The 54,414-nt window shown below is 68.4% G+C and carries 55 protein-coding genes and 1 other RNA gene (1 of these 56 running past the window's edge); 18 read left to right on the top strand and 38 right to left on the bottom strand.

What is annotated here, in order from left to right; translation table 11 throughout:
• On the top strand, nucleotides 1-536 hold the 3' portion of the coding sequence (locus A37E_RS0107810) for a response regulator (protein ID WP_029556093.1). Its footprint begins 187 nt before the window's first position; 536 of the gene's 723 nt are visible here — the last part of the coding sequence; its start codon lies beyond the left edge, outside the window; it ends in the stop codon at nucleotides 534-536.
• Nucleotides 533-1,894, top strand: coding sequence for an ATP-binding protein (locus A37E_RS0107805; RefSeq protein ID WP_029556092.1), 1,362 nt, complete (start codon nucleotides 533-535; stop codon nucleotides 1,892-1,894). Before A37E_RS0107810 ends, A37E_RS0107805 begins: the two co-directional genes overlap by 4 nt.
• A gap of 42 nt (nucleotides 1,895-1,936) precedes the next feature.
• Here the strand turns inward: A37E_RS0107805 and A37E_RS0107800 are convergent, their stop codons facing one another.
• The 8 genes from A37E_RS0107800 to A37E_RS0107765 form a co-directional block, all read right to left on the bottom strand.
• Nucleotides 1,937-2,818, bottom strand: coding sequence for a 3-hydroxybutyryl-CoA dehydrogenase (locus A37E_RS0107800; protein ID WP_029556091.1), 882 nt, complete (start codon nucleotides 2,816-2,818; stop codon nucleotides 1,937-1,939).
• Between the two features lie 89 nt (nucleotides 2,819-2,907).
• The gene (locus tag A37E_RS0107795; RefSeq protein ID WP_029556090.1) at nucleotides 2,908-3,852 is read right to left on the bottom strand and encodes an electron transfer flavoprotein subunit alpha/FixB family protein; all 945 of its coding nucleotides are present in this window, start codon (nucleotides 3,850-3,852) and stop codon (nucleotides 2,908-2,910) included.
• Complete coding sequence (locus A37E_RS0107790; protein ID WP_029556089.1) at nucleotides 3,852-4,601, bottom strand: electron transfer flavoprotein subunit beta/FixA family protein; 750 nt, start codon at nucleotides 4,599-4,601, stop codon at nucleotides 3,852-3,854. Before A37E_RS0107790 ends, A37E_RS0107795 begins: the two co-directional genes overlap by 1 nt.
• Nucleotides 4,602-4,733: 132 nt before the next feature.
• On the bottom strand, nucleotides 4,734-5,465 hold the full coding sequence (locus A37E_RS0107785; RefSeq protein WP_029556088.1) for a rhomboid family intramembrane serine protease: 732 nt from the start codon (nucleotides 5,463-5,465) through the stop codon (nucleotides 4,734-4,736).
• A 225-nt stretch (nucleotides 5,466-5,690) separates the two neighbouring features.
• Entirely contained in the window at nucleotides 5,691-6,284 is a 594-nt protein-coding gene (locus A37E_RS0107780) for a cob(I)yrinic acid a,c-diamide adenosyltransferase (RefSeq protein WP_029556087.1), read from the bottom strand.
• 5 nt (nucleotides 6,285-6,289) lie between these two features.
• On the bottom strand, nucleotides 6,290-6,484 hold the full coding sequence (locus A37E_RS0107775; protein WP_029556086.1) for a twin transmembrane helix small protein: 195 nt from the start codon (nucleotides 6,482-6,484) through the stop codon (nucleotides 6,290-6,292).
• Nucleotides 6,485-6,503: 19 nt separating this feature from the next.
• The gene (locus tag A37E_RS0107770; RefSeq protein WP_051678867.1) at nucleotides 6,504-7,010 is read right to left on the bottom strand and encodes a TspO/MBR family protein; all 507 of its coding nucleotides are present in this window, start codon (nucleotides 7,008-7,010) and stop codon (nucleotides 6,504-6,506) included.
• Between the two features lie 98 nt (nucleotides 7,011-7,108).
• Nucleotides 7,109-7,555 carry a host attachment protein gene (locus tag A37E_RS0107765; RefSeq protein ID WP_029556084.1) on the bottom strand — a complete coding sequence of 149 codons (447 nt, stop codon included), beginning with the start codon at nucleotides 7,553-7,555 and terminating at the stop codon, nucleotides 7,109-7,111.
• A gap of 208 nt (nucleotides 7,556-7,763) precedes the next feature.
• Between A37E_RS0107765 and A37E_RS0107760 the strand changes: the two genes are divergently transcribed.
• The gene (locus A37E_RS0107760; protein ID WP_245279287.1) at nucleotides 7,764-8,159 is read left to right on the top strand and encodes a hypothetical protein; all 396 of its coding nucleotides are present in this window, start codon (nucleotides 7,764-7,766) and stop codon (nucleotides 8,157-8,159) included.
• A gap of 60 nt (nucleotides 8,160-8,219) precedes the next feature.
• Here the strand turns inward: A37E_RS0107760 and A37E_RS0107755 are convergent, their stop codons facing one another.
• From A37E_RS0107755 to A37E_RS26835, 20 genes are all read right to left on the bottom strand, one after another.
• Entirely contained in the window at nucleotides 8,220-10,586 is a 2,367-nt protein-coding gene (locus A37E_RS0107755) for a Tex family protein (RefSeq protein ID WP_029556082.1), read from the bottom strand.
• 98 nt (nucleotides 10,587-10,684) lie between these two features.
• On the bottom strand, nucleotides 10,685-11,665 hold the full coding sequence (locus tag A37E_RS0107750) for a phosphotransferase (RefSeq protein ID WP_029556081.1): 981 nt from the start codon (nucleotides 11,663-11,665) through the stop codon (nucleotides 10,685-10,687).
• A 148-nt stretch (nucleotides 11,666-11,813) separates the two neighbouring features.
• Nucleotides 11,814-12,413: a HupE/UreJ family protein gene (locus tag A37E_RS0107745; protein WP_029556080.1), complete on the bottom strand. Its 600-nt coding sequence runs from the start codon at nucleotides 12,411-12,413 to the stop codon at nucleotides 11,814-11,816.
• Nucleotides 12,414-12,449: 36 nt separating this feature from the next.
• Complete coding sequence (gene hypE, locus A37E_RS0107740) at nucleotides 12,450-13,520, bottom strand: hydrogenase expression/formation protein HypE (RefSeq protein WP_029556079.1); 1,071 nt, start codon at nucleotides 13,518-13,520, stop codon at nucleotides 12,450-12,452.
• Nucleotides 13,517-14,641, bottom strand: a complete 1,125-nt coding sequence (gene hypD / locus A37E_RS0107735; protein ID WP_029556078.1) for a hydrogenase formation protein HypD — start codon at nucleotides 14,639-14,641, stop codon at nucleotides 13,517-13,519. Before hypD ends, hypE begins: the two co-directional genes overlap by 4 nt.
• Nucleotides 14,642-14,651: 10 nt before the next feature.
• Nucleotides 14,652-14,951 (bottom strand): HypC/HybG/HupF family hydrogenase formation chaperone, encoded by a 300-nt coding sequence (gene hypC, locus A37E_RS0107730; RefSeq protein WP_029556077.1) that lies wholly within the window; start codon nucleotides 14,949-14,951, stop codon nucleotides 14,652-14,654.
• 27 nt (nucleotides 14,952-14,978) lie between these two features.
• Entirely contained in the window at nucleotides 14,979-16,457 is a 1,479-nt protein-coding gene (locus A37E_RS0107725; RefSeq protein WP_029556076.1) for a sigma-54 dependent transcriptional regulator, read from the bottom strand.
• Nucleotides 16,454-17,446, bottom strand: coding sequence for a hydrogenase nickel incorporation protein HypB (hypB, locus tag A37E_RS0107720; protein ID WP_029556075.1), 993 nt, complete (start codon nucleotides 17,444-17,446; stop codon nucleotides 16,454-16,456). Before hypB ends, A37E_RS0107725 begins: the two co-directional genes overlap by 4 nt.
• Nucleotides 17,446-17,787 carry a hydrogenase maturation nickel metallochaperone HypA gene (hypA, locus tag A37E_RS0107715; protein ID WP_029556074.1) on the bottom strand — a complete coding sequence of 114 codons (342 nt, stop codon included), beginning with the start codon at nucleotides 17,785-17,787 and terminating at the stop codon, nucleotides 17,446-17,448. The genes hypB and hypA overlap by 1 nt, the downstream gene beginning before the upstream one ends.
• Nucleotides 17,780-18,163 carry a hypothetical protein gene (locus A37E_RS0107710; protein ID WP_280938456.1) on the bottom strand — a complete coding sequence of 128 codons (384 nt, stop codon included), beginning with the start codon at nucleotides 18,161-18,163 and terminating at the stop codon, nucleotides 17,780-17,782. Before A37E_RS0107710 ends, hypA begins: the two co-directional genes overlap by 8 nt.
• A 574-nt stretch (nucleotides 18,164-18,737) precedes the next feature.
• Nucleotides 18,738-19,613: a [NiFe]-hydrogenase assembly chaperone HybE gene (hybE, locus tag A37E_RS0107700; RefSeq protein WP_038192763.1), complete on the bottom strand. Its 876-nt coding sequence runs from the start codon at nucleotides 19,611-19,613 to the stop codon at nucleotides 18,738-18,740.
• Between the two features lie 8 nt (nucleotides 19,614-19,621).
• On the bottom strand, nucleotides 19,622-20,473 hold the full coding sequence (locus A37E_RS0107695) for a hydrogenase expression/formation protein (protein ID WP_029556070.1): 852 nt from the start codon (nucleotides 20,471-20,473) through the stop codon (nucleotides 19,622-19,624).
• 13 nt (nucleotides 20,474-20,486) lie between these two features.
• Entirely contained in the window at nucleotides 20,487-20,891 is a 405-nt protein-coding gene (locus A37E_RS0107690) for a hydrogenase (RefSeq protein ID WP_029556069.1), read from the bottom strand.
• Nucleotides 20,891-21,223, bottom strand: a complete 333-nt coding sequence (locus tag A37E_RS0107685; RefSeq protein ID WP_029556068.1) for a HypC/HybG/HupF family hydrogenase formation chaperone — start codon at nucleotides 21,221-21,223, stop codon at nucleotides 20,891-20,893. Before A37E_RS0107685 ends, A37E_RS0107690 begins: the two co-directional genes overlap by 1 nt.
• Nucleotides 21,224-21,225: 2 nt before the next feature.
• Complete coding sequence (locus A37E_RS0107680) at nucleotides 21,226-21,852, bottom strand: HyaD/HybD family hydrogenase maturation endopeptidase (RefSeq protein ID WP_029556067.1); 627 nt, start codon at nucleotides 21,850-21,852, stop codon at nucleotides 21,226-21,228.
• A gap of 416 nt (nucleotides 21,853-22,268) precedes the next feature.
• On the bottom strand, nucleotides 22,269-23,021 hold the full coding sequence (cybH, locus tag A37E_RS0107675; protein WP_029556066.1) for a Ni/Fe-hydrogenase, b-type cytochrome subunit: 753 nt from the start codon (nucleotides 23,019-23,021) through the stop codon (nucleotides 22,269-22,271).
• Nucleotides 23,022-23,033: 12 nt separating this feature from the next.
• A complete protein-coding gene (locus tag A37E_RS0107670; RefSeq protein ID WP_029556065.1) occupies nucleotides 23,034-24,848 on the bottom strand; it encodes a nickel-dependent hydrogenase large subunit in 1,815 nt (604 codons plus the stop codon).
• Nucleotides 24,845-25,951, bottom strand: coding sequence for a hydrogenase small subunit (locus A37E_RS0107665; RefSeq protein WP_029556064.1), 1,107 nt, complete (start codon nucleotides 25,949-25,951; stop codon nucleotides 24,845-24,847). Before A37E_RS0107665 ends, A37E_RS0107670 begins: the two co-directional genes overlap by 4 nt.
• Nucleotides 25,952-26,143: 192 nt before the next feature.
• On the bottom strand, nucleotides 26,144-27,142 hold the full coding sequence (locus A37E_RS26375; RefSeq protein WP_081837498.1) for a Kiwa anti-phage protein KwaB-like domain-containing protein: 999 nt from the start codon (nucleotides 27,140-27,142) through the stop codon (nucleotides 26,144-26,146).
• A 7-nt stretch (nucleotides 27,143-27,149) separates the two neighbouring features.
• A complete protein-coding gene (locus tag A37E_RS26835) occupies nucleotides 27,150-27,746 on the bottom strand; it encodes a hypothetical protein (RefSeq protein WP_156026263.1) in 597 nt (198 codons plus the stop codon).
• A 54-nt stretch (nucleotides 27,747-27,800) separates the two neighbouring features.
• Between A37E_RS26835 and ffs the strand changes: the two genes are divergently transcribed.
• Nucleotides 27,801-27,899, top strand: an RNA gene (gene ffs / locus A37E_RS26370) — signal recognition particle sRNA small type.
• Between the two features lie 138 nt (nucleotides 27,900-28,037).
• On the opposite strand, the gene A37E_RS0107655 is transcribed toward ffs, so the two are convergent.
• Nucleotides 28,038-28,466 (bottom strand): organic hydroperoxide resistance protein, encoded by a 429-nt coding sequence (locus tag A37E_RS0107655; protein ID WP_029556063.1) that lies wholly within the window; start codon nucleotides 28,464-28,466, stop codon nucleotides 28,038-28,040.
• A gap of 135 nt (nucleotides 28,467-28,601) precedes the next feature.
• Between A37E_RS0107655 and A37E_RS0107650 the strand changes: the two genes are divergently transcribed.
• From A37E_RS0107650 to A37E_RS0107590, 13 genes are all read left to right on the top strand, one after another.
• Nucleotides 28,602-29,087, top strand: coding sequence for a MarR family transcriptional regulator (locus A37E_RS0107650; RefSeq protein ID WP_081837497.1), 486 nt, complete (start codon nucleotides 28,602-28,604; stop codon nucleotides 29,085-29,087).
• 70 nt (nucleotides 29,088-29,157) lie between these two features.
• Complete coding sequence (locus tag A37E_RS0107645; RefSeq protein ID WP_029556061.1) at nucleotides 29,158-29,859, top strand: esterase; 702 nt, start codon at nucleotides 29,158-29,160, stop codon at nucleotides 29,857-29,859.
• Nucleotides 29,860-29,965: 106 nt separating this feature from the next.
• On the top strand, nucleotides 29,966-33,475 hold the full coding sequence (locus tag A37E_RS0107640) for a PAS domain-containing hybrid sensor histidine kinase/response regulator (protein WP_029556060.1): 3,510 nt from the start codon (nucleotides 29,966-29,968) through the stop codon (nucleotides 33,473-33,475).
• A 222-nt stretch (nucleotides 33,476-33,697) separates the two neighbouring features.
• On the top strand, nucleotides 33,698-33,904 hold the full coding sequence (locus tag A37E_RS0107635) for a hypothetical protein (RefSeq protein ID WP_029556059.1): 207 nt from the start codon (nucleotides 33,698-33,700) through the stop codon (nucleotides 33,902-33,904).
• A 114-nt stretch (nucleotides 33,905-34,018) separates the two neighbouring features.
• Nucleotides 34,019-34,816 (top strand): bifunctional demethylmenaquinone methyltransferase/2-methoxy-6-polyprenyl-1,4-benzoquinol methylase UbiE, encoded by a 798-nt coding sequence (gene ubiE / locus A37E_RS0107630; protein WP_051678866.1) that lies wholly within the window; start codon nucleotides 34,019-34,021, stop codon nucleotides 34,814-34,816.
• 31 nt (nucleotides 34,817-34,847) lie between these two features.
• The gene (gene ubiB, locus A37E_RS0107625; protein ID WP_029556057.1) at nucleotides 34,848-36,419 is read left to right on the top strand and encodes a 2-polyprenylphenol 6-hydroxylase; all 1,572 of its coding nucleotides are present in this window, start codon (nucleotides 34,848-34,850) and stop codon (nucleotides 36,417-36,419) included.
• Between the two features lie 308 nt (nucleotides 36,420-36,727).
• The gene (locus tag A37E_RS0107620; RefSeq protein ID WP_029556056.1) at nucleotides 36,728-37,540 is read left to right on the top strand and encodes a uridine kinase; all 813 of its coding nucleotides are present in this window, start codon (nucleotides 36,728-36,730) and stop codon (nucleotides 37,538-37,540) included.
• Nucleotides 37,541-37,551: 11 nt separating this feature from the next.
• Nucleotides 37,552-38,388: a molybdenum storage protein subunit alpha gene (locus tag A37E_RS0107615; RefSeq protein WP_024276836.1), complete on the top strand. Its 837-nt coding sequence runs from the start codon at nucleotides 37,552-37,554 to the stop codon at nucleotides 38,386-38,388.
• Nucleotides 38,389-38,680: 292 nt separating this feature from the next.
• Complete coding sequence (locus tag A37E_RS0107610; protein WP_029556055.1) at nucleotides 38,681-40,381, top strand: OFA family MFS transporter; 1,701 nt, start codon at nucleotides 38,681-38,683, stop codon at nucleotides 40,379-40,381.
• 332 nt (nucleotides 40,382-40,713) lie between these two features.
• Complete coding sequence (locus A37E_RS0107605; protein WP_051678865.1) at nucleotides 40,714-42,114, top strand: sigma-54 dependent transcriptional regulator; 1,401 nt, start codon at nucleotides 40,714-40,716, stop codon at nucleotides 42,112-42,114.
• Nucleotides 42,107-44,176 (top strand): HAMP domain-containing sensor histidine kinase, encoded by a 2,070-nt coding sequence (locus tag A37E_RS0107600; RefSeq protein ID WP_029556053.1) that lies wholly within the window; start codon nucleotides 42,107-42,109, stop codon nucleotides 44,174-44,176. The genes A37E_RS0107605 and A37E_RS0107600 overlap by 8 nt, the downstream gene beginning before the upstream one ends.
• Nucleotides 44,177-44,281: 105 nt before the next feature.
• On the top strand, nucleotides 44,282-44,488 hold the full coding sequence (locus A37E_RS0107595) for a hypothetical protein (protein WP_029556052.1): 207 nt from the start codon (nucleotides 44,282-44,284) through the stop codon (nucleotides 44,486-44,488).
• Complete coding sequence (locus A37E_RS0107590; RefSeq protein ID WP_245279286.1) at nucleotides 44,485-45,291, top strand: group III truncated hemoglobin; 807 nt, start codon at nucleotides 44,485-44,487, stop codon at nucleotides 45,289-45,291. The genes A37E_RS0107595 and A37E_RS0107590 overlap by 4 nt, the downstream gene beginning before the upstream one ends.
• A 3-nt stretch (nucleotides 45,292-45,294) precedes the next feature.
• On the opposite strand, the gene A37E_RS0107585 is transcribed toward A37E_RS0107590, so the two are convergent.
• The 5 genes from A37E_RS0107585 to A37E_RS0107565 form a co-directional block, all read right to left on the bottom strand.
• Nucleotides 45,295-45,822, bottom strand: a complete 528-nt coding sequence (locus tag A37E_RS0107585; protein WP_029556050.1) for an RNA pyrophosphohydrolase — start codon at nucleotides 45,820-45,822, stop codon at nucleotides 45,295-45,297.
• 104 nt (nucleotides 45,823-45,926) lie between these two features.
• Nucleotides 45,927-46,556, bottom strand: coding sequence for a GNAT family N-acetyltransferase (locus A37E_RS0107580; protein WP_029556049.1), 630 nt, complete (start codon nucleotides 46,554-46,556; stop codon nucleotides 45,927-45,929).
• 144 nt (nucleotides 46,557-46,700) lie between these two features.
• Entirely contained in the window at nucleotides 46,701-46,973 is a 273-nt protein-coding gene (gene rpmA, locus A37E_RS0107575; protein WP_024276844.1) for a 50S ribosomal protein L27, read from the bottom strand.
• A 21-nt stretch (nucleotides 46,974-46,994) separates the two neighbouring features.
• Complete coding sequence (gene rplU / locus A37E_RS0107570; protein WP_029556048.1) at nucleotides 46,995-47,342, bottom strand: 50S ribosomal protein L21; 348 nt, start codon at nucleotides 47,340-47,342, stop codon at nucleotides 46,995-46,997.
• 238 nt (nucleotides 47,343-47,580) lie between these two features.
• A complete protein-coding gene (locus A37E_RS0107565; RefSeq protein WP_029556047.1) occupies nucleotides 47,581-48,825 on the bottom strand; it encodes a DUF2254 domain-containing protein in 1,245 nt (414 codons plus the stop codon).
• A 309-nt stretch (nucleotides 48,826-49,134) separates the two neighbouring features.
• Here A37E_RS0107565 and A37E_RS0107560 point away from each other — a divergent pair, with 309 nt between their 5' ends.
• The gene (locus A37E_RS0107560; RefSeq protein ID WP_051678864.1) at nucleotides 49,135-49,734 is read left to right on the top strand and encodes a glycoside hydrolase family 75 protein; all 600 of its coding nucleotides are present in this window, start codon (nucleotides 49,135-49,137) and stop codon (nucleotides 49,732-49,734) included.
• Between the two features lie 51 nt (nucleotides 49,735-49,785).
• Here the strand turns inward: A37E_RS0107560 and rpoN are convergent, their stop codons facing one another.
• From rpoN to A37E_RS25865, 4 genes are all read right to left on the bottom strand, one after another.
• The gene (gene rpoN, locus A37E_RS0107555; protein WP_029556045.1) at nucleotides 49,786-51,351 is read right to left on the bottom strand and encodes an RNA polymerase factor sigma-54; all 1,566 of its coding nucleotides are present in this window, start codon (nucleotides 51,349-51,351) and stop codon (nucleotides 49,786-49,788) included.
• 37 nt (nucleotides 51,352-51,388) lie between these two features.
• A complete protein-coding gene (gene lptB / locus A37E_RS0107550) occupies nucleotides 51,389-52,480 on the bottom strand; it encodes an LPS export ABC transporter ATP-binding protein (protein ID WP_245279285.1) in 1,092 nt (363 codons plus the stop codon).
• A 214-nt stretch (nucleotides 52,481-52,694) separates the two neighbouring features.
• Entirely contained in the window at nucleotides 52,695-53,351 is a 657-nt protein-coding gene (locus A37E_RS0107545; protein WP_029556043.1) for an LptA/OstA family protein, read from the bottom strand.
• Nucleotides 53,348-54,247, bottom strand: a complete 900-nt coding sequence (locus A37E_RS25865) for a hypothetical protein (protein ID WP_051678863.1) — start codon at nucleotides 54,245-54,247, stop codon at nucleotides 53,348-53,350. Before A37E_RS25865 ends, A37E_RS0107545 begins: the two co-directional genes overlap by 4 nt.
• Nucleotides 54,248-54,414: the final 167 nt, after the last annotated feature.

The following is a 54,414-nucleotide window of genomic DNA, read 5'->3' as shown; positions in this document are numbered from 1 at the left end:
CCGGCCTCGACCTCTGCCGCGCCCTGCGCGCCCGTTCGCGGGTGCCGGTGATCCTGCTCACCGCCCTGAAGGAGGACGTGGACCGCATCATCGGCCTCGAGATCGGGGCGGACGACTATCTCGGCAAGCCGTTCAATCCGCGAGAGCTGGTGGCCCGCATCCGCGCCGTCCTCAGGCGCACCAGCGTCACCGATCCCACGTCCTCCGCCGTGCGCGCCTACGGCTTCGCCGGCTTCCGGGCCGAGCCGGACCTGCGCCGCGTCACCGCGGCGGACGGCTCGGAGGTGCCCCTCACCGGGGCGGAGTTCGACCTGCTGATGGCCTTTCTGGAGCGGCCCGGCCGCATCCTCTCCCGCGACCAGCTGCTCGACATCACCCGCGGGCGGGAGGCCGGCCCGTTCGACCGCTCTGTGGATGTGCTGGTCAGCCGCCTCAGGCGCAAGCTCGGCGACCAGGGCGCGTTCCAGATCCTGAAGACGCTGCGCAATGGCGGCTACCAGCTCTCCGTGCGGGTGGACATCGAGGACGCGCTGTGAGGACCCTGCGCGCCCAGGTCTCCGCCATCCTCGTGGTGGCGGTGCTGGTGGTGATCGCGCTGGCCAATGGCGCCTCCTTCTTCGTCGCGCGCCCGCTCTGGCCGCCGTTCGGCGACCACGGCACCCATGCGGCGGACCTTCTCATCATGGCCGATCTGGCCGCAGCCGTTCCGCGCGGCACCGAGGTCCGGTCACAAGCCGGCGAGGCGCTGCTGCGACCGGTGCCGCCCGCGGGTGAGATCGATCCGGAAGAGACCCGCCTCATGAGCGAGGCGCTGGCAAGGCTCGGCTCGACCTTGCCCGTCCGGGTGTTGCGCCGCCCGCCGCCCTCCGGAGCGCCGGATGGGCCCGGTTCCGCGCCCCCCGGCGGGCCGACGGGCGTCACCGCCCTGGCGCTGCCGGACGGGCGCTGGCTGGTGGTGGATGGCCGCCGTCAGCCGCTGCCACCGCCCGGCCCTCCGGGCGGCACCTTCGGCTTCGCCGCGTGGCTTGCCTTCATGGTCGCCGGGGTCACGGTGGTGGCGGTGTTCGCGGTGCGCCGGCTCACCAAGCCGCTCTCGCTCATCGAGGAGGCGGCGCTCCGCATCGGTCCCGACGGCGAGCCGCCCGTGCTGCCCGAACGGGGGCCGACCGAAGTGCGCGCCGCGGCGGTCGCCATCAACCGGCTCTCGGCGCGGCTGAAGGCCTCCATGGACAGCCGCATGCGCATCGTCGCCGGCGCGGCCCATGATCTGCGCACGCCGCTCACCCGCATGCGGCTGCGCGCGGAATTCATCCCGGACGAGGAGGACCGCGCCCAGTGGCTCTCTGACCTCGCGGAGCTGGACCGCATCGCCGACAGCGCCATCCGCCTCGTGCGGGAGGAGGTGGAGGGCAGCACGCTGGAGACGGTGCGGATGGACCGTCTTGCCGCCGATGTGGCGATGGAACTGAAGGAGATCGGGCTCGCCGTCGTTCTTCTCGCCGCGTCCCCGGCGTGCGTCGCGGGGCGGCCGCTCTCGCTCAAGCGGGCCGTGCGCAACCTCGCTGTCAATGCCGCCACCCACGGCGGCGGCGCGCGCATCGCGGTCAGCACGGATGCGCAGCGGGTGGTGCTGGTGATCGAGGATGATGGCCCCGGCATTCCCGAGGCGCTGATGGGGCGGGTGTTCGAGCCGTTCTTCCGGGTCGATCCGGCGCGGCAGGTGAAGATCCCCGGCGCGGGCCTCGGCCTCGCCATCGCCAACGAGATCATCGTTCGCCATGGCGGACGGCTCATCCTCTCGAACCGGCCCGGGGGCGGCCTCCTGCAGCGGGTGGAACTGCCCGCCGCAGCAGCCGGCGATGACCAGGAGCCCGGCGGCGCTGGGCCGGGCTGATCCACGGAGAGGCCGGGGTGCCCGGCCTCTCCGCCGGATGCCTCAGCGGGTGGGAACGGGCTTCTCGCCGCGATAGTCGTAGAAGCCGCGCTGCGTCTTGCGGCCGAGCCAGCCGGCCTCGACATACTTCACCAGCAGCGGGCAGGGCCGGTACTTGGAATCGGCGAGCCCCTCGTGCAGCACCTGCATCACCGCGAGGCAGGTATCGAGGCCGATGAAGTCGGCGAGCTGCAGCGGACCCATGGGATGGTTCGCGCCAAGCTTCATGGCGCGATCGATGGAATCCACCGAGCCCACGCCCTCATAGAGGGTGTAGATGGCCTCGTTGATCATCGGCAGCAGGATGCGGTTGACGATGAAGGCCGGGAAGTCCTCGGCCACCGCATAGGTCTTGTGCAGACGGGTGACGAAGGTCTTGGAGGCCTCGAAGGTCTCGTCGTCGGTGGCGATGCCGCGCACCAGCTCGACCAGCTCCATCAGCGGCACCGGATTCATGAAGTGAATGCCGATGAAGCGCTCCGGCCGGTCGGTGGCGGCGGCGAGGCGGGTGATGGAGATGGAGGAGGTATTGGAGGCGAGCAGCGTTTCCGGCTTCACCACCTGGCAGAGCCCGGAGAAGATCTTGCGCTTCACCTCTTCCCGCTCGGTGGCCGATTCGATCACGAGGTCGCAGTCGGCGAGGTCCTCGGTCTTGTCCGCGGCGACGATGCGGGCGAGGGCTTCCTGCCGGTCGGTCTCGGACACGGTGCCCTTGGCCACCTGCTTGGCCATGTTGCCGTTGATGGTGGCGAGGCCGGAGCGGATGCGGTCGGGGTCCGCGTCGTTCAGCGCCACGTCGTAGCCGGCGAGCGCGCACACGTGCGCGATGCCGTTGCCCATCTGGCCTGCGCCGATGACCCCGACCTTCTTGATCTCGAGCGGCATGATTCTCTCGTTTCGCCTTGTTGCCGGTGACCGGGGCGGGCCTCCCCGAAACTGCGGCCGGTGGTTGTCCGGCCGCAGCCAGAGTGATCCTATCCCTTAACCTTGGCGATTTCCGCCTTGAGTTCAGGGATGACGGTGTTGATATCGCCGACGAGGCCGTAGTCCGCCACCTGGAAGATGGGGGCTTCCTCGTCCTTGTTGACGGCGACGATGACCTTGGAGTCCTTCATGCCGGCGAGATGCTGGATGGCGCCGGAGATGCCGAGGGCGACGTAAAGCTCGGGGGCGACGACCTTGCCGGTCTGGCCCACCTGCCAGTCGTTCGGGGCATAGCCCGCATCCACCGCGGCGCGCGAGGCGCCCACCGCCGCGCCCAGCGCGTCGGCCAGAGGCTCGATCAGCTCGGCGAACTTCTCCCGCGAGCCCACCGCGCGGCCGCCCGACACGATGATCTTCGCGGCGGTCAGCTCGGGACGGTCGGAAGCGGCGATGCTCTCTTCCACGAAGGTGGAGAGCGCCGGGTCGGACGCCGCGCCAACGGCCTCGATGGCGGCCGAGCCGCCTTCGGGCGTGGCGGCGAAGGAGGCGGTGCGCACCGTCACCACCTTCTTGGCGTCGTTGGACTTCACCGTCTGGATGGCGTTGCCGGCATAGATGGGCCGCTCGAACGTGTCGGGCGCCACCACCTTGATGATGTCGGACACCTGCATCACGTCCAGCAGCGCGGCGACGCGCGGCAGCACGTTCTTGGCGCTGGCGGTGGAGGGGCCGACGATGGCGTCGTAGGACCCGGCCAGCGAGACGAGCAGCGCCGCCAGCGGCTCGGCCAGGCGGTGCGCATAGAGCGCGTCGTCGGCCAGCAGCACCTTCTCGACGCCCGAGAGCTTCGCGGCGGCCTCGGCCACGCCCTTGGCGTTCTGGCCGGCGACCAGCACATGCACCGGCGCGCCCATGGCGGCGGCGGCGGTGAGGGCCTTGGCGGTGACGCCGTTGAGGGCCGAATTGTCGTGTTCGGCAATGAGCAGAACGGCCATCAGATCACCCCCGCCTCATCCTTGAGCTTCGCCACCAGCTCGGCCACCGAGCCCACCTTCACGCCCGCCTTGCGGCCGGCCGGCTCGGCGGTCTTCAGCACCTCGAGCCGGGGGGCGACGTCGACGCCGTAATCGGCCGGCGTCTTCTCGGCGATGGGCTTCTTCTTCGCCTTCATGATGTTGGGGAGCGAGGCGTAGCGCGGCTCGTTGAGGCGCAGGTCCGTCGTGACGATGGCCGGGCCGTTGAGCTTGAGGGTCTGCAGGCCGCCGTCGATCTCGCGGGTGACGAGCGCGCCGCCGTCCTCCACCACGACCTTGGAGGCGAAGGTGGCCTGAGGCCAGCCCAGGAGCGCCGCCAGCATCTGGCCGGTCTGGTTGCAGTCGTCGTCGATGGCCTGCTTGCCGAGGATCACGAGGCCGGGGGCTTCCTCGCCCACCACGCCCTTGAGGATCTTGGCGACGGCGAGCGGCTCGACCACGCCATCGGTCTTCACCAGGATGCCGCGGTCGGCGCCCATGGCCAGCGCCGTGCGCAGCGTCTCGGAGGCCTGGGCCGGTCCGATGGACACCGCAATCACTTCGGTCGCCTTGCCGGCTTCCTTGAGGCGCAGCGCCTCTTCCACCGCGATCTCGTCGAACGGGTTCATGGACATCTTGACGTTGGCCAGCTCAACGCCCGACCCGTCAGACTTCACCCGGACCTTAACGTTGTAATCCACCACCCGCTTAACGGGCACCAGGATCTTCATCGACACGCGCTCCCCGTTCCCGAAATCTCGACCGGCGGTCGTAAAATCCGCCGATAAACGTGACTTCCGCTCTTATCCCTGCATTGCAGCATTTCTTGCGGGCGGGCAACGTAGGAGGGGCCAGAAAGTGTGTCAACGCTCGCTCCGGCGCGGCGTTCGGACGCTCGGCACGCCGGAGGGATCGCGATCGAACAGGGCGACGCCCGGCCGGCGCATCAGCGCCACCAGAACGGCTCCGGCGAGGAAGCCGCCCACGTGCGCCCACCACGCCGTCTCCTGGTCCGAACTCGACAGGATCTGCCACACCTGAAGGCCGAACCAGGCGCCGATGGCCCAGTAGGCCGGGACCCGGAGCGGGATCTTCATCAGGACCAGCGCCCACAGGCGGATGTTCGGGTGCAGCACCAGATAGGCCGCGATCACCCCGGCCACCGCCCCGGACGCCCCGACCAGCGGCGCCTCCGAGCCCGGCTCGGCCACCACATGGACCAGCCCGGCGATGACCCCGCATAACAGATAGAACAGGAGGAAGCGGGCATGGCCCATGGCGTCCTCCACATTGTCGGCGAACACCATGAGGAAGGCCATGTTGCCGATGAGGTGCAGCCATCCGCCATGCAGGAACATGTAGCTGACGAGGGTGAGGGCCGGCGGCAGCCGCTCGTACCCCTCGGGAAGGATGGCGACGCCGCTGACCACGGCGGGAATGGCGCCGAAGCCGAGCACCCCGGCCTCGCTCACCGGCCCGAACGCACCATGCTGGAGCGCCACGAAGACGAACACGTTCAGCGCCACCAGCCCCCAGGTGACGTAGGGGCGGCGCACATGCTCCAGGGGATTGGTGTCGGCAAGCGGAACGAACATCACACGGTCCCGGGGACCCGTCCGCCGCCTGCGGCCGTCCTGTCCCGTGCCGATAAGCTTAGAGCATTTTCGCGCGGGGTGGATACCGCCCCGCGTGAGGAAAATGCGTTGGCTCAATAGCCTAGGGTGTTTTTCCGATGCGGCGGAACGGGGACGCGCTCTGACGCAGACGTTCGCGCCTTGGCCACGGAGCCGGCGTCAGGTCCGGCGCCTTCAGCGACTCCTTCAGCGACTCTTGCCCGGCACCCACAGCACGTCCGCCGCGCCGCGGGCGTTGGCATAGCGGCCGGCGACGAACAGCAGGTCGGAGAGCCGGTTCACATAGTGCAGCGCCGGCGCGCCCACCGCGCCCTCTCCCACCGTGCCTTCGCCCTGGTGCGACAATGCGACCATGATGCGCTCGGCCCGGCGGCACACCGTGCGGGCGAGATGGAGGTGGGCGGATGCGGCGGTGCCGGCCGGCAGCACGAAGGAGGTAAGGGGAGAAAGCTCGGCGTTGAGGAGGTCGATATCCTCTTCCAGCCGCGTCACCTGCGCGGGCACGATGCGCAGGCTCGCGCCCGGCTCCTCGTTGGCGGCCGGCGGCACGCAGAGGTCGGCGCCGAGGTCGAACAGGTCGTTCTGGATGCGCACCAGAATGCCATCGAGCAACGGCTCGCCGGAGAGATGGAGGCGGGCGATGCCGAGGGCGGCGTTGGTCTCGTCCACCGCGCCATAGGCCTCGACGCGCAAATCGTACTTGGGCACGCGCTTGCCGGTGCCGAGGCCGGTGGTGCCGTCGTCGCCGGTGCGGGTGTAGATCTTGTTCAGCTTGACCATGGCCGTCAGCGGCCCATGGCGAAGATGGTGGCCATCACGATGATGATGGCGAGGAACTGGAACAGCACCCGCATCTGCATCAGCTTCTGCGAGCGCTGCGGCGAGCCGCCCGAGGCGAAGTTGAACAGGCCGAGGAAGAGCACCCCGGCCACCAGCATCAGCGCCAGCGGGATGAACAGATAGATCGACCAGTGCACCATCTTCGTTTCCTCCCGGCGCTCAGTTGAGCACGGCGATGCCGGCATTGAGCGTCGAGGCGTAGCACACCCAGATGAGATAGGGCACCAGCAGCCAGCCGGCCGTGCGGTCCAGCGGGAAGGTGGCGCGCAGCGTCAGCGCCAGCAGCACCACGAGGCCGATGATGATGACGAGGCCGGCGTGGATGGCGTGCAGGCCGAAGAACACCGGCGACCAGATGAAATTGAGCGCCAGCTGCACCAGGAACAGGCCGATGGCCACGGTGCGCGCGGAGGAGGGGGGCACCTTGTCCCACAGCCGCCAGAGGCTCACCGCCATCATCAGATAGAGCAGCGTCCAGACGATGGGGAAGGCGGCGTTGGGCGGCGTCCAGCCCGGCTTCACCAGACCTTGATACCAGGCGGGGATGGCCGGAGAGGTCACCGCCCCGCCGACAGCGCCCACCGCCAGCATCAGCACGAGGCAACCGGCGAGCCGCAGCCGGGAGACGGCGCAGGGCGAAAGCGAGCGGGGGGAGGTCACGGACATGTGGAAGCACCTTTTCACCGCCGGCCATGCGGGCGGCGGCTTCTCCTTATCCGAACGCCAGCCCCCGGTGGATCGTTTCGCCCGCCGGGGGCCAAGGCTCAGGTGGCGATGTGGCCGGCGATCTCGTCCACCGGGAGCTTCACCAGATCCTTGGCGATCTCGCCGTCCACCAGCGGCCTGACGCGGTGAGACAGCGCCTCCCGCAGCACGCCCAGTGCCTTGGGCGGGGCGACGAGCAGGATGCGGGCCGGGGCCTCGCCCGCAGCCACCAGCGCATCGAGCCTTGCGGCGACGCGGGCGATGAAGGCGGCTTCCGCCTGGGCGTGAAAGTCGGTGGTCTCCACCGCGCTGCGGGCGACGGTGGCGGATTCATGCACCCGGCCGGGCCGGTCCGTGCCCAGGGCGGCGGTGCCGGGATGGGGTTCGCTGAAGCTCTCCATCACCGACAGGCGCGGCGCCGGGGGGATGCCCGTATCGGCGAGCAGGACGGCCTTGGCGCCGTCGCACACCACCACGAGGCGGTTCATCTTGTCGGCTTTCGTCATGTCCCTGTCTCCCTGATCGCGGGGCGCCTGAAGCGCCGGCTTGAGCGTCCGTTGGGGCCGGTGTCCATGCCTGTGTGTCACATGGGAAGGTACGGCGCCTTGTCCAGGGACAAACCGTTCCGCCGGCCTCTGCGACCTTGTGTCGACGGGCGGGCGCTTGTCGTACCGGAAACGGCGTGAGACGCTTTTGTGAAAGGGTCTGCGGCCGATGGCGATCCGCGCGGTGATCGGTGCCGAGGGTTCCGACGTATCGCCCGTGCCGACGCAAAGGCAGAGCGCCCAGCCCCGCACCGAGGATACCGCCATGCCGTTCCTGGTCCGCTTCCTTCTCCGCCACGCCGCCATCGGCATCGCTGTCGCGGCCCTGTTCGTGGCGCTTCTCGTCGCTTTCGACGTGGCGCACCTCGCCAGCCTGTTCGCGCACTCGCCGGATGGGCTTCTGGCCCTCGGGGTGCTCACGATGGCGCTGGGCATCACCTTCGGCAGCGTGCAGATGGGCTTCGCCGTGATGCTGATGGATGACGAGGACGGCCCGCCCTCCGGCCGCCGCGCCCGCCTGACGCGCCTCGTGCCGAAGCTCGCGCGGGCCCACGCCCGGCGCTGACGCGTCCGTCTGTGCTTTTGAATGCGGCCGGGCGTTGAGCCCGGCCGTTTTCGTTTGGGACTACTGACCCTTGCGCCGCATGGCATCGGCCAGCGCCGCGCCGAAGGCGCCAGTCCCGCCCCTGTCGCCGCCCTTGTCCCCCGGCTTGCCTTGCTGGGGCCGGCGGAAATCGTTGCCTCGCCCGTCATTGCGCGGCTGCTCCGGCGGCCCGCCCGCGGGCCGCGCGCCGGCATCGTCCTTGCGCATGGAGAGGGCGATGCGCTTGCGCTTCACGTCCACTTCCACCACGCGCACCTTCACCACGTCCCCGGCCTTCACCACCTCGTGCGGATCTTTCACGAAGCGGTCGGCCAGCGCCGAGACGTGGACCAGCCCGTCCTGATGGACGCCGATGTCCACGAAGGCGCCGAAGGCGGCGACGTTGGTCACCGTGCCTTCCAGCACCATGCCCGGCTTGAGGTCGCTCATCTCGTGGACGCCCTCGGCGAAGGTGGCGGTCTTGAAGGCCGGGCGGGGGTCGCGGCCGGGCTTCTCCAGCTCGGTGAGGATGTCGCGCACGGTGGGCAGGCCGAAGCGCTCGTCCACGAAGGCGCGCGGGTCGAGCGCCTTCAGCGCCGCCGTATCGCCCATGATCTGGCGCACGTCGCGCCCGCAGGCGGCAACGATCTTCTTCGCCACCTCATAGGCTTCCGGATGCACGGCGGACGCATCCAGCGGCTCGGCGCCCTCGGGGATGCGCAGGAAGCCGGCGGCCAGCTCGAAGGTGCGCGGGCCGAGGCGGGCGACCTTCAGCAATTCCTTGCGGGTCTTGAACGCGCCCACGGAGTTGCGGTGCGCCACGATGGCCTCCGCCAGCGAGGCACCGAGGCCGGACACGCGGGCGAGCAGCGAGGCGGAGGCGGTGTTGAGGTCCACGCCCACGGCGTTCACCGCGTCTTCCACCACCGCGTCGAGGGCTTTCGCGAGGCGGGCCTGGTCCACGTCGTGCTGGTACTGGCCGACGCCGATGGCCTTGGGCTCGATCTTCACCAGCTCCGCCAGCGGGTCCTGCAGGCGGCGGGCGATGGAGACGGCGCCGCGGATCGAGACGTCGATGTCAGGCATCTCGGCGGCGGCGGTGGCGGAGGCGGAATAGACCGAGGCGCCTGCCTCGCTCACCACCACCTTGATGGGCTTCTTCCCCGCCGCGTCCGGCGGCAAAGCGGCGATGAGGTCGGCGGCGAGCTTGTCCGTCTCGCGGCTCGCCGTGCCGTTGCCGATGGCGATCAGCTCCACATTGTGGCGGCGGATGAGATGCGCCAGCTCCGCCATGGCGCCCTGCACGTCGTTGCGCGGCTGGAAGGGATAGACGGTGGAGGTGGCAATCAGCTTGCCCGTGCCGTCCACCACCGCCACCTTCACGCCGGTGCGGATGCCCGGATCGAGCCCCATGGTGGCGCGCGAGCCGGCCGGGGCCGCCAGTAGCAGATCCTTGAGGTTGCGGGCGAAGACGCGGATGGCCTCCTCCTCCGCCCGCTCGCGCATCTCGCCCATCAGCTCCACGGTCAGGTGCAGCGAAAGCTTCACCCGCCACGCCCAGCGCGCCACCTCCAGCAGGAAGCCGTCCGCAGGCGCGCCATTGGCGAGGGGGATGTCGTAGGCCTCGGCGACGATGCGCTCGGCCGGCTTCACCGGGGTGGTGGCATCCTCGTCCACCACCAGGTCGAGGGTCAGCATCTCCTCGTTGCGCCCGCGCAGCATGGCGAGCACGCGGTGGCTGGGGGCGGTGGCCCACTTTTCCGAATGGTCGAAATAGTCGCGGAACTTGGCGCCCGCCTCTTCCTTGCCCTCGGCCACCTTGGCCTTGAGCATGGCATTGGCCTTCAGGTGTCCGCGCAGCCGGCCGACCAGCTCGGCATTCTCGGCGAAGGTCTCCACGAGGATGTCGCGGGCGCCGTCCAGCGCCGCCTTGATGTCCGCCACCTGCTCGTTGAGGAAGGCGGCGGCGCGTTCGGCCGGGGCGATGGAGCGGTCGGCGAGGATCGCCTCCGCCAGCGGCCCGAGGCCTTTTTCGCGGGCGATTTCCGCCTTGGTGCGGCGCTTGGGCTTGTAGGGGAGGTAGAGGTCTTCCAGCTCCGCCTTGGTGGTGGCCGCCTCGATCTTGCCGCGCAGCTCGTCGGAGAGCTTGCCCTGCCCGTCGATGGAGGAGAGCACGGCGGCGCGGCGGCTTTCCAGCTCGCGCAGATAGGAGAGGCGCTCTTCCAGCGTGCGCAGCTGGGTATCGTCGAGACCGCCCGTCACCTCCTTGCGGTAGCGGGCGATGAAGGGGACGGTGGCGCCTTCGTCGATGAGGGAGACGGCGGCCGTCACCTGCGCCGGGCGGGCATTGATCTCGGCGGCGATGAGGCGGGCGATGGCGTCTGCGTTGCCCTGCGGTGCGGCGGCCATGGGGTCTCCTCAACTGTCCTGCGACACGGGGGGACGCCCATAGCCGAGCAATGGGGCGATGTCACGTTGCGGCTGGGGAAAGAGCCGTTCGGGTGCCCTTATCCCCGCCGGCTGAGGAAATCCTCGGCCAGCGCCAGCGTCCCGGCCGTATAGGGCGCGCCCATGGCTTGCGCCGTCGGCGTCTCGGCGTGGGAGGCGACCCAGGCGGTGAGCAGCATGCGCCGCAGCATCACGAACACGTCGAGTTGTGCATCGGCATCCGCCGGCAAAGGGGCGAGGGAGCGGTAGCCCTCCATCCACGTCGCCTTCAGCGTCGGCACCAGCGGCGAATGCTCCATGAAGGATACGGCCGAGGCGAAGTCGTAAAGGTACCAGGAGAAGCCGCAATCGTCGAAATCGATGAGGGTCAGGCTGTCCCCATCCGCCAGCAAATTGGCGAGGCGCAGGTCGGCATGGATCAGGCCGAAGCTGTCCGGCGTCGTCAGCGGCGCGAGCCGGTCCTTCAGGGCGAGCGCTGTGCGCTCCAGCAGCGCGCGGCCGGCCGCACCCAGCCCCAGCGCGGCGCGGAAATCGCCCCACAGCGGGCGGTCGCCCAGCATGCTCTCGAAATCCCACACCTTGCGGGCGAACCCCTCCGGCCGGCGCCAGCCCTTGGCATGGGCGTGGAGGCGGGCATGGAAGGCGCCGAGGCGGGTGAACCAGTGGGCGAGGTCCGCGCCCTCCTGCGGCTCGACGCCGGGCACGAAGGCGAAGGCGGCCAGCCGGCGCAGGCTGCCGTCCTCATTCACCTCATTCAGGAGGCGGCCGTCGTGCGTGGGAATGATGGCGGGGGTGGGCACAACGCCGTCGGCGCGCAGCGCCTCGATCCAGGCCAGCTCCGAGCGGATTTCCGCCGCCTCGTGATAGCCCGGCCGGTAGACGCGGACGACGATATCCTGCGCGCCGGCGGTGGCGCGGAAGGTGGCGTTCTCGGAGATGGAGAGGAGCTGGAGCGCCGCATCCGGCGGCAGGCCCCAGTCCGGCAGATGGGCGCGGACGAGTCCTTCGGTCCGCGCCAGATACGCCTCGTCGTACAGCACCCGTCCGGCCTCTCAAGCGTGTCGGACGGGCGCTATAGCATGTTGGAGGGCGCGCACCATCGGTGCCGGCCTGCGACCGGCGCCGATTGGTTTCGCTCAGGCGCCGCGCGGGCTTTTCTCGTGGCCTTCGCTCAGGCGCCGCGCGGGCTCAGACGAGTCCGGCGAGGATGCCGACGCCGGCCACCGCCACCGCCGCGCCCGCGCCGCGCACGAACTTCTCGCCATGCAGCTCGCCGAAGCGGCCGATGGCCATGCCGAGGCCGAGGCCGGCGAGGTGGAGGAGCGCGGTCGCCGACATGAAGCCGAGGCCATAGGCGAGGCCAGAGGCATCCGCCGGCATCTCGGCACCGTGGGCGTGGCCGTGGAAGATGGCGAAGAAGCCGACCATGGCCATGGCCGCCGCCAGCGGCGCCTTGACGCCGAAGGCCACCACACCGCCCAGCACGATCACCGAGAAGGCGATGCCCAGCTCCACGAAGGGCACATCGATGCCGGAGATGCCGAGCGCGCCGCCCACGGCCATCAGGCCGACGAAGGTGGCCGGCACCGCCCACACGGCGCGCCCGCCCAGCTGCCAGGCGAAGATGCCCACCGTGACCATGGCGAGCAGGTGGTCGAGGCCACCGAGGGGATGGGCGAAGCCGTGGCTGAAGCCGTGCACGTCGCCGACGCCGGTATGGGCGAAGGCGAGCTGCGGCAGGAGGGTCAAGGCAGCAGCGGCGGCTGCGGTGCGGATCGTGCGGTGCATGAAAGTCTCCCCGGTGTTTGAAGGTTTGAAAAAGGTTCAGCAGATGCGGGGCAGTTGATCGCCGACCAGCATGTCGACGATGCGCTCGCCCCCGAAGCGCGTTCTCATGACGACCCGGCCGGGCCGCTCGGATGTGACCTCGCCGATCACCGCCGCCTCGCGGCCCAGCGGATGGGCGCGCAGCGCGGCCAGCGCCGCGTCGGACTCTTCCGCTGGCACCACGGCGAGGATCTTGCCCTCGTTGGCGAGATAGAGCGGGTCGAGGCCCAGGATCTCGCAGAAGCCCATCACCTCCGGCCGCATGGGCAGGCTCAGCTCGTCGAGGCGGATGCCGACCTTGCTCGCCTCGGCCAGCTCGTTCACCACCGCCGCGATGCCGCCGCGCGTGGCGTCGCGCATCATGCGCAGGCCGGGGGCGGCGGAGATCAGCGTGTCGATCAGGCCGTTGAGGGGCGCGCAGTCGCTCTCGATGGCGGTGTCGAGGGCAAGGTCGCCGCGGGCGTTGAGGATGGCCGCGCCGTGGTCGCCGAGCAGGCCGTTGACGATCACCTTGTCGCCCGGCCGCGCCTTGGTCACGCCCACGTCGAGGCCGGCGCGGATGACGCCGATGCCGGTGGTGGTGATGAAGAGCTTGTCGCAGGCGCCCCGCGCCACGACCTTGGTGTCGCCGGTGGCGATGGCGACGCCCGCCGCGTGCGCGGTCTCGGCCATGGAGCGGACGACGCGGCGCAGCGTCTCCACCTCCAGCCCCTCCTCGATGATGATGGCGCAGGAGAGCGCCACCGGCGTCGCCCCGCCCACCGCGAGATCGTTCACCGTGCCGCAGACGGCGAGCTTGCCGATGTCGCCGCCGGGAAAGAACAGGGGGTCCACCACGAAGCCGTCGGTGGTGAAGGCGAGCCGGTCGCCACGCGCCATCAGCGCGGCGAGGTCGAAGCGGGCCTGATCCTCCGGCGCGGCGCGGCCCTCGCCGGAAAAGGCGGAGAGGAACACGTCGTCGATGAGGTCGCGCATGGCGCTGCCGCCGCCGCCATGGGCGAGCGTCACCGTCTTCTGCGTCATGGGCCGCCGGCGGGCGGCGGTCGGGGTGGAGAACGGGATGTTCATGCGGCCTCTCCCCGTATACCGCCATATTGATAGTAAGCCGCGCAAGAACCTTCGGAAGACACCATCAGTGCGCCGAGCGGCGTCTCGGGGGTGCAGCCCTTGCCGAACTCGGGGCAGGCCCAGGGCTTCGCGGCGCCGGTGAGCACCTCGCCGCACCGGCATTGGGCGGGATCGGCCACCTTGATATCAGGCACGGCGAAGCGCTTTTCCGCATCAAAGGCGGCATAGGGCGCCGTCAGCCGCACGCCCGAGCCGGCGATGGAGCCGAGGCCGCGCCACTCGAAGGTCTCGCGCGGCTCGTACACCTCCTGAACCGCCCGGAGCGCCGCCGGATTGCCATGCTCCGGCACCACGCGGGCATACTGGTTCTCGATCCGCGCCTGTCCGGCCTCGATCTGCCGCAGCACCATGAGCAGGGATTGCAGGAGGTCGATGGGCTCGAAGCCCGACACCACCAGCGGCCGGCCGAACTCTTCCGCGATGAAGCGATAGGGCGACGTGCCGATGACCATGGACACGTGCCCCGGCCCGATGAAGCCGTCGATGCCGAGGTCCGGCTGCTCCAGCAAAGCGCGCAGCGTCGGGATGATGGTGATGTGGTTGCAGAACAGGGAGAAGTTGGTGACGCCCTCGCGCGCCGCCCGCTGCACGGTCAGCGCCGTGGAGGGCATGGTGGTCTCGAAGCCGAGGCCGAAGAACACCACCTCGCGGTCGGGATTGCGCTTGGCCAGCGTCAGCGCATCCAGCGGCGAATAGACCATGCGCACGTCGGCGCCGTCCGCCTTGGCCTGAAGCAGGCTCTTCTTGGAGCCCGGCACGCGCATGGCGTCGCCGAAAGTGGTGAAGATCACTTCGGGCCGCTCGGCGATGGCGACGCAATCGTCCACCCGGCCCATGGGCAGCACGCAGACGGGGCAGCCGGGGCCGTGGACGAATTCCACGAGGTCGGGCAGCAGGCCTTCCAGCCCATAGCGGAAGATGGCGTGGGTGTGCCCGCCGCACACCTCCATGATGGCGAAGGGCCGGTCGCGCCCGCGCTCGAGGCGGGCGGCGATGGCGCCGATCTCCTTCACGAGGGCGGCGGCGAGGGCGGGATCGCGGAATTCATCGACGAAGCGCATGTCCGGCTCCTCAGCGCGGGGTGGACAGCAGCTCGACGCTGCCTTGGGTGAGGGCTTCCATCTCGACGGCCGCCTCGCCGATCTCGGAAAGCACTTTGAGGGTCGCGGCGGCTTCCTCCTCGTCGATGCGGCTCATGGCGAAGCCCACATGGACCAGCACCCATGCGCCCACGAGATCCTCCAGCGGCGCGCCGGGCTCGGCCACGCACACCACGTCCACCGTGCGGCGGACGCCGGAAACGTCCACGACGCACAGCATGGCCTCCGCATCGGCGACGGCGACGATCTGTCCGGGAATGCCGAGGCACATGGCTTTTTCCTTCCTGGTGCACCGTGCTCAGTGCGATTGGCCGAACGCGCCGCCACGGGCGATGCCGTAGCGGTCGAGCTTGGCGCGCAGGCCGACGCGGGAGAGGCCAAGTTCTTCCGCCGCGCGGCTCTTGTTCCAGCGGCAGCGCACCAGCGTCTCCGTGAGGATGGTCGCCTCCATGCGCTCGATGCGGTCCTTCAGCGGGCCGCTCTCGGGGAGTGCGATGGAGGAATTGGCCAGGGTCTCCGGCGCCCGCGTCTCGGCGGCGGCGGCGCGCACCACGTGGGGGGAGAGGAGATCGGCGGAGAGGCTGTCGCGCTCGGTGAGCACCAGCATGCGCGTCACCTCGTTCTGCAATTCGCGCACGTTGCCCGGCCAGTCATAGGCGGACATGCAGGCGAGCGTTTCGTCGCTGAAGCCGCGCACGCGCTTGCCGTGCTGGCTGGAGAGCGCATCAAGCACGCTCTGGGCGAGGACCGGAATGTCCGCCCGCCGCTCGCGCAGCGCCGGCAGCGTCAGCACCATGGCCGAGAGGCGATAATAGAGGTCCTCGCGGAAACGGGCGCGGGCCACCTCGCCCTTGAGGTCGCGATGGGTGGCGGCGAGCACGCGGACGTTGACCCGCTTCGCTTCGTTGGAGCCCACGGGGCGGATCTCGCCCTCCTGCAGGAAGCGCAGCAGCTTCACCTGGAAGGCAGGGGAGACGTCGCCGATCTCGTCGAGGAAGATGGTGCCGCCGTCCGCCTGGTCGAGGAGGCCGATGCGGGTCACATGGGCGCCGGTGAAGGAGCCCTTCTTGTGGCCGAACAGTTCGGATTCCAGAAGCTCGTCGGGGATCGCCCCGCAATTCACCGCGAAGAACGGACGGTCCGAGCGCAGGCTGGAATAATGGATGGCGCGGGCCAGCAACTCCTTGCCGGTGCCGGTCTCGCCATGGATCAGCACGGGCACGTCGAAGGTCGCCACCTGCGCGGCGCGGGTACAGACCTGCGAGAGGGGGCTGCCCGGGGCGCGCACCAAGGTGTCGAAGTGGAAATTCTGCTTCACCCGCGCTTCCAGCGCGCCGAGGCGGGCCTCGGCATTGCCGGCGGTGAGCTTCATTTCCAGATTCAGCCGCTCATGGTCGCGCTGGAGCTGGAACAGATGCGCGGCATTGCGGGCGGCGAGCAGCAGCTGGTCGGGGTGCCAGGGCTTGGGGATGAACTGGTAGATGCCGGCATCGTTGATGGCGCCGATCATGTCCTCCGGCTCGGTATAGCCGGTGACGATGATGCGCAGGATGTCCGGCCAGCGCTCGCGCACCTCGGTGAGCAGTGCGACGCCGGAAGTCTGCGGCATCCGCTGGTCGCAGAAGATCACCTGGATCCACTCGTTTTCGAGGATGCGCCGCGCCTCCTCCGCATTGAGGGCGGTGAAGACGTCGAACTCCTCGTCCAGCACGCGGGCGATGACCTCCACCGAGCGCGGCTCGTCATCCACCACCAGAATGGCCGGGCGCCGGTTCATCGCGACCCTCCTGCCGCCGCGCGCAGGGCCGAGGCCTCGGCCTCGCGGGCGCTCGCAAGGTCGTTGAGGCGGGCGGCGCGGGCGGCTTCCAGCCACGCGATCCAGCGGGCGAGCCCGATCTCGCCGCGCGAGGAGGTGGTGAGGATGTCCGCCGTGGGATTGATGCGGCGGATGTTGGCTTCCAGCACCGCCATGTCCGCATCCACATAAGGCGCAAGGTCGGCCTTGGTGATGAGGACGAGGTCGGCCCCCTCGAAGATGTCGGGATATTTGAGCGGCTTGTCCTCGCCCTCCGCTACCGAGATGAGCGTGACGCGCTTGGTCTCGCCGAGGTCGAAGGCGGCGGGGCAGACGAGGTTGCCCACATTCTCGATGAACAGCACGCCGCCGGGTGGCAGCGGCAGCTTTTCCAGCGCATGGCCCACCATGTGGGCGTCGAGGTGGCAGCCCTTGCCGGTGTTGATCTGTACCGCCGGGGTGCCCACCGCGCGGATGCGGGCGGCGTCGTTGTCGGTCTGCTGGTCGCCCTCGATGACCGCGCAGGGGAGACGGCCGGACAGCGCCTTCAGCGTCTCCACCAAGAGGGTGGTCTTGCCGGCGCCGGGGCCGGAGAGGAGGTTCAGCGCCAGCACGCCGGCGGCATCGAGCCGGGTGCGGTTGCGGCCGGCATAATCGTCGTTCTTGGCGAGGATGGAGGTTTCGATCTCCACCATGCGCGCCTGCGTCAGCCCCGGCGCATGGGCGCGGGCGGGGCCGGCGCCGTAGTCCAGCGTGCCGGCATCGGGCGCGGGGTGGTGGTGATCGTCGGGGTGATGATGGTGGTGGTCATGGTCATGCCCGTGTCCATGGGCATGGCTGTGGGTGGTGCCGTCCGCATGGGTGTGGGTGTGCGGATGGTCATGACCATGTGAATGGGCATGATCGTGGGAATGGCCGTGCGCCTCGGAAATGGTGGCGCCGTCGCCGCTGCAGCCGCAGACCGTGCACATCACATCACCTCCAGGTCTTTGATCTTCATCTCCGTGCCGCCATTGGGCAGGAGCCGTTCCCCGCCGCACTTCGGGCAGGGGGCGAGCCGGTGGGCGAGCGGCACGGTGTCGGAGCACTCGAAGCACCAGGCGGTGCCCTCCTCCTCCAGAACCACCAGCTCGGCGCCGTCCGCCAGCGATCCCCGCGTCACCACGTCGAAGCCGAAGCGCAGCGCCTCCACCTCGATGCCGGCGAAGCGGCCGATGGCGAGGCGCACGCGGGTGACGCGCGAGAAGTTCTGTGCCTTCGCCGCCTCTTCCATCGCCGAGAGCAGGCTTTCGCACACGGCCATCTCATGCATAGGCGGGCTCCGTGGCGAAGGAGAGGGTGACGGGCACGCAGGGATTGATGGCGCAAACGAGCAGCGGCGCAAGCCACCGCGTCCGCCAGCCGGGCGAGAGGGCGGCGAAGGCCCGCTCCAGAAGCCCGCCGGGGGCGAGGTTCCAGGCGCTGGGGGAGAGGATGCGGTAGGCGGCGACGCGCCCCGCCTCCACCTCCGCCCGATGCCCCAGCAGTCCGCGCGCGGCGGGCGCGATGCCGGCCGGAAGGGGAGGGGCGGGGCGCGGTGCGAGATGGGCAAGGCCATCCACCAGCCGGGCGAGGAGGCGCACGAACAGGCTCGGTCCTTCGGACGCGAGCAGCGCGGCAAGAAGCGGCGTCCCCGCGACACGGCCCAGCGCGCCGGTTTCGCGGTGGGAGCCGATGGCGGCGGGGGCCGCGCGAGGGTGGCGGCGAGGGCGTCCGCGCTCAGCTCCGGCAGATGCACGCGCCCTTCCGCCGGATCAGCCTCGCGGATGCGGGCGAAAGCGCGGGCGGTGGGGGTGGGCGCTTCGCCGAGCCACGCCTCCAGCTCGGCGGGGGAGAAAGCGGAGAGATCGCTGGCGTCGCCCACCAGCGCGGCGTGGAAGGCGGCGCCGTCCGGCCGGGCGAGGAGGGCGAGGGCGGCGCGATCCGGTGCCATGCCCAGCGCCACGGGGACAGTGTGGAGCAGAGCGAGCGCGTGGTCGCGCACCGTCTCCCGCGCCATCGTCCAGGCATCGGCGGCGGCCGGCAGGCCGAGGGCGGAGCGGGCGGCGAAGGCGTGGGCCGCGCCGCACAGGTTGAAGACGAGGGGGGCGAGCCGCGCCGCCTCCTCCGGCGTGCGGCCGATCAGGGTCCCGGCGGGGTCCGGCCCCTCCTCCCGCGCCACGCGCCAGCCGCCCGCGCGCCCATCGGGCGTGAGGGTGAGGCTGCGGAGCGCGCGGGAGCCGTTCATGCCGCACCGTCCCTGAGGTCTTCCGCATCGGCGCGCGGGCCGAGGAGGAGCGAGCGGCGGGAGAGTTCCGCCGGCGCCTCGCGGCGGGGGGCCTCAGGCTCCGGAGCGGCCGCGGCTGTCTCGGCCGCGATGCGCGCGGCCTCTTCCGCCTCAGCCCGGCGGCGGATTTCGCCGGTGCGGGTGCCGTCCTCCCGGTTGCCGGCATCGAGCAGGCCGGGCATCACCGCCTCGGCCGTCTCCACGGCCTGCAGCATGGAGGAGAAATCGAACATGGGGGAAAACAGCGAGCAGGCCTTGTAGGGCCCGGTCTCCGGCCGGTTGGCGGCGAGGAACTCGTAGGTGCCCGAGGGAAAGTCGATCAGTTCCTTCTCGCCGGTCCGAAGCTGCGACCAGTCGTCGGTGGCGTTGGGCAGGAGCACGATGTTCATGAACCAGGGCGTCACCAGCACGCCCATCACCCGCCCCGCATGGATGCGGAAGCCCACCGCCTTCACCCCGAGCGAGCCGTTGACGAAGGGCACGCCCTTCATCTTCGCCGCATGGATTTCGCGGAACACCGCCTCGAACAGGCCGGGCGCCTCGGCCAATTGCCGCTCCAGCGCCGGATCGACAAGCGCGGGGCGCATCACGGCCGGCAGGTCCGGCGTGCCGCCGTCCAGCACCATGAAGGCGTCGCGGGCGCCGTCGCACACCGGGCAGCGCCAGTGATCGGGCAGCGCGTTGAACGGCGTACCGGGGGGAATTTGCCACGCCTCGCACCCCTCGGCGGGGTCGTAGACGTGCCAGCAGACCTTGCATTCCAGCCGCGCGGTGGGGGCAAGCCGCGCGCGATCGCCGAGATAGGAGCCGTCGAAGAAGCTGTGCTGGGACATGTCTCGCCTCATCTCATGGCCGCCAGCACCTCGACGAGGCGCTCGGCGGAATCGGCGATGTCCTCGCGGGCGGCGCAGGCGACTTCCGGCACCTCGCTCACCTCGATGGTGTCGAGGATGAGCATGTCCTGCGAATTGTAGAAGCGTACCCGCCAGACGTGCCGCGTGCCCGTCGCGTCGATGCGGCAATTGCCGTAGCCGCGCGAAAGCACGGTGGTCGCGCCGGGGCCGAGGCGCGCGTCCAGCATGGCGAGGTCTTCCGGCGTGTGTGGCAGGAGGGAGAGGTTGATGACGTGGGCGCCGTCGCCGGGCTGGCGGTTGCGGGCGCGGTCGTCGATCTCCACCAGCAGGGCCGGGGCGTTGAAGATGCCGGGGGTTGGCACGTCGAGGCCGGACAGGTCGATGCCTGCACCGCCACCGAACGCGCGAACCACGGCACCGCGCGGGAAGGCGCCGATCTCGATGCGGTCGCTGCCCGCCGCGCCGCGCAGGCGCCACACGCCGGCGAAGGTCGCTTCCTGGATCTCCATGGGGCGCACGTCGCCCCGTCCTTCCACCTTCACCGCCACCTCTCCCTCGCCCATGGCCTCGTCCACCAGAGCGAGGTTGGCGGCGTCGAGATGGGCGAGGTCGATGATGCGGCTCTCGCCCGGCTGCCAGCTTTCCAGCGCGGCGATCACCTCTTCCAGCACGGTGAAGGCGGGGGCGTAGCGGTCCTTGTCCTCCACCTCGATGAGGTGCGCCTCGAAGGTGCGCATGCCGGAGGGCATCTGGAGATAGGCGAGGCCCTCGTCCTCGGTGGACTGGCTGCCGGGGCCGAAGCCGACGGGGGGCTGTGTGGCGAAGGGGGACGAAGACATTTGGGGGCAGCCTTCAGTGGGTGGCGGCGGAGGGGGCGGCGAGCAGCACGCGGAGCTTGTCGAGATATTCGTCCCAGTCGCGCATGCGGGCGATGGCGCCCACCGGCTGGCCGGCGCGCAGCACCACGATGGCCGGGAGCGCGAGGCTCAGGGTGTCGCGCAGGGCGGTCTCCGCCTTGGGGCCGGCGATGGCGATGCCGATGGCCTCGGGTCCGCCCAGCGCCTTCACCAGTTCGGGCAGCACCACGGCGATATCAGGGCTCTCCAGATGCGCCTTGCCGTGGGAAGGCAGGAACAGGAGATGGTCGCGCGCATCGAGATGGGCGGCATCCTCCAGCGTCTCGACGGAGGGCCAGGCGCCGGCCTCGCTGAGGCGGCGGACGAGGGGGTGGAGATCGGGGGCGGCGACCGGGGGCATCAGGCTTCCTTTCGGCCGGCGGCATAGGCCGCGGCGAGATGGGGCGGCAGGACCGGCTCGCGGTCCACGAGATCGGCGAAGGCGCGGTCGATAAGGGCGGTGTCGGCCTCCCCGGCCATGATGGCAGCGACGCCGGAGAGGGCTTCGGTGATGAGGCGGGCCTCCTCCGCATCGAGCCGGCGGCGGGCGGCGCCCTGGAAGACGAGGATGTGATCGCCCACGCCGGCCTCGGGCACGAGGGAGAGATCGACCCGCTCCTGCCGCCCGTCGGCCGCGCAGAGCGCGTAGGGGCCTTCGAGGCGTTCGATGCGCATGGGCAGGCCGAGGCACATGGCTAGATGTCTCCTCGCACGAGCACGCGGGCATCGCCGATGCGGCAGGCGTCCTCGGCGCTGGGGCGCTCGGTCTCGTAGGGGGCGCGGGCGACGGCGGCGGTGACGAGCGAGCCTTCTCCGGCGCGGGGCTCCGGCACGATGCCGAACTCGTCCTTGAGGATGGCGAGCACCTTGCGCGCGGCGGGCTCGATCTGCGCGGCGACGGTGGCGGTGAGGCCGCCGCCGTAATCGTCCAGCACCTCCGGCTGCACGCCCACCAGCACGATGCGGCCCGGCGTGTGGCCGCGCAGAGCGAGCAGGCCTAGGATTTCCTGGAAGCCGGTCTGGTGCAGGCTCACCTTGCGGGCGGCGAGCACGGCGGGTACATCCGCGTCTGCCCGAATATGGACCGTGCCCGGCGGGGAGCCGAAGTCCACCGCGTCCACAATGACGACGCCTTCGGCTTCTTCGAGATAGGGCAGGAGATAGAGGCCCTGCGTGCCGCCATCGAGCAGCGTCACCGGCTCTGGGAAGGTGTAGGCGCGGTCCAGGGTTTCCAGAACCCGGACGCCGAAGCCTTCGTCGGCCCACAAGATGTTGCCGATGCCGAGCACCAGAATGCGCGCGCAAATCCGTTCGCCGTCCATGCGACGCCGCCCTCCCTGCGATGGCCTCCCACGACGGTCTGCCGCCGTCTGATTTCGAGTTCGTCTAAATCAAGGACCGTGCCAACCCGGCTGGAAGCCGGCCAACCGGTTGATTCGGATCAACAGTGGGCAGAGAGGGAGGGGCGGGGTTGCCGACCGATATTGAAAGGAGTGTGATCGATCTGGCTCGAAAATGGAATTCTGATTTCCATATTCCGCCATCCGGGATCGGTTTTCGCCGGTCCGGGCGCGTGCCCACCTGCGACGATCGTTAGCAGGTGCAGCGCGAAGTGGAATGCGCCGCACCATGTGCTGCGGCCGTCCCGCGCCGGCCCCCCGGCCCACGAAAAAGGGCGCAGCCGAAGCCGCGCCCTCTGTCGTCCACTCCCGCCCTCTGCCCCCGCAGAGGCTGCCGCTCAGTCCGGATCGTCGTCCCGGAAGGTGCGGTGGCCGTTGGTGATGGCGGAGACCATGGACTGGCGGGACATGATGTCCTCGCGGATCACCGAATAGACGTGGATGATGATGAACACGATGATCACCCACATGCCGAGGTGATGCAGCGTGTGCACCTGCATGGAGCCACCCAGCAGCGGGATGACCCAGCCGAACAGATTCGCCTGCCACGAGCCGAGCCCCGTGCCCTCGGAATAGAGGGCGAAGCCGGTGAGGATCATGAAGGCGAGGCCCAGCACCATCACGAAGAACAGGAACACCTGCGCCAGCGGATTGTGCCCCACGAACTTCAGCGGGCGCGGCTTCAGGAAGGCATACCACTGGACCTCGGTGAAGAAGCCCTTCCAGAAGCTCTTCCGCCAGAAGGGGAAGGTGAACAGCTCCCGCGAATACTTGTTGCCGAAGAAGGCCCAGATGATGCGCCCCAGGAACCCCACGGCGAGGATGTAGCCCGCCGAGAAGTGCACGAAGCGGATGGTGCCCATCAGGTAATGGGAACTCGGCTCGCCCGAGAGGGTGGGGAAGGGCGAGCCGATGAGATAGCCGGTGACGCACAGCACCAGGATGGACAGCGCGTTCACCCAGTGCCACAGGCGCACCGGCGCCTCGTAGACATAGACGGTGGTCAGCTTCTTTCCACCGGCGATCGCCTGCGCGACCGGGGTCGTGGGCGCCGCCGGAGGGGCGGCGCCGGAGAGAGAGGTATCCGTCATGGCCACCTCCCCTCAGCGCACGGTGACGCGCGCCAGCTCCGCCCCGTCGTCGGACATGACGTGGGTGGAGCAGGCGAGGCACGGGTCGAAGGAGTGGAGGGTGCGCAGGATCTCCACCGGCTCCTCGGGGCGCTGCATGGGCGTGTTCATGAGGGAGGCCTCGAACGCGCCGATGTTGCCCTTGGGATCGCGCGGCCCGCCGTTCCAGGTGGTGGGCACCACGCACTGGTAGTTCTCGATCCGCCCGTCCTTGATCTTGATCCAGTGGCCGAGGCCGCCGCGCGGCGCCGCGACGGTGCCGACGCCCTTGGCCTCCTTCGGCCAGGTGGCGGGGTCCCACTTCTCCATGTTGGCGGTGGAGGTGTCGCCGGCCTTGATGTTGGCGATGAGGTGGTCGAAATCGTCCAGCATCATCTTGGCGCAGTAATGCGCCTCCAGCGCCCGGGCGAGGGTGCGGCCGATGGTGGTCGGCAGCGCCTGCTTGGCGGTGAGGTTGGTGCCGGCGAGCGTGTTGAACGTGCCGAGCGCCTCGTCCACCTGCCCCTTCACGTAATCGACGCCCTGGGCATAGGCGAGGATGTAGCGGGCCAGCGGGCCCACCTCCACCGCATTGCCCTTCCAGCGCGGCGCCTTGATCCAGGAATACTTGGCGTTCTCGTCGATTTCCTGGATGTCGGTGCGGGTGCCCTTGGCGGCGGGGCCGAGCTTGTACTGCGGGTCGGTCACGCCGTCCCACGGGTGCAGGCCCTTGTCGTTGTTGCCCTCGCCGTAGGTGTACCAGGAGTGCGCCACGAATTCCTGCACCTGCGCGGGGTCGCGCGGGTCGATGGGGTGCACCTCGTTCCAGTTGCCGTTGAGGATGACGCCGCCGGGCAGGCGGTCGGTCTTCTTCTGGCCCTGGATGGCTTCGTAATCGCCATAGTCCATGACGTTCTGGCCGGAGAGGCCGCCGCCATAGAGCCAGCCTTTATAGAAGGACGCGATGGCGATCACGTCAGGCACATAGACGTTCTGCGAGAACTCGAAGGCCTCCTGAAGCTTCAGCTTCACGAAGTTCAGCCGCTCCATGTTGAGCGGGGCGCCGGCGGCCATGTCGCCGTTCATGTTGATGGCGCAGGGCACGCCGCCCACCAGATAGTTCGGATGCGGGTTCTTGCCGCCGAAGATGGTGTGGACCTTCACGATCTCCTTCTGGAAGTCGAGCGCTTCCAGATAGTGCGTCACCGCCAGCAGGTCGGCTTCCGGCGGCAGCAGATAGGCCGGGTTGTCCCAATAGCCGTTCTTGAAGATGCCGAGCTGTCCACTCTCCACGAACTTCTTCAGCCGGTTCTGCACGTCGCGGAAATAGCCGGGCGAGGACTTGGAGTGCGCCGAGATGGACTGCTGGAGCACCGAAGTCGCCTTCGGGTCCGCCTTGAGCGCATTCACCGGGTTCACCCAGTCCAGCGCGTGCAGGTGGTAGAAGTGGACCACGTGGTCGTGCCACTGCAGCACCTTGGCCATGATCTCGCGGATCAGGAAGGCGTTGTTGGGGATCTTGATCTGGAGCGCATCCTCCACCGCGCGCACCGAGGTGAGCGCGTGGCAGCCGGTGCACACGCCGCAGATGCGCTCCACGAAGGCCCAGGCGTCGCGCGGGTCGCGGCCCTTGAGGATCACTTCCAGCCCGCGCCACATGGTGCCGGTGGAGACCGCGTTGCGGATGATGTTGTTGGAATCCACATTCACTTCGCAGCGCATGTGGCCTTCGATGCGGGTGACCGGATCGACAACGATGCGCTTGCCTGAAGTGTCGAGGGAAAAGCCGTTCGGCGTCTGGATGGTCACTTCTCGCCTCCCTCGGTCTTGGTCGCGCCGTCGGTATTCTTGTGCTGGGCGCGCTTCAGCGCGCTGACCGCCGCATGGACCGCGACGCCCGCGCCCACCGCGCCGGCGGCGACGAGGCCCACCTGGTCGGCATTGGCCTCAATGCCGAAGCCGGAGTTCTTGAGATCGGCGAGGCGGGCGTACCACGAGCCCTTGTCCCAGAAGCCGTCTTCCGAGCAGCCGATGCAGCCGTGGCCGGCCTGGATGGGGAAGGAGACGCCGTCGTTCCAGCGCACGGTGGAGCAGGCGTTGTAGGTGGTCGGGCCCTTGCAGCCCACCTTGTAGAGGCAATAGCCCTTGCGCGCGCCCTCGTCGTCGAAGCTCTCCACATACTGGCCGGCGTCGAAATGCGGCCGGCGATAGCATTTGTCGTGGATGCGCTGGGAATAGAACATCAGCGGCCGGCCCTGGCGGTCCAGCGCCGGGAGCTGGTCGAAGGTGAGCATGTAGGTGATGACGCCGGTCATCACCTCGGCGATGGGCGGGCAGCCCGGAACCTTGATGATGGGCTTGTCGAAGATCACCTCGTGCACCGGCGTGGCGCGGGTGGGGTTGGGGCGCGCGGCCTGCACGCAGCCATAGGAGGCGCAGGAGCCCCAGGAGATGATGGCCTTGGCGTCCTTCGCCACCTTCTTCAGCTGGTCCACGAAGGGCTTGCCGCCGATGATGCAATACATGCCATCCTCGTTCAGCGGCGGGTTGCCCTCCACCGCGAGGATGTAGTTGCCCTTGTACTTGGTCATCACCTCGTCGAGGATCGCTTCCGCCTGATGGCCGGCGGAGGCCATGAGGGTGTCGTCATAGTCGAGCGAGATCATCGACAGCACCACATCCTTCACCAGAGGATGCGCCGAGCGGATGAAGCTCTCCGAGCAGCAGGTGCACTCCAGCCCATGCAGCCACAGCACCGGGGTGCGCGGCTTGGTCTCCATGGCCATGGCGATCTGCGGCGCGAACTCCGGCCCGAGGCCGAGGGCCGCCGCCGTGAGCGAGCAGTATTTCAGGAACGAACGGCGGGTGATGCCCTGCCGCCGCATGACCTCATAGAACGTCTCGAGGGCCATAAAGGCGTCCCCCCTTGGCTGACTTGTCCTCCCCGCCGGCGTCGAGGCCGGGGGATTGGAACCGTTTCAGCAAGGGGTGTGCCAGAAGGGGAATGCGAGGGATTTCAGAGGGTTGGGGGCGGTGGTGGGGCGGAGGGGGTGGATGGGGGGTGAGCGGTTTGAGGGGGGAGGTGGAAAGGGGGCTGCCGGGTGTTAACTACGAGGCCGGGGCGGACGCTTCACCACAGCCTCCCACTCTCGTCCAGTGACTGGAGATCGGAGAAATAGGTCGGTAAGCAGATCAACAAAATCTTCGACTTCACCCTTATTGTTATGATCGATTTCAAAATGCGCATTTCCGTTTTCGATACGGCAGCGTATCCTGAGCCCCTTTTCTTCGGCGCGTTCAACTAGATTATTGGGATCAATATCATCAATAACGCCATTGCGATGCGCGGCGGCCAAACGTTTTGCCAGCAATGTTCGTTTGCAAACTTCTTCTTTTAACATTTCTGAATTTGCACCGAGGCCAAATCTCTCCGCAAGCGCGTCCATAGCAAATGCGGCTTTGCGCATAGTGACGTCTCGAATATTTGTTACCGATTCGAAAGTTCTAAAATTCGATATAAAAATTGTATTGTCCCAGCTAAAAAAATCGAAAAGACCGTCAAAGCTGACAACAGCGCCGTCAACTTCGACCATCTCATTTTGCTCCCGGCTAAATACGGCTGAAATAGCGCCTTTTTCGCGTAATATTACATTCAGACCTCTCGATCCACGAAATAATGTTAAAATGCGCCCATCCGAAAAATTAATTCTGGTCGCATAGAATCGAACTCGTTCAAGTATCTTCTCGTCGCCATTAAAACGAACTGACCAATCGTCAGGCGGAACTGCACTTAGCCAGTCGCTGATTGCCGGCGCATCCTCTGTTTTCAAAACACCAATACTGCCATCTGTCATTGCATCAAAATCAAATTCAGCAAGCGCCTGATCATCCGCAGCCCGCGCCTCAAGGGAGAACAAAGAATCTCTTGCCGACGCGATTAGGCGGTCAGCCACTTCGTGCGCCATGACAATTCGATGCCATTCCTCCCGCCGCTCTCTCGTCTTTGGCGAAAAAACAAAAACATGACACCCGATAGGCGCATCCCCCTCGAACGCGGCATGAATGTCAGCCAATGCAGAAAAGGCATCATCAACTAGTGGCATGAGAACCTCAATTGCGAGGCGAGTAGTATAGCTTGGACGACTCTATCGCGTAAAGGGTTAGGTTTTCGCCGTTTAAAATTTCTTGCCTGTCGGTCACCACGACAACCGATCGCCCCGAAGGTAGAGTGACCTTGAAAATTTTGATTCTGAAAATCAAGAAATATGGATTCACATACATCGTATCTGTTCTGAACATAATAATAAAAATTATGATATAAAATATCGAAACTGGAATAACTTTATTTAAATCGAGATAATCATCAATCATAAGCGGAGGTATGTATGAAATCATATAATTTAAAACATTTTGATCTAATGGTTCAGGGTCGGAGATCGTAAATCGAGATGGCGAATTCGATTTAAATCCACCTACCAATAAAAGGAACGCCGCAAACGATAGCACTGAGAGAAGCGCGGCAACAGCAGCGGCGATAAATTTGGGATCGCACAGAGCCCATTTGCTCCAGTCGTACTGGGTCGCAAAACCCGCCGACACAAGCACGTATAGAGGGCCAAAGGAGGAAAACAGAAAGCAGGCTCTGTACCAAGCTGTCATTTTTCGCCCCAGGAACAAAGAGCGAACATAGTTGTATTTTGCTGCCATTGCAATATGAAATCCCCCCTTGCATCCCACCCCTCCCCCTGCCATATAGCGCGTGGGAGGTTGGCGGTGGACGAGCCACTCGCCAACCGGGTCAGGTCCGGAAGGAAGCAGCCCCAACGAGCCCGGTCTCGGGTCTTCGTCCAGCCTCCCACCCCATGCATCGAAAGCATCGACTGGCGCGCGGCCTCCCCGGCCGTCGCGCCCGTGCGCGTTTCTGCTTCCGCAGGCACAAAAATACCGCCGCCCTCCGGTGGGAGAGCGGCGGCGGCTCGCGGCAGCAGGGCAGGGGGATCAGACGAGGCTGAGCTTCACGTCGATATTGTTGCGGGTGGCGTTGGAATAGGGGCACACCTCGTGCGCCTTGGCGATGAGTGCCTCGCCCTCCGCGCGGTCCACGCCGGGCAGGGCCACCGCCAGCGCGATCTCCAGGCCGAAGCCGCCTTCCGAGCGCGGGCCGATGCCCACGGTGGCGGTGACGGTCGCATCCGCCGGCACCTTGGCGGTGCCGCCCTGCGAGGCCACGAACTTCATGGCGCCGAGGAAGCAGGCCGCATAGCCGGTGGCGAACAGCTGCTCGGGGTTCACACCCTCGCCGCCGGGTCCGCCCAGCTCCTTCGGGGTGACGAGCTTCACTTCGAGATTGCCGTCCAGCGTGCCGGAGCGGCCATCGCGGCCACCGGTGGCGCGGGCGGAGGTGGAGTAGAGGACGTTGACGGGCATGGGGCTCTCCTGCGGGTTATTAACTTGTGAACGATTAAATCGTGCGCGATCTAAATAGCCGAGCCGATGGCGGCCGTCAAGCGGTTGCGATTCTATCGTGCGCGATTTATTTGAGGAGGAGGCCCGAGGCCCGCCATGTCCGAACTGACACCTGAACTGACACCCGAGCTGACAGCACCTGAACCGGGCCTGATCCCGGTGGAAAACATGGTGTGTTTCGCCTTTTATGCCGCGAACCACGCCTTCAACCGGGTCTACAAGCCCCTGCTGGACGCCCTCGGCCTCACCTATCCGCAATACCTCGCGCTGGTGAGCCTGTGGACCGAGGACGACCGCACCGTCGGCAGCCTCGGCACCGCGCTGGGGCTGGAATCCAGCACCCTCACGCCTTTGCTGAAGCGCCTTGAAGCCCTCGGCCACGTCTCCCGCCGCCGCGACGGAGCCGACGAGCGGGTGGTGCGGGTGAAGCTCACCCCCCAGGGCAAGGCGTTGCAGGAGAAGGCCCGCCACATCCCCGCCTGCATCCTCGCCGCCACCGGCCTGAACCTCGCCGACGTGGTCCGCCTCCAGCGCGAGGTCACGGCGCTGCGCGAGACGCTGGAGAAGGCCGCAAAGGCCTGAGGCGGCTTCATTTTCGCGTTTGTATACGGTACACCGGATGCGAAAACACCAGAACATCCGGGAGGCCGCCATGCTCGATCCCCATCTCGCCGGCCACATCACCTTCGCCCCCACCGCGCCGGACCTGCCGCCCCTCGCCCCCGGCCATCACAACCTCGGCCTGTCAGCGGAGCGCGACGCCCTCCTGGTAGTGCCGCAGGGGCTGGAGCCGGGCGTCCCGGTGCCGCTGATGGTGCTGTTCCACGGCGGCGGCGGCAGCGCGCAGAAGATCCTGCCCATGATGGAGCAGCACGCCCTCACCCACGGCTTCCTGCTGCTGGTGCCGCAGTCCGTCTTCCCCACCTGGGACATCGTGATCGCCGGCAACGGGCCGGACCGCGAGCGGCTGGAAACGGCGCTTGCATTGGTCGCCCGGCATTTCGAGATCGACCGCACGCGCATCTGCTTCGCCGGCCATTCGGACGGCGGCAGCTACACCCTCTCGCTGGGCCTCACCAACGGCCATTTCGTCACCCACCTCATCGTCTCCTCGGCGGGCTTCATGTCGGTCCAGCGCCAGAGCGGGGCGCCCCGCGTCTTCATCTCCCACGGGGTGAATGACGAGCAGATCCCGGTGGAGCGCTCCGGCCGGACGCATGCGGCCCTGCTCAAGGAAGCAGGCTACGACGTGACCTATATGGAATATAACGGCCCCCACGCCTGGCAGCCGCCGGTGGTGGGCCTCGCCGTCGCCTTCTTCCTCGCACCTGTACCCGCTGGCGCCACCCCGTGAGCCGGCTTTGATCCAGCCGCTGGACAAGCCCCCTACGAAGTGATGAGGTTCCCCTAAACAGATCAAGAACGGGCGGTTTCCGGTGTGGGGAGGCCGGACGGGGGACATGCTTCAGGCTTCGGTCGTCATCTTCGTGGCTCTGGCCTATATCGGCCTGCTGTTCGCCATCGCGAGCTATGGCGACCGGCTGCGCCCCGGCGCGGGCCGCACGCCGCGGCCGATGATCTATTCCCTGTCGCTGGCGGTCTACTGCACCTCCTGGACGTTCTTCGGCTCGGTGGGCCTCGCCACCACCCAGGGCTTCGACTTCCTCACCATCTATCTCGGCCCCATCATCCTGATGACGGTGGGCGCGCCCCTCTTCCTGCGCGTGGTGCGGCTGGCCAAGGCCAACAACATCACCTCCATCGCCGACTTCATCGCCGCCCGCTACGGCAAGAACCAGGGCATCGCGGCGCTGGTGGCCATCGTCGCCATCATCGCTGCCATCCCCTACATCTCGCTGCAGCTGAAGGCGGTCTCCGCCTCCCTGGTGGCGCTGCTCGGTCATTTCGCAGGGGAGCACGGGCGCGGCACGCTGGTGGGCGACCTCGCGCTGTTCGTCGCCTGCGCCATGGCGGCGTTCGCCATCCTGTTCGGCACCCGCCACACCGACGCCACCGAGCACCAGAACGGGCTGATGCTGGCCATAGCCACGGAATCGCTGGTGAAGCTCGCGGCCTTCCTGGGGGTCGGCCTGCTCGTCACCTTCGTCATCTTCGACGGGCCATTCTCCCTGTTCTACGCGGCGCGGGAGGCGAACGCGGTGGCGCCGTTCGAGCGCGGGCTGTCGCTGGAGAACTGGCTCACCATGACCATTCTGTCCGGCGGCGCCTTCATGCTGATGCCGCGGCAGTTCCATGTGGCCGTGGTGGAGAACAAGGGCGAGAGCGAGATCCGCCGCGCCCGCTGGCTGTTCCCGCTCTATCTCGTGCTCATCAACCTGTTCGTGGTGCCGCTGGCGCTGGCGGGTATGACGCTGTTTCCGCTCAATCTGGTGGACAGCGATGTCTATGTGCTCGCCGTGCCGCTCGCCGCCGGCTTCGACAGCCTTGCCCTCCTCGCCTTCGTCGGCGGCCTCTCGGCGGCCACCGCCATGGTCATCGTGGAGTGCGTGGCCATCGCCATCATGGTCTCCAACGACCTGGTGATGCCGCTGCTGCTGCGCCGGCGCGCCGCCAGATCGGCGGACCTGCCAGAGGGCGAGCCGCGCGAGGACATGACCGGCCTGCTGCTGATGGTACGGCGCATCTCCATCTTCGCCATCGTCCTGCTCGCCTATCTTTATTACCGCACCACCGGCGAGGTGCAGCTGGCGCAGATCGGCCTGCTCTCCTTCGCCGCCATCGCGCAGGTGGGGCCGGCCTTCGCCGCCGGGCTGCTCTGGCAGCGCGCCACCGCCGCCGGGGCCATCGCGGGCATCGTGGTGGGCGGGATCACCTGGGCCTATACGCTGATGCTGCCGAGCCTCGCCGAGGCGGGGCTGATCTCCGCCGGCGTGCTGCAGAACGGCCCGTTCGGCATCTCCCTGCTGCGCCCCACGGCGCTGCTCGGCCTCACCGCGGGGCCGCTCGCCCATGGCGTCGCCTGGAGCCTCGGGCTGAACACGCTGGCGCTGGTCATCGTCTCCTTCCTGACCCGGCCTTCGCAGATCGAGCGCACGCAGGCGCGCCTGTTCGCGGGGACGGGCGACCGGCCGCCGGCGCGACCAGCCTTCCTGCGCTGGCGCTCCTCGGTCTCCCTCGGCGAGCTGATGGCGACGGTGGAGCGCTATCTCGGCGCCGAGCGCGCCCGTGCCGCCTTCGACAGCTACGCCCGCCAGCACGGCTTCGCGCTCGACACCCACCGCGAGGCGGATGCGGGCATGGTGCGCCACGCCGAGCATCTGCTCGCCTCGGCGGTGGGCGCGGCCTCCTCCCGCCTCGTGCTCTCGCTGCTGCTGCGCAAACGGGCGGTCTCCACCAAGGCGGCCCTGAAGCTGCTGGACGATGCCTCCGCCGCCATCCAGTACAATCGCGAGCTGCTGCAGAGCGCCATCGACCATGTGCGGCAAGGCATCGCCGTGTTCGACCGCGACCTGCGCCTCGTGTGCTGGAATCGCCAGTTCGGCCAGATGCTGGACCTGCCCGGCGAGTGCTATGCGGTGGGCGTGCCGCTGACCGACATCCTCGCCGCCGCACCGGCCGATGAAGACAGCGTCGACATCGCCCGCCGCGTCACGCGCTATGTGAGCCCCGACCCGGATTTTTCCGAGCGCCTGCACCAGCGCGGCGCGGTGATCGAGGCCCGCTCCGACCCCATGCCGGACGGCGGCATCGCCGTGACTTTCACCGACATCACCGCGAGCGTGGAGGCCGCGCTCGCCCTGGAGCGCGCTAACGAAACGCTGGAGCGGCGCGTGCGCGAGCGCACCGAGGAGCTGGAGCGCCTCAACGGTGCGCTGGAGCTGGCCAAGGCCGAGGCGGATGAGGCGAACCTCTCAAAGACTCGCTTCCTCGCCGCCGCCAGCCACGACATCCTCCAGCCGCTCAACGCCGCCCGCCTCTACGCCACCAGCATGGTGGAGCGGGCCAAGGGATCGGAGGAGGAGCGGCTTGCCGGCAACATCGACGCCTCGCTGGAATCGGTGGAGGAGATCCTCGGCGCGCTGCTCGACATCTCCCGCCTCGACAGCGGCGTCATGCGTCCGGAATTCTCCGCCTTCCGCATCGCCGACGTGCTGAAGCCGCTGGAGACGGAATTCGCCCCGCTGGCGCGGGAGAAGAACCTCGAACTCACCTTCCTGCCCTGCACGCTGGCCGTGCGCTCCGACCGTCGGCTGCTGCGCCGCCTGCTGCAGAACCTCGTCTCCAACGCGGTGAAATACACCCAGCGCGGCCGCATCCTCGTCGGCTGCCGGCGGGTGGGGGGCAAGCTGCGGGTGGAGGTCTACGACACCGGCGTCGGCATTCCGCGCGCCAAGCACAAGCTGGTGTTCCAGGAGTTCCAGCGCCTCGATCAGGGGGCGAAGGCCGCGCGCGGCCTCGGCCTCGGCCTGTCCATCGTCGAGCGTATCGCCCGCGTGCTGGAACATCCGGTGGCGATCCGCTCTACCCCCGGCAAGGGCTCGGCCTTCACGGTGGAGCTGCCGGTGGCCGTCTCCATGCCGGAGGAGCGCGAGGCAGCGCCCAGCCCCGCCCGACGCGGCGCGCAGCTCGACGGCCTGACCATCCTCGCCATCGACAACGAGCCGACCATCCTCGAGGGCATGCAGATGCTGCTCAGCGGATGGGGGTGCGACGTCATCACCGCCGCCGACGCGCAGGGGGCCATCGAGGCGGTGCGCCACCGTCGCAAGAAGCCCGACGTGGCCCTCGTGGACTACCATCTCGACGGCGGCCACGGCATCGAGGCGATCATGTCGCTGAGGTGGAAACTGGGGAAAATACCCGCCGTTCTCATCACCGCCGACCGCTCCAAGAAGGTGCGCGACGCGGCCCGCGCGGCGGACATGGAGATCCTCAACAAGCCGCTGAAGCCCGCGGCGCTCCGGGCGATCCTCGCCCACTGGCGCATCGCCCGCGCCGCCGCCGAATAGTCTTTCGCCGGCTTCCAGCGTGCCCTTTGCGCCACGGCGCTCGCGCTTCGCGATTAAGCCCTCGTTCATCCCCATGAACGCCCAATAAACGCCGCCTTCAGCCAGCGTTATGGGGGCGTGCCATAGAAGCACGCCTCCGCGGCATGGAAATGTTAACAGCTCGTTAAGATTTGTAACACTTCCACGCTTAACTCGACGCGCGAATACTTTTGGAGCGTGGCTATGACGATCACGATCAACGTTCCCGTCTTCCCGCTGCGGAAAGAGATCGACGCCCGCAAGCGCCGTCTCCGCTTCCCCCTGAGCTTCTCCTCGCGTGGCTCGAAGGCCGCGGATGAGGCGCCGGCCAATTCCCGCTACACCGAGGCTGGACTCGAATTCGACGTGACCGGCATCGCCCGGCACCCCCGCGGCCCGAAGGGCAACTGACGATTGAGGCCGGCCCACAGGGCCGGTCCGGCTGCGACGCCGGCTTTATGGCGCCGTGCAGCATCATCCGATAAGGTCGCGCCCGAACGGCAACAGCGCGCGGCCAGAAACAAGATGACGGACTTCAATTCCGCCCCGGCAACAGGCGAAGAGACACGCGGCACGGCGGATACCCATTTCGGCTATCGCACGGTGCCCCTCGCCGAGAAGCAGGCGCTGGTGGACGATGTGTTCCACAAGGTGGCGCGGCGCTACGACATCATGAACGATCTCATGTCCGGTGGTCTGCACCGGGCGTGGAAGGATGCGCTGGTGTCCAAGGTGCGGCCGCCGCAGGGCGCGCGGCCCTTCCACCTGCTCGACCTCGCCGGCGGCACGGGCGACGTCTCCTTCCGCGTGGTGGAGGCCGGCGGGCCGGGCACCGACGCCATCGTCGCCGACATCAACACCGACATGCTGGCTGTGGGCCGTGAGCGCGCCGAGAAGCGCGGCCTTGCCGATCGCGTCGCCTTCGAGGAGGCGAATGCCGAGGCGCTGCCCTTCCCGGACATGAGCTTCGATGCCGTGACCATCGCCTTCGGCATCCGCAACGTGCCGCGCATCGATCTCGCCCTCAAGGAGATGCGCCGCGTGCTGAAGCCGGGCGGGCGGGCCTTCGTGCTGGAATTCTCCAAGGTCGACGTGCCGCTGCTGGACAAGGTCTATGACGCCTTCTCCTTCCGCGTGATCCCCGAGATCGGCAAGCGCGTGGCGGGGGATGCGGAGCCCTATCAGTATCTCGTCGAATCCATCCGCCGCTTCCCCACCGCGGAAGCGTTCGCGGGCATGATGCGGGAGGCGGGGTTCGCCCGCGTCACCTTCACCCGCATGACCGGGGGCGTGGTGGCCCTGCACTCGGGCTTCCGCATCTGATGGCGGTTCCCTGCGGCCGGAGGCTTCGGCCATGATCTTCCTTCTCGTCGCCGACGCCTGGCGCCTCGCCCGGGCCGGCTATGTGCTCGCCCGCGAAGGCGTGCTCTCCCTCGTCTCGCCGGCCGCCGCGCCGCCGCTGGCGCGCCCGCTGCTCGATATCGCCAAGCTGATCGCCCGCAAGGATGCCGGCGACCGGCGACAGCGCTTCTCGGCCGCGCTGTCGCGGCTCGGCCCCTCCTATGTGAAGCTCGGCCAGTTCCTCGCCACACGGCCGGACGTGGTGGGCGCCTCGGTGGCGCGCGATCTCGAGGTGCTGCAGGACCGCATGCCGCCGTTCGGGCAGGCCGTGGCTGAGGCGACCGTCGCCGACACGTTCGAGCGGCCGGTGACGGACGTCTTCGCCGTGTTCGGCCCGGCCGTCGCCGCCGCATCCATCGCCGAGGTTCACAAGGCGGAAGTGATCGAGCCGGACGGTGCGCGCCGCGAGGTGGCGGTGAAGGTGCTGCGGCCGGGTGTCAGCCGCCGCTTCGCTTCCGACATGGGCACCTTCCGCCGCATCGCCGCCTTCGCCGAGCACAATTTCGCCGAGGCCCGCCGCCTGCGGCTGGAGACGGTGGTGGACACGCTGGCGCGCTCCGTCTCCATGGAGATGGACCTGCGCCTGGAAGCCGCCGCCTATGCGGAGCTGGCCGAGAACACGCAGGACGACCCGGAAGTCCATGTCCCCCGTGTGGACTGGGACCGCTCCGGCCGCGAGGTGCTGACCACTGAGTGGATCGACGGCATCAAGCTCTCCGACAAGGAAGCCATCATCGCCGCCGGGCATGACCCCAAGGAGATCGCCCGCATCGTCATGCAGACCTTCCTGCGGCAGGCCATGCGCGACGGCTTCTTCCATGCCGACATGCATCCGGGAAACCTGTTCGTGGATGCGCAGGGCCGCCTCGTGGTGGTGGATTGCGGCATCATGGGCCGGCTCGGCGTGAAGGAGCGGCGCTTCCTCGCGGAAATCCTCTACGGCTTCATCACCCGCAACTGGCGGCGCACGGCGGAAGTGCATTTCGAGGCGGGCTACGTGCCCTTCCACCATTCGGTGGACGACTTCGCCCTCGCCATCCGCGCCATCGGCGAGCCGATCCACTCGCGCACCGCCGACCAGATTTCCATGGCGCGCCTGCTGGCGCTGCTGCTGGAAGTGACGGCCCTGTTCGACATGCAGACCCGGCCGGAGCTGCTGCTTCTCCAGAAGACCATGGTGGTGGTGGAGGGCGTCGCCCGCTCGCTCGATCCGCAGCTCGACATGTGGCGCACCGCAAAGCCGGTGGTGGAAGACTGGATCGCCGGCAATCTCGGCCCCGTCGGCCAGTTGAAGCGCGCCGGCTCCGGCCTCGGCGAGATGGGCCATTTCGCCGCGACCCTGCCCGGTCTCCTCACCCGCACCGCCCGCGTGGTGGAGCAACTGGACGAGGCGACGCGCGACGGCATCCGCCTCTCGCCCTCCTCGCTGGAAGGCATCGGCCGCGCCGAGGCGAAGCGCGCCTTCTGGGGCAATCTGGCCCTGTGGGTGATTGCCGCGGCGCTGCTCGGCATCTGGCTTGGCTGACGGGGATACCGACAGCCTGCCTTTGCGGGATGTGAATTCCTGCGTTTCGTGTCGTTCTTTCCGGACGTTCCGGAAACCGCGAATTCTTCCCGGAGACGGGGCAGCTTCTGCGCCGTCTTGAGAACAACTCGCATATTTTTCGCGTATTGCTTTGTCCTTCAAGCAAAACTAAGTCAGGCCTCAAGACGGCTCCGGTCCCGTTCAAGCATGCAGTCCAACGGCTGCTTGCGCAGGGTCAGGAGCCCCGGACCGGCGCCCCGCCCCTCGGCGGGCCGACGTCCACGGGTCAGCAAAGAAGGACTTCTCAAATGGCGAACACGACGGCCGAGCTCGACGCGCTGCTCATGCAGCGCTCGCTGACGGACGCGGAGCTTCTGGCGGCGGCAGACGCCTCCGCCGACTTCCGCATCCTCCCCGATGCCACCGTCATCAAGATCGGCGGCCAGAGCGTGATCGATCGTGGCCGCGCCGCGCTCTATCCCCTCGTGGACGAGATCGTCGCCGCCCGCGCCAAGCACAAGCTCTTGATCGGCACCGGCGCCGGCACCCGCGCGCGCCACCTCTATTCCATCGCGGCCGGCCTCAATTTGCCGGCCGGCGTGCTGTCCCAGCTCGGCGCCTCGGTAGCGGACCAGAACGCCGCCATGCTCGGCCAGCTCCTCGCCAAGCACGGCATCTCCATGGTGGATGGCGCCGGCATGTCCGCCGTGCCGCTCTATCTGGAGCAGGTGAACGGCGTCGTCTTCTCGGGCATGCCGCCCTACGGCCTGTGGACCCGCCCGGCGCCGGTCGGCGTCATCCCGCCCTATCGCACGGACGCGGGCTGCTTCCTCCTCGCGGAGCAGTTCGGCTGCAAGGCCATGATCTATGTGAAGGACGAGAACGGCCTCTTCACCGCCAACCCGAAGACCGACACGTCCGCCACCTTCATCCCGAAGATCTCGGTGGACGAGATGCTCTCGCGCGGCCTTGCCGACTCCATCCTCGAATTCCCCATGCTCGACCTGTTGAAGAAGGCGCGCCATGTGCGCGAGGTCCAGGTGGTCAACGGGCTCGTGCCCGGCAACCTCACCCGCGCCCTCGCCGGCGAGCACGTCGGCACCATCATCACCGCGAGCTGAGAGGCACGATCATGACTGAAGCTTCGACCATCAAGCACGTCGCCTCGCCGCTCGCGAGCCAGACCCTCCTCGACGGCGCGCTGACCCGGCCCGTCGCCGGCGTGCGTCCCATCCGCCTCCTGCCCTGGCTGCAGGTGGTGAAGATCGGCGGCCGGTCCATCATGGACAAGGGCGCCGCGGCGATCCTTCCCATCGTGGAGGAGATCCGCAAGGTGCTGCCCGAGCATCGCCTGCTGATCCTCACCGGCGCCGGGGTGCGCGCCCGCCATCTCTACGGCGTCGGCCTCGACCTCGGCCTGCCGGTGGGCTCGCTCGCCCCGCTCGCCGCCACCGAGGCCGGCCAGAACGGCCACATCCTCGCCTCGCTGCTGGCGCCGGAGGGGGTCTCCTACATCGAGCACCCGACCATCGCGAGCCAGCTCGCCATCCACCTCACGGCCACCCGCGCGGTGGTGGGCAGCGCCTTCCCGCCCTATCATCACCACGAGTTCCCGGGCAGCCGCCTCCCGGTCCACCGGGCCGACACCGGCGCCTTCCTGCTCGCCGATGCGCTGGGCGCGGCCGGCCTCACCATCGTCGAGGACGTGGACGGGGTCTTCACCGCCGATCCCAACGGCGCGGACGGGGCCAAGGCCGAGCTGATCCCCGAGACGAGCTACGCCGAGCTCGCCAAGGCCAACGGCCCGGCGACGCTGCCCTTCGACCGCGCGCTGGTCGAGGTGATGGCCACCGCACGCCACATCGAGCGGGTGCAGGTGGTGAACGGCCTCGTGCCCGGCCGCCTCACCGCCGCCTTGCGCGGCGAGCACGTGGGCACGCTGGTCCACACGGCCGCCCGGCAGGGCTGACCTTCCCGTTCGGCCGCCGGCCGGATGATCGCCCCGACACCGACCCCGCGCGGCCCCGGCTGCGTGGGGTTTTTTGCGTCCGCAAACCGAGGCGGATGGCCATTTTGACCCTGCCGCCGGATGCCGGGATGGACATTTTGTCCAGATCGGATGCGCCTGCTCCTATCAAGTCATTGAAAACCTGAATGTCTCCCCGTTGGCCCCGCCCTTGCTGAGGGAGCGGGGCCACGCGCGGCCCCGGCTGCGCGAAAAGCGTCAAGCCAATTGGCGCGGAAACACCCGTGGAGGAGACATGAGCGTAACCACCTTTGCGCCGCCGCCGTTCCTGAGCCGCGAGCGCACCATCGCCTCCGCCAGCTTCAACCGCTGGCTCGTGCCGCCGGCCGCCCTCGCCATCCATCTGTGCATCGGCATGGCCTATGGCTTCAGCGTGTTCTGGCTGCCGCTGTCGCGCGCCGTGGGCGTCTCCAAGCCCGTGGCCTGCCCGGCCGACATGAGCTTCGTCGCCGGCATTTTCGCCACCTCCTGCGACTGGCAGATCTCCCAGCTCGGCTGGATGTACACCCTGTTCTTCGTGCTGCTCGGCTCCTCCGCCGCCATCTGGGGCGGCTGGCTGGAGACGGCGGGGCCGCGCAAGGCGGGCCTCGTCTCGGCCTTCTGCTGGTGCGGCGGCCTCGTGATCTCGGCGCTGGGCGTCTATCTCCACCAGATCTGGATGCTGTGGATCGGCTCCGGCGTCATCGGCGGCATTGGCCTCGGGCTCGGCTACATCTCGCCGGTCTCCACCCTCATCAAGTGGTTTCCGGACCGGCGCGGCATGGCCACCGGCATGGCCATCATGGGCTTCGGCGGCGGCGCCATGATCGGCGCGCCGCTCGCCAACATGCTGATGCAGCATTTCGCCTCGCCGACCTCGGTGGGCGTGTGGCAGACCTTCCTCGCCATGGCGGCCATCTATTTCGTCTTCATGGTCGGCGGCGCGCTCGGCTATCGGGTGCCGCGCGAAGGCTGGGCGCCCAAGGGCTGGACCCCGCCGGCCGCCTCGGCCAACGCCATGGTCACGCACCGCCATGTCCATCTCGACGTGGCGTGGAAGACCCCCCAGTTCTGGCTGCTGTGGGCGGTGCTCTGCCTGAACGTCTCGGCCGGCATCGGCGTCATCGGCATGGCCTCGCCCATGCTGCAGGAGGTGTTCGGCGGCAGGCTCATCGGCCTCGATCTCACCTTCTCCCAGCTCGACGCGGGCCAGAAGGCGCAGATCGCCGCCATCGCGGCCGGCTTCACCGGGCTTTTGTCCCTGTGCAACATCGGCGGGCGCTTCGCCTGGGCCTCCTTCTCCGACAAGCTCGGGCGGAAGATGACCTATGCGGTGTTCTTCGTGCTGGGCTTCGTTCTCTACGCCTCGATCCCCTCGCTGGCGCACATGGGCTCGGTGGTGCTGTTCGTCGCCGCCTTCTGCATCATCCTGTCCATGTATGGCGGCGGCTTCGCCACCATCCCGGCCTATCTCGCCGACATCTTCGGCACCCACATGGTGGGCGCCATCCACGGGCGGCTGCTCACCGCCTGGGCCACCGCCGGCATCATCGGCCCGGTGCTGGTGAACTATCTGCGCGAATACCAGATCGCCTCGGGCATCCCCCAGCAGGCGGCCTATGACCAGACCATGTACATCCTCTCCGGCCTGCTCGTGGTCGGCCTCGTCGCGAACCTTCTGGTGAAGCCCGTGGCCGAGCACCTCTACATGAAGGACCACGAGCTGAAGAAGAAGGCCGCCGAAGTGGCCCGCGAGGACGCCACCCACGCCGACTTCGAGGACTTCGAGGAAGAGGCGAAGGACGGCCCGCTCGCCGCCTCGGCCCGCTCCTCCACCCCGGTGGCGAGCGGCGCCACGGCGCTGCCCGTGGTGGTGCTCGCCTGGCTGGTGGTGGGCGTGCCTTTGGCCTGGGGCATCTGGATCACCCTGCAGAAGGCGGTGATCCTGTTCCGCTAGAGCGCGATCCGATCAGATTGGAACAATCTGATCGGTGAATCGCCCTCTCACCCGGGAGAGGAGAACGCGTTGTCCGACCAGCTTGCAGTGCAAGCTGGTCGGCGCGTGCTCCGGCCTCCCGGCTCCAGCTGCGTGCCCCGCCCCCGGTCTCCGGGCAGCGGGGCACGCCCTTTTCCGGTTTGCGGAGCCGGCTGATTTGCGCAATGGATGCCGGGAAGAGCAGGCGAGGCGGCCGGGGACCTTGAGGTCACGCCCATCGTCTTTCGCGGACGGCCTTTGTCGCGTGCCGGCGAGGGTCCGAGACGGACGGCCGATTCAAGATGCCCCCTCTGATGCCCCCTTCCATCCCCGACCCCGCCCCACAGGGCGCGCCCGAGGCGTCGTCGGAGGATGTCGCCTTCAGCCCGCACCTCGCCGGCGCCTCCATCCTGGTGGTGGACGACGAGCCGGGGATGCGGAACTTCCTGGTGCGGATGCTCCAGACGCGCTGCCGCCACGTGGCCGAGGCCCCCGATGTCGCCACCGCCTCGCGGCTCCTGGAGGCGGCGCCGTTCGACCTGATCATCCTCGACAACATCATGGCCGGGCGCACCGGCCTGCAATGGCTGGAGGAACTGCGCGGCTCGGGTTTCTACCGCGACGTGATCCTCATCACCGCCTTCGCGGATCTGGAGACCGCCATCACCGCGCTTAGGGCCGGCGCTGCCGATTTCGTGCTGAAGCCGTTCCGTTCCAACCAGATCCTCAACGCCATCGCCCGCTGCCTCGATCGCGGCCGGCTGATGCGCGAGAATTTCGTGCTCCGCCGCGAACTGAAGGCCATGCCCGGTGCCGCCGCGCCGCTGATGGCCGGCGACAGCGTCTCGACCCGCGCCGTGCGCGCCATGATCGAGCGCGTCGGCCCCATGCCCTCCACCGTGCTCATCACCGGGGAATCCGGCACCGGCAAGGAAGTCACCGCCCGCGCCCTGCACGCCGTCTCGGCCCGCGCGGCCAAGCCGTTCGTGCCGGTGAATTGCGCGGCCATCGCGCCGGAGATCATCGAGAGCGAGCTGTTCGGCCACCTCAAGGGCGCCTTCACCGGCGCCGCCTCCTCCCGCGAGGGGCTGTTCTTCTATGCCCAGGGCGGCACGCTCTTCCTCGACGAGGTGGGCGAGCTGCCGCCCGCCATGCAGTCGAAGCTGCTGCGGGTGATCGAGGATCGCAAGGTCCGCCCGGTGGGGGCGGAGCGGGAAGTCCCGGTGGACGTGCGCCTCGTCGCCGCCACCAACGCCAACCTCACCGCGCAGGTGGCGGCGGGACGCTTCCGGCAGGATCTCTATTACCGGCTCAATGTGGTGAACATCCACCTCGCGCCCCTGCGCGAGCGGCCGGAGGACGTGGCGCCGCTCGCCCATCTGTTCATCGCCGAACTGAGCGCCCGGCTCGGCGTGCCGCCCCTCGACCTCACCGAGCCGGTGCTCGCCTTCCTCACGCGCTATCCCTGGCCCGGCAACGTGCGTGAGCTGCGCAACGTGATCGAGCGCTCGCTGATCCTCGGCGACTTCCCGCGCGACGTGGTGCCCGAGGGCGTCGACGAGGAGGACGCGCCCGGCTCCGCCCTCGACGCGGTGGAGAAGGCGCACATGCTGAAGGTGCTGGCCGAGGCCGGCGGCAACCGGGCCGAAGCGGCGCGCCGCCTCAAGGTCTCGCGCAAGACGCTGGACCGCAAACTGAAGGCCTGGAATGGCTGAGGCTGTGCGCAAAGCCACCGATGCGCCGCGGGGCGTCCTCGCCCGATTGCGCTCGGTGCGCATGCGGCTCCTCGCCATCGCGCTTCTGCCCACCCTCATCATCCTGCCGGCGGTGCTGGCGCTGGTGGTCACCTGGTGGACGCGGCAGTTCGACCGGCTTCTCATCTCCAAGGTCAACGGCGACCTCACCATCGCCCGCCAGTATCTCGACCGGCTGCGCGAGCGCTCCGACGAGACGCTGCACGCCCTGGGGGATTCGGTGGCCTTCGCCCGCGTCACCGGGGCCGGCGACAACGCGGCGCTCGCCGACTTTCTCGATACGCGGCGCAAGGCGATGGGGCTCGATTTCCTCTATCTCATCGATGCCGATGGCCACAGCCTTGCCGCCGCGCCGGCCGGTGCCGCGCGCGAGGCGAGCGCGATGTGGCCGGTGGAGCGCCGGGCGCTCGCCGGCACCGCCTCCACCGAGATCGACATCTTCGGCCCGCAGGAGCTGGAACGGCTCTCGCCGCAACTGGCGGCGCGCGCCCACATCGCCCTCGTGCCCACCCCCGGCGCGGTTCCGACCAGCCGGGAGGCGGAGGACAGGGGCATGGTGGTGCAGTCCGGCACCCCGGTGGAGATGCCGGGCGGCGCGCGGGCGGCGCTGGTGGGCGGCGTGCTGCTCAACCAGAACCTCGACTTCATCGACACCATCAACGACCTCGTCTACCGCCCCGGCAGCCTGCCCGAGGGCTCGGCCGGCACCGCCACCCTGTTCGTGGACGACGTGCGCGTCTCCACCAACGTGCGCCTGTTCGAGGGGCGGAGGGCGCTGGGCACCCGCGTGTCGCAGGAGGTGCGCAACGCTGTGCTCGGCGAGGGGCGGGTGTGGCTCGACCGGGCCTTCGTGGTCAGCGACTGGTACATCTCGGCCTACGAGCCGGTGGTGGACAGCCACGGCAAGCGCATCGGCATGCTCTATGTGGGCTTTCTGGAAGCGCCGTTCCTCGCGCTCAAGCGGACGAGCCTTGCCGCCGTGGCGGTGGGCTTCCTGCTGGTGGCCATGGTGGCCATTCCCGTGCTGCTGCGCTGGGCGGCGGCCATCTTCCGGCCGCTGGAGGCGATGAACGCCACCATCTCGGCGGTGGAGGGCGGCGCCCTGTCCGCCCGCACCGGCGTTGCCGCGACCTCGGACGAGATCGGCCGCGTCGCCCATCATCTCGACGACATGCTGGACCTCCTGCAGGAGCGCGACGCGGAGCTGCGCCGGTGGACCGAAGAACTGGACCGCCGCGTCGCCGAGCGCACCCGCGAGCTGGAAGACGCCAACGCCGAGCTGGCCGCCACCCAGCGCCAGCTCGTCATGTCCGAGAAGCTCGCCGCCATCGGCGAGATCACGGCCGGCGTCGCCCACGAGATCAACAATCCGGTGGCGGTCATCCAGGGCAATCTGGATGTGGCGCGCGACGTGCTGGGGAGCGCGGCGGGGCCGGTGAAGACCGAGTTCAACCTCATCGACCAGCAGGTCCACCGCATCAACGTGATCGTCTCGAAGCTGTTGCAGTTCGCGCGCCCCGCCGAATTCGCCGGGCATCTCGATCCGGTGGCGCCGGGCGAGGTGGTGGGCGATGCGCTGCTGCTGGTGCAGCACCTGCTCTCGCGCAGCGAAATCCTCGTCGCCCGCACCGACGGCGCCACGCGGCTCGTGATGATGAACCGGGTGGAATTGCAGCAGGTGCTCATCAATCTGATGGTCAACGCCGTCCACGCCATGCCCCAGGGCGGCACCCTCACCGTCACCACGCGGGACGAGACGCGCGGGCGGCAGCCGGGCGTCGGCATCGAGGTGGCGGACACCGGCACGGGCATCCCAGAGGAGCGGATCGGCCGCGTCTTCGATCCCTTCTTCACCACCAAGCCGCAGGGCGGCACCGGGCTCGGCCTCTCCATCAGCTACACGCTCATCGAGCGCGCGGGCGGGACCATGGCGGTGGAAAGCCCGCCGGGATCGGGCGCCGTCTTCTCCATCTGGCTGCCGGAGGCCGGGAGCGCGGCGGAAGAGGGCGCGCATTCCGCCTGAATTTCAGGCGAGCCCAACAAATGAGCGTTGTGGAGGCTCCGGGACCCTTGCGCCGCGGGTGGGGCGTTCGTACCGTTCGTATATAACAGCCAGCAGGTGCCCGCCATGAAGTGGGATAAGGGCAACACGCCCATCATGCCGCGCATCGTGCCCGGCACCATGATCCGCCTCCTGCCGCCATGGCAGAAGACGGCGCAGAAGCGCGCCAACCCGCTGCGGCCCGGTGGCCCGGCCCTGCGCGTGATCGAGACGGAGCGGCCGGAGGCCGGGACGGCCGAAGCCGAGGCCCTTGTGCCGGAGAAGAAGCCATGAGCGAGGTCACCGAGCGGCCGACAACCGACTTCGCCGGCTATGCCTTCACCCCCGCCGAGGTCGCACCGGCCCGCCCCGGCCTCTTCATCCTCACCCGCGCCGTCGCCGGCCGGCCCGTGCCGCTCTATGTGGGCGAGGGGGAGGACATGGCCGCGGCGCTGGGTGCCTTCCGTGCGGCGAACCCGAAGGAGGCGGGCGTCGCGGACGGCCTCTTCGTGCTCGACCGCCCCATGGCGCGGGTGCGCCAGCACACCCTGCGCGACATCGTTTCCCGCTTCGATCCGCCGCTGAACATCGCGCACCGCAAGGCCCCGGCCGCGCCGGAGCTGGCGGCGCTGGTGGAAGATCGCGGCGCGTCGCTCGGCGGGCTGAACGAGCAGCCGGGCGCGTCGCTCTCCGTCACCGAGGATGATCTCAAAAAGCTGGTGGAACGCTTCTACGGCCGCGCGGCCGCCGACCCGCTGCTTGGCCCGGTCTTCGCCCGCGCCATTCCGGACTGGGAAGGCCATTACCAGATCGTGCAGAACTTCTGGTCGCGCACCCTGCTCGGCACGGCGCGCTATTCGGGGATGCCGTTCGCCGCGCACATCCCGCTCCAGCTGAAGCCGGAGCACTTCACCCGCTGGGTGGCGCTGTTCAGGGAGACGGCGGTGGAGGTGCTGGACGATGTGGCGGCGGCGCGGGCCATCGCCAAGGTGGAGCACATGAGCACCTGTTTCCAGGCCGGGCTGTTCCCGCCCGACCTCGGCCCATCTCATGCGCCGGGATCGCACCCGCACGGGGCGTACCCGCAGGTCGGGTAAGGCTCAGCCCTGCGCGAAGCGGCGGAACTGCTTCACCACCTCCACATAGACATCGCGCTTGAAGGGGATGATGAGGTCGACCACTGCGTCGATCTCTTCCCACCGCCAGTCCATGAATTCCGGCTTGTGCTTGCCGCCGCCGGGACGAAGGATGTTGATCTCGGCATCGGCGCCGGTGAAGCGCAGCGCGTACCATTTCTGCGTCTGGCCCCGGTAGCGGCCCTTCCAGGCCTCGCCGGCGATGCGGCCGGGGAGGTCGTAGGAGAGCCACTCTTCCACTTCGCCAAGCCTGGTCACCGAGCGGATCGAGGTTTCCTCGTAAAGCTCGCGCAAGGCGGCGGCATAGGGCTCCTCGCCCTTGTCGATGCCGCCCTGGGGCATCTGCCAGGAATGGGTGGCGTCCACATGCTCCGGTCCGCCGAGGCGCCGGCCCACGAACACCTTGCCGGCGGCGTTGAACACGGCGAGGCCCACGCAGGGGCGATAGGGCATGTCTTCGTGCTTGTCGTGCTTATCGTGCTTCTTCGACATGGCGGCGGCCTTGATGGAATGACATGCCCCCTGATACGCGCCCCGCCGCATCGCGCAAGATGCGGCGGGCGCAAGTTCAGGCAGGCGGCCCTCCGGACGCAACGTCAGTGCGCGGCGCGATGCCGGGGAAGGGCGGTGGAGCCCCAGGCGCGGATGGAGGCCCAGGTGCGCCGTTCCAGCTGGAACTGGTCCACCGGCACGGAGGCGCGCAGCGCCTTCACGCGGCACAGGCCGACGCCGGACCACTGGAAGCCGCACTTCTCCAGCACCCGGCGCGACGCCGGATTGACCACGCGGGCGGAGCCGAGGAGGAGCGAGACATCGGTCTCGGAGAAGGCATAGTCGATGACGGCGCGCACGGCTTCGGTGGCGATGCCGCGGCCCCAGAAGGCTTCGCCGACCCAGTAGCCGAGTTCCGGCGCGGGCTCAGGCGGGCGGCGGCCATAGCTGACCATGCCGGCGAAGGCCATGCGGCCCTCGCCCTTGAGGAAGACGCCGAAGGTGGCGGCATCGGGCACGGCGGCGAGCGTCTCGACGAAGGCGTGGGCGTCGGAGGGCTTGTAGGGGAACGGCAGGTTCGCGGTCATCTCCGCGATCCGGCGGTTGTTGGCGAGCTCCGCGACGGCAGCAACGTCCTCGATATGCGGCGCGCGGAGCACGAGCCGCTCGGTTTCGAGGACGGGGATACAGCTCTCCGCGAGCGGCACTCCGGACTGGGATTCGCACAAAGTCATGGCGGGCTCCTCAAGGGCACAAACGAAAACCGGGGAGAGGGTTGTCCCGTCTCCCCGGTTCGTGTCTGAGCGTTGAGAGGCCTGCTCAGGCGCCCACCGGATCAACGAGACCGGCGGGATCCTGCATTTATCAGGTCTCGCCGTTTATTCGGCCGCCTCGGCGGCGGCAGGAACGACCGATACGTAGGTGCGGTCGTTGGCTTTGGTGCGGAAGGCCACTTTGCCTTCGATAAGCGCGAAGAGGGTATGGTCCTTGCCCATGCCCACGTTCGTGCCGGGATGCCATTTGGTGCCGCGCTGGCGCACGATGATGTTGCCCGGAATGACGTCCTGGCCGCCGAAGCGCTTCACGCCAAGACGACGACCGTCGGAATCGCGACCGTTACGGGACGAGCCGCCTGCCTTTTTATGAGCCATTGTTGCTCTCCTCGTTCTCGATCAGGCGCCGACGCCGGCGGCGTCGGCCTTGACGGTCTCGCCCAGGCCGGAAATCTCGGTGATGCGCACGACGGTGAGGTCGGCGCGGAAGCCACGCTTGCGGCGGGAATTCTGCCGGCGGCGCTTCTTGAAGGCGATCACCTTGTCGCCGCGGGTGTGCTCGACGATCTCGCCGGTCACGGTGGCGCCGTCCACATGGGGCGCGCCGATGGCGACGGAGGCGCCGCTCAGCATCAGCACCGGGAAGGTGAAGACGGAGCCGACCTCGGCGTCGAGGTGGTCGATGGTGATCTTGTCGGCGGCGGCAACGCGATACTGCTTGCCGTTTGCCTTGATGACCGCGAACATTCTTGTCTCGCTTTCGTGTTCAGCCGCGCCTCAAGGACGGGCTTCTTCGGTCGGTTTTTCGGGATGCAGGCCCATTGGCCCACGCGAAGGTGGTCCGATATACGCCACGCCCGGAAAAGTCAACGCCACTGGCCTTTGCGAGACGGGGCGAAGCCGCGTGACGCCGCCGCCATCTCCCCCCTGCTCCTTGGCGGCGGCTACCGCGCCGCAGCGCCTGCGGTCCGTGCGGTTCCAGCCCTCACACGATCGCCGCGGCGGCCCGTTTCAGCGCGTCGGCGTCCATGGGCAGCAGGACGGCGTCCGCCCGCTTCAGCACGTCGGCGAGGCGCGTGCGGGCGGCGGTGGCAAGGTCGGGGTCATCGATCTGCGCCAGCGACCCCAGGGCGGCCACGAGCCTGAGCCCCACCTCCACCTGCCCGGCCCCGTCGCGGGCAATCGGCCGGAAGGCGTCTTCCAGCATGTCGTCCATCGACAGCGCGGGAATGGTGACGTTCGTCACGGCATCCTGGAAGGGCAGGTTGCGGGCCGCACGCCAGCCCCAGAGCAGCCGTGTGAGAGTCCCGCTCACGTCGATGGCGGTGCCGGGGTCGTTGACGCCCGGAGACAGGGCCTTTGACGCGATCTCCGCGAGCACCACCATGCCAAACCGTGGGTCCTGCTCGAAGCTGCGGACGTCGCCGATGGTGATGGCCTGCCGCAGCGCATCCGCCAGCGCGTCGTCGGGCGGCGCATCGAACACCGCAAGGGGACGGACCGGATCGACGAAGGCGCCCGGTCGCACGGCCACATGGCACGTCACGCCTTCCGGCACAGCCGCCGAAAGCTGTCCCACATCCATATGCTGCACGTAGCCGATGGCCGTCGCGAAGACCGGATAGCCGGCCGGCGGCGGTGCGGTGCGGACGGTTGCGCCGAGGCCGGGCCGGCGCGCGAAATCCTTCAGCGCCGCCGCGGTCGCCTGCTCGGTCCGGTCGATGATCTCGCCCATGCGCCCGAGCCGCGACACCCGGTCGATCCAGCGCAGCAGCGTGCCGACGACGACGGCGATGAGCACCACCGTCGCGGCGAAGAGCAGCAGCCGGCCGGCATCGGAATAGACGCCGCCCACGCCCCCCACCAGCGCCACGATGGAGAACAGGAACGCGCCCACGAAGACGCTCAGCGTGCGCTGGAGGGCCGCGTCCTCGATGAGGAGGGAGGTCGCGCGCGGCGTCGCCGCCTGTGCCGCGGCCGAGAGGACCGAGACGATGGCGGACAGGCTGAACGTGACCACCGCCAGCATGCTGGAGGCCAGCACGGTGAGCACTGGCTCAAGGCTGTTCGAGGCGAAGGTGAGGTAGCCCGGCAGCGCGTATCCCGATGGCAGGGTCGCCGCGACGAGCACCACGGCCACGGCCGTGAGGCTGTAGGCGGTGGGCCAGAACCACAGCCGTGTAATCCAGCGCCGCAGCCGGAAGCGCACGCGATCGGTGAGAAGGCCCATGGCTGTCACCGCGCCCCGTCAAAGCAGGGAATTCGGCCGGGACGACGGGGGAGCCGCCGGGGGTGGGTGCACTGCATAGGACACCAAGCGTGGCCGGGGGGCGCAAGTTCCGATATCGACCGCGCTTTAATCGGACCCCCCCCGCGGAAGGCCCGGCCTCAGCTCACCTCGCTGCGGGGGGCGGATCTTGTCCTCGCATCCATTAACGAACGAAAAATGAAGGAGATTCTCCTCTTTAGAACCCTTGATCACAATTTTTGATATGCATATCATTAAAAATGCAATCAATAGTTGTTCCTGGGGGCGAGGATGCGGATCGAACTGGCGAGGATCGGCGGCGTTTCGGTGATTCAGGACGAGGACGGGAGAGTCCATTGGGAGGCTGGCGGCGCGATTGATGCCGATGGCGCCAATGGCCAGAACGGCGCCAAGTTCGCATATCGGATGGACGACAAAGGTCTCGACGCCCTGAAGAACGCGGGCTGGCCGAGCGGCTCCTGGGACAACGTTCTGTTCGACAGAGGCGACGGACATCCCCTCGCCGACGATGACGGCAACGTCTATTCCAAGACCACCTATGCCTGGAAGGGCCGCGCCATCCCCACGCGATACGTCGATGCAGCGACGGTGCCGTATGTGGTCGTTAATCCCCTGGTGCGCCAGCGGGCGGTGGGGATCGTGATGGGGTGCCGGGCGCTCGTCACGTATAAGGGCAAGAGCGTCGCCGCGGTGGTGGCGGACGTCAGCGGAGCGGCCCGCATCGGGGAATTGTCGATCGCCGCGGCAAAGGCTCTGGGCATCCCCAGTTCGCCCCGAAAAGGCGGCACCGACACGGGGGTTACTTATGAGATGTGGCCCGGCAGCGCAGCGATCATCGATGGTGCGATCTATGAACTCCAGCGGGCATGACCGTAAGGAATAATGTTGGAAGGCGGGAGGCGCTCCAAGGCGCTCTATCCCTCAGCTCGCCTCGCTGCGCAGGGCCATCTTCTCGCGGCGACGCTGGACGGAGGAGGGGATGTTCATGCCCTCCCGGTACTTGGCGACGGTGCGGCGGGCGATGTCGATGCCGTCGTCCTTCAGCTTCTGCACCAGAGTGTCGTCGGAGAGCACGTCCTCCGGCGCCTCGGCCTCGATCAGCGTCTTGATGCGGTGGCGTACCGATTCCGCCGAATGGGCCTCGCCGCCGCCCGAGGCGGAGATGGCGGAGGAGAAGAAGAACTTCATCTCCACCACGCCGCGCGGGGTCGAGATGTACTTGTTGGAGGTCACGCGCGAGACGGTGGATTCGTGCATGCCGATGGCGTCCGCCACCGTGCGCAGGTTGAGCGGGCGCAGGAAGCGCACGCCGTGTAGCAGGAAGGCGTCCTGCTGGCGCACGATCTCGCTCGCCACCTTCAGGATGGTGCGGGCGCGCTGGTCCAGCGAGCGGGTGAGCCAGCTCGCGCTCTGCAGGCAGTCGGCGAGGAAGCTCTTCTCCTCCTGCGACTTGGCGTGCTTCACCACGGTGGCGTGGTAGCTCTGGTTCACCAGAACCCGCGGCAGCGTCTCGGAATTCAGCTCCACGATCCAGGTGCCGTCGGCGCCGGGGCGCACATAGACGTCCGGCACCAGCGGGTGGACGACGCCGGAGCCGAAGGCGAGGCCGGGCTTGGGATCGAGCCGGCGGATCTCGCCGATCATGTCCGCGAGGTCCTCGTTGTCCACGCCGCAGATGCGCTTCAGCGCGTTGCGGTCATGGCGGGCGAGGAGTTCGAGGTTGGCCACCAGCGCCTGCATGGCGGGGTCGAAGCGGTCGCGCTCGCGCAGCTGGATGGCGAGGCATTCGGCGAGGTTGCGGGCGCCGACGCCGGAGGGTTCGAAGGTCTGGATGAGCTTCAGGACGGCTTCCACCTCATCGCGCGGCACGCCGAACTGGCCGGCGAGGAGGTCGAGGTCGCCGGTGAAATAGCCGGTCTCGTCGATGAGGCCGATGACATTGATGCCGATGAGCCGCCGGGCGGGATCGCTCACCGCCACGGAGAGCTGCGCTTCCAGATGGTCGGCCAGCGTGGTCTCGGCGGTCAGGAAAGCTTCGGGATTGTAGTCGTCGCCACGCTCGCCGCCGCCGCTCCATTCGCCCATGGAGGGGCTGGAGGCGGTGGAGCCGCCGCCGGGGGTGCCGCGATCGGCGGGGGCGTCGTCGGGAAAGACGTTGCCGAGGTCGGTGTCGAGGCGGGTCTCCATGGCGGCCCGGCTCTGCTCGTTGTCCTGGCCGGTCCAGTCGCTGGCCGGGGGCGGCTCGCCGTCGAGGCCGCCGCGCGCCATCTCCTCGCCGCGGGTCTCGCGGACCTCCGGCTGCGGCTCGGGTCCGCTCGCCTCGCCCTCGGTGATGCGCTCCAGCAGCGGGTTGCGTTCCAGCTCGGCCTCGACATAGGCCACCAGCTCCATGTTGGAGAGCTGGAGCAGCTTGATGGCCTGCATCAGCTGCGGCGTCATCACCAGCGACTGGCTCTGCCGGAACTCCAGCTTGGGGCTCATCGCCATGATGCTGGCCCCCCGATGTCCATGGCGCGGCGTGTGCTCACAGGCGGAACTCCTCGCCCAGATAGAGCCGCCGCACATCGGGGCTGGAGACGATGGCTTCCGGATCGCCCTCCATCAGCACCGCGCCGGAATGGATGATGTAGGCGCGGTCGATGAGGCCCAGCGTCTCGCGCACATTGTGGTCGGTGATGAGCACGCCGATGCCGCGCGAGGTGAGATGGCGCACCAGCGCCTGGATGTCGCCCACCGCGATGGGGTCGATGCCGGCGAACGGCTCGTCCAGCAGCATGAAGGCCGGCTTGGTGGCGAGCGCGCGGGCGATCTCGAGGCGCCGCCGCTCGCCGCCCGACAGGGCGATGGAGGGCGACTTGCGCACATGGGTGATCTTGAATTCTTCGAGCAGCGCCTCGGTCTCCTCGCGGCGGCGGGCCCGGTTGGGCTCCGACACCTGGAGGACGCCCATGATGTTGTCCTCCACCGAGAGGCCCCGGAAGATGGAGGCTTCCTGCGGCAGGTAGCCGACGCCGAGGCGGGCGCGGCGATACATGGGCAGGGGCGTGATGTCGTGGCCGTCCAGCTCGATGCGGCCGGCATCGGCCTTCACCAGGCCCGTCACCATGTAGAAGCAGGTGGTCTTGCCGGCGCCGTTGGGGCCGAGCAGGCCCACCGCCTCGCCGCGGCGGACGTTCATGCTCACGTCCTTCACCACCTTGCGGCCGCCATAGGACTTGGCGAGGCCGAAGGCGGCCAGCGCCCCGGTGGAATTGAAGGGCAGCGCATCCCGCCCGTCGCCGGGATAGGATGCGGGATAGTGGTCGCCCGCATCGGCGTCGTCGCCATAGGCGGCGTCCGGCGGCATGTAGGCACGGTGGCGGGGGTCCGGCGCGGCGCGGGCGGGCGTCTCGTAGCCCGCATCATATCCCGCATCGCTGCGCGGATCGTCCTCTTCCCACTCGCGGGAATCCTGATCGCCCGCAGGGAGCGGAATGCCATCCGTCTGGCGGGGATCGTGTTCGCGGGGGTCGTACTGGCGCGCATCCTGCTCGCCACGGGCGCTGCCCGAGACGGACTTTCCCCCCGACTTCGAGTCTCCCGACTTCGACTTGCCGAACATGGACAGGACGTTCAACGCGACCTCCGGAAAACCCGGCCCCCAGATTGGAAGGTTTAGAACGTCCCAGCCGGGGATGCAACGCCTCCATGCAAGAGGCGGGCCGATTTCAGGGGCGAGAGTTCGCAGGTCTCGCGGAAATGGGAATAGTCAATTGAAACAAAAGAGAAATAATTTAACTTGACAGACGCATGAAGGCTGCAAAAGGCGGCCGCAGGGCCGCCTCGGCCGGTCAGCGCTTGGGGGGCTGTTGGCCGCCCTGTTCGGTCTTGGGCTTGTCCGCCTCCTTCAGGCTGCCCGGGACGATGAGGCTCTCCACCCGGCCGCCCTCGAACTTGGACACGCCGCTGACGAGATCCACCACCAGCTTCTGGCCGCGGATGACGTTGGGGCCCTGGGTCAGCACCACCGGCTTGCCCACCATGGTGACGGTGTTGGTCTTCATGTCGAAGACGCCGCTGTCGCCGGTGGCGGTCTGCTCCTTGGTCTTCACCACCACGCCGCCGGTGGCCTCCAGCTTCTTGATCTGGCCCTTCTGGGCCGGATCGGTGCCCGTCTGCGGGGTGCCGCCGGCCTGCTCGTTCATCGAGCCCTCGTAATAGACGAGGAGGTCCTTGGAGCGGAGCGTGGTGTCGCCCTGCGTCACCAGCACGTTGCCGGAGAAGACGGCGACCTTGTCCTTGTCGCGCACCTCCAGCCCGTCGGCATTGATGCGCACGGGCTGGTCGCGGTTGCGGGCGAAGCCCTGCAGCGCGTTGGGCACGCTGGTGCTGGGCGCCTGCGCGGCCACAGGACCGGCGACGAGAAGGGCCGCCAGCGCGAGAATGCAGGCGGGTGCGAGGCTCGAAACCGGGAGGCGGACCTTGAGGGCCTTCGCATGACACATCATTGAGCAGGGACCGGGCGTCGCGGGGGAAGGGGCGCCGGCACCAGCGCCGGGGCCGCGGAAGAGGGCGCAGGCGAAACGGTGATGGTTCCGGTAGTTGCGGGCGCTGCCGGCGCTGCATGGACGGCGGAAGCGGGCGTCGCATCGGCGGCGTGGGTGGGGGCAGCCGAATTGGCGCCCGCCGCACTGTTTCCTGCCGCGTTGGCGCCGTCCGGCTTCTGGCCGGGCAGGTTGCTCATGCGGAAATCGAGCTGCACATGGCCCTGGAACAGGGCGCGCGCGCCGCGGTCGGTCACGTCCAGTCGGTCGGCCACCAGCTTGCCGTCGAGATAGGTGAAGACCACGGGATGGGCGGTGGCGATGGTGCCGGCCTTGATGTCCACGTCGGCGTCTTCCAGCTTGCCGCCGTAGCCGCCGTTCATGGCGAGGTCCACGCCGTCGCCGAGCGTGATGAACTGCTTCTTGGTGTCGAAGCTGCCGGTCTTGGCGTTGACGCTGGCCCAGCCCTTGTCGGCCAGCTCCAGGCGCGCCTCGATGTCGGACAGCTCGATCACGTCCGGCCGGGTGAGATCCTGCACTGCCGTTTTGGCGGTAATACGGTAGCCGCGATTGTCGTCGGTGAAGCCGGAGAGCTTGGGCAGTTCCATAGTCAGGCGCGAGCCCGACAGGGTCAGGTGGCCGATGTCGAACGGCAGGTCGATGGAGAGCTTCAGCCGGGACAGGATGGACACCGCGCCGATGCCGAGGACGGCGACGATGATGGTGACGGGCACCAGCCGCTTGATCCAGCGCACGCGTGCGCTGTGCCGCCGCGCCTTGGTGAAGTCCGGCGGGGGCGGCGGGGTGAAGGCTTCGGCCTCCCGCGCATCGAAATCGTGTGGCGGCACGTGTCGGTTCATGGCCCTGTTCCGGCGGCGGGCCTGCCCCGCTGGCGCCTGTTCTCGGCTGCACGCCCCCTCACGCGGGCGTCCGGCGCGTCGCCCCACGCGCGGGGCCCAAGGTGTCCGAAATGGCGCCCTGAAGCAAGGGCCGTGCCCAAGCCTCTCATGCGCAACGCTTTTTCGCG

Origin of the sequence: Xanthobacter sp. 91 (assembly GCF_000702385.1) — a bacterium.
Taxonomy (GTDB): Bacteria; Pseudomonadota; Alphaproteobacteria; order Rhizobiales; family Xanthobacteraceae; genus Xanthobacter; species Xanthobacter aminoxidans.
The sequence above is the reverse complement of the archived record's forward strand: the minus strand, read 5'-3'. Positions and strand labels throughout refer to the sequence as shown.

What these genes read in the sequence shown, in the direction of transcription:
- A37E_RS0107565 (WP_029556047.1), bottom strand. Translation starts at nt 48,825, where the DNA reads ATGGGCCTTCTCACCGATCGCGTGCGCTTCCGGCTGCGGCGCTGGATT.
- rpoN (WP_029556045.1), bottom strand. Translation starts at nt 51,351, where the DNA reads ATGGCGATGAGCCCCAAGCTGGAGTTCCGGCAGAGCCAGTCGCTGGTG.
- A37E_RS0107605 (WP_051678865.1), top strand. Translation starts at nt 40,714, where the DNA reads ATGCCCCCTTCCATCCCCGACCCCGCCCCACAGGGCGCGCCCGAGGCG.
- A37E_RS0107790 (WP_029556089.1), bottom strand. Translation starts at nt 4,601, where the DNA reads ATGAAGATCCTGGTGCCCGTTAAGCGGGTGGTGGATTACAACGTTAAG.
- hypD (WP_029556078.1), bottom strand. Translation starts at nt 14,641, where the DNA reads ATGCGCTTCGTCGATGAATTCCGCGATCCCGCCCTCGCCGCCGCCCTC.
- A37E_RS0107695 (WP_029556070.1), bottom strand. Translation starts at nt 20,473, where the DNA reads ATGTCTTCGTCCCCCTTCGCCACACAGCCCCCCGTCGGCTTCGGCCCC.
- A37E_RS26375 (WP_081837498.1), bottom strand. Translation starts at nt 27,142, where the DNA reads ATGCCACTAGTTGATGATGCCTTTTCTGCATTGGCTGACATTCATGCC.
- hypA (WP_029556074.1), bottom strand. Translation starts at nt 17,787, where the DNA reads ATGCATGAGATGGCCGTGTGCGAAAGCCTGCTCTCGGCGATGGAAGAG.
- A37E_RS0107600 (WP_029556053.1), top strand. Translation starts at nt 42,107, where the DNA reads ATGGCTGAGGCTGTGCGCAAAGCCACCGATGCGCCGCGGGGCGTCCTC.
- A37E_RS0107755 (WP_029556082.1), bottom strand. Translation starts at nt 10,586, where the DNA reads ATGGCCGCCGCACCGCAGGGCAACGCAGACGCCATCGCCCGCCTCATC.
- hypB (WP_029556075.1), bottom strand. Translation starts at nt 17,446, where the DNA reads ATGTGCACGGTCTGCGGCTGCAGCGGCGACGGCGCCACCATTTCCGAG.
- A37E_RS26835 (WP_156026263.1), bottom strand. Translation starts at nt 27,746, where the DNA reads ATGGCAGCAAAATACAACTATGTTCGCTCTTTGTTCCTGGGGCGAAAA.
- A37E_RS0107650 (WP_081837497.1), top strand. Translation starts at nt 28,602, where the DNA reads ATGTCCGAACTGACACCTGAACTGACACCCGAGCTGACAGCACCTGAA.
- A37E_RS0107615 (WP_024276836.1), top strand. Translation starts at nt 37,552, where the DNA reads ATGACTGAAGCTTCGACCATCAAGCACGTCGCCTCGCCGCTCGCGAGC.
- A37E_RS0107585 (WP_029556050.1), bottom strand. Translation starts at nt 45,822, where the DNA reads ATGTCGAAGAAGCACGATAAGCACGACAAGCACGAAGACATGCCCTAT.
- A37E_RS0107580 (WP_029556049.1), bottom strand. Translation starts at nt 46,556, where the DNA reads ATGACTTTGTGCGAATCCCAGTCCGGAGTGCCGCTCGCGGAGAGCTGT.
- A37E_RS0107640 (WP_029556060.1), top strand. Translation starts at nt 29,966, where the DNA reads ATGCTTCAGGCTTCGGTCGTCATCTTCGTGGCTCTGGCCTATATCGGC.
- hypE (WP_029556079.1), bottom strand. Translation starts at nt 13,520, where the DNA reads ATGAACATCCCGTTCTCCACCCCGACCGCCGCCCGCCGGCGGCCCATG.
- A37E_RS0107590 (WP_245279286.1), top strand. Translation starts at nt 44,485, where the DNA reads ATGAGCGAGGTCACCGAGCGGCCGACAACCGACTTCGCCGGCTATGCC.
- A37E_RS0107770 (WP_051678867.1), bottom strand. Translation starts at nt 7,010, where the DNA reads ATGTCCGTGACCTCCCCCCGCTCGCTTTCGCCCTGCGCCGTCTCCCGG.
- A37E_RS0107645 (WP_029556061.1), top strand. Translation starts at nt 29,158, where the DNA reads ATGCTCGATCCCCATCTCGCCGGCCACATCACCTTCGCCCCCACCGCG.
- A37E_RS0107775 (WP_029556086.1), bottom strand. Translation starts at nt 6,484, where the DNA reads ATGGTGCACTGGTCGATCTATCTGTTCATCCCGCTGGCGCTGATGCTG.
- A37E_RS0107545 (WP_029556043.1), bottom strand. Translation starts at nt 53,351, where the DNA reads ATGATGTGTCATGCGAAGGCCCTCAAGGTCCGCCTCCCGGTTTCGAGC.
- hybE (WP_038192763.1), bottom strand. Translation starts at nt 19,613, where the DNA reads ATGTCCCAGCACAGCTTCTTCGACGGCTCCTATCTCGGCGATCGCGCG.
- rpmA (WP_024276844.1), bottom strand. Translation starts at nt 46,973, where the DNA reads ATGGCTCATAAAAAGGCAGGCGGCTCGTCCCGTAACGGTCGCGATTCC.
- A37E_RS0107620 (WP_029556056.1), top strand. Translation starts at nt 36,728, where the DNA reads ATGGCGAACACGACGGCCGAGCTCGACGCGCTGCTCATGCAGCGCTCG.
- A37E_RS0107685 (WP_029556068.1), bottom strand. Translation starts at nt 21,223, where the DNA reads ATGTGCCTCGGCCTGCCCATGCGCATCGAACGCCTCGAAGGCCCCTAC.
- A37E_RS25865 (WP_051678863.1), bottom strand. Translation starts at nt 54,247, where the DNA reads ATGAACCGACACGTGCCGCCACACGATTTCGATGCGCGGGAGGCCGAA.
- ubiB (WP_029556057.1), top strand. Translation starts at nt 34,848, where the DNA reads ATGATCTTCCTTCTCGTCGCCGACGCCTGGCGCCTCGCCCGGGCCGGC.
- A37E_RS0107785 (WP_029556088.1), bottom strand. Translation starts at nt 5,465, where the DNA reads ATGTTCGTTCCGCTTGCCGACACCAATCCCCTGGAGCATGTGCGCCGC.
- A37E_RS0107800 (WP_029556091.1), bottom strand. Translation starts at nt 2,818, where the DNA reads ATGCCGCTCGAGATCAAGAAGGTCGGGGTCATCGGCGCAGGCCAGATG.
- cybH (WP_029556066.1), bottom strand. Translation starts at nt 23,021, where the DNA reads ATGACGGATACCTCTCTCTCCGGCGCCGCCCCTCCGGCGGCGCCCACG.
- A37E_RS0107765 (WP_029556084.1), bottom strand. Translation starts at nt 7,555, where the DNA reads ATGACGAAAGCCGACAAGATGAACCGCCTCGTGGTGGTGTGCGACGGC.
- A37E_RS0107745 (WP_029556080.1), bottom strand. Translation starts at nt 12,413, where the DNA reads ATGCACCGCACGATCCGCACCGCAGCCGCCGCTGCTGCCTTGACCCTC.
- A37E_RS0107655 (WP_029556063.1), bottom strand. Translation starts at nt 28,466, where the DNA reads ATGCCCGTCAACGTCCTCTACTCCACCTCCGCCCGCGCCACCGGTGGC.
- A37E_RS0107690 (WP_029556069.1), bottom strand. Translation starts at nt 20,891, where the DNA reads ATGCCCCCGGTCGCCGCCCCCGATCTCCACCCCCTCGTCCGCCGCCTC.
- A37E_RS0107595 (WP_029556052.1), top strand. Translation starts at nt 44,282, where the DNA reads ATGAAGTGGGATAAGGGCAACACGCCCATCATGCCGCGCATCGTGCCC.
- rplU (WP_029556048.1), bottom strand. Translation starts at nt 47,342, where the DNA reads ATGTTCGCGGTCATCAAGGCAAACGGCAAGCAGTATCGCGTTGCCGCC.
- A37E_RS0107635 (WP_029556059.1), top strand. Translation starts at nt 33,698, where the DNA reads ATGACGATCACGATCAACGTTCCCGTCTTCCCGCTGCGGAAAGAGATC.
- A37E_RS0107665 (WP_029556064.1), bottom strand. Translation starts at nt 25,951, where the DNA reads ATGGCCCTCGAGACGTTCTATGAGGTCATGCGGCGGCAGGGCATCACC.
- A37E_RS0107725 (WP_029556076.1), bottom strand. Translation starts at nt 16,457, where the DNA reads ATGAACCGGCGCCCGGCCATTCTGGTGGTGGATGACGAGCCGCGCTCG.
- A37E_RS0107760 (WP_245279287.1), top strand. Translation starts at nt 7,764, where the DNA reads ATGGCGATCCGCGCGGTGATCGGTGCCGAGGGTTCCGACGTATCGCCC.
- A37E_RS0107795 (WP_029556090.1), bottom strand. Translation starts at nt 3,852, where the DNA reads ATGGCCGTTCTGCTCATTGCCGAACACGACAATTCGGCCCTCAACGGC.
- A37E_RS0107560 (WP_051678864.1), top strand. Translation starts at nt 49,135, where the DNA reads ATGCGGATCGAACTGGCGAGGATCGGCGGCGTTTCGGTGATTCAGGAC.
- A37E_RS0107780 (WP_029556087.1), bottom strand. Translation starts at nt 6,284, where the DNA reads ATGGTCAAGCTGAACAAGATCTACACCCGCACCGGCGACGACGGCACC.
- ubiE (WP_051678866.1), top strand. Translation starts at nt 34,019, where the DNA reads ATGACGGACTTCAATTCCGCCCCGGCAACAGGCGAAGAGACACGCGGC.
- hypC (WP_029556077.1), bottom strand. Translation starts at nt 14,951, where the DNA reads ATGTGCCTCGGCATTCCCGGACAGATCGTCGCCGTCGCCGATGCGGAG.
- A37E_RS0107610 (WP_029556055.1), top strand. Translation starts at nt 38,681, where the DNA reads ATGAGCGTAACCACCTTTGCGCCGCCGCCGTTCCTGAGCCGCGAGCGC.
- A37E_RS0107680 (WP_029556067.1), bottom strand. Translation starts at nt 21,852, where the DNA reads ATGGACGGCGAACGGATTTGCGCGCGCATTCTGGTGCTCGGCATCGGC.